45 protein-coding genes (2 of these 45 running past the window's edge) are annotated in these 57,671 nt (G+C 55.4%); 26 read left to right on the top strand and 19 right to left on the bottom strand.

The window, feature by feature from the left end; all coding sequences use genetic code 11:
* Both FBR45_RS15285 and FBR45_RS15280 read left to right on the top strand, forming a co-directional pair.
* Nucleotides 1–372 carry the final stretch of a hypothetical protein gene (locus FBR45_RS15285; protein ID WP_246082259.1) on the top strand. 591 nt of this gene lie to the left of the window's left edge, so 372 of the gene's 963 nt are visible here — the last part of the coding sequence; its start codon lies off the left edge, out of view; its stop codon occupies nucleotides 370–372.
* A 30-nt stretch (nucleotides 373–402) separates the two neighbouring features.
* Nucleotides 403–1,482: a VWA domain-containing protein gene (locus FBR45_RS15280; protein WP_138503805.1), complete on the top strand. Its 1,080-nt coding sequence runs from the start codon at nucleotides 403–405 to the stop codon at nucleotides 1,480–1,482.
* An 18-nt stretch (nucleotides 1,483–1,500) separates the two neighbouring features.
* Here FBR45_RS15280 and FBR45_RS15275 read toward each other — a convergent pair whose 3' ends face one another.
* On the bottom strand, nucleotides 1,501–2,145 hold the full coding sequence (locus FBR45_RS15275) for a phosphatase PAP2 family protein (RefSeq protein WP_138503803.1): 645 nt from the start codon (nucleotides 2,143–2,145) through the stop codon (nucleotides 1,501–1,503).
* Nucleotides 2,146–2,151: 6 nt separating this feature from the next.
* The gene (locus FBR45_RS15270; RefSeq protein WP_138503800.1) at nucleotides 2,152–2,628 is read right to left on the bottom strand and encodes a gliding motility lipoprotein GldH; all 477 of its coding nucleotides are present in this window, start codon (nucleotides 2,626–2,628) and stop codon (nucleotides 2,152–2,154) included.
* A gap of 109 nt (nucleotides 2,629–2,737) precedes the next feature.
* Between FBR45_RS15270 and FBR45_RS15265 the strand changes: the two genes are divergently transcribed.
* The 3 genes from FBR45_RS15265 to FBR45_RS15255 all read left to right on the top strand — a co-directional run bounded on the left by FBR45_RS15265 (nucleotide 2,738) and on the right by FBR45_RS15255 (nucleotide 6,822).
* Nucleotides 2,738–3,103, top strand: a complete 366-nt coding sequence (locus tag FBR45_RS15265; protein WP_138503798.1) for a BlaI/MecI/CopY family transcriptional regulator — start codon at nucleotides 2,738–2,740, stop codon at nucleotides 3,101–3,103.
* A 68-nt stretch (nucleotides 3,104–3,171) separates the two neighbouring features.
* Entirely contained in the window at nucleotides 3,172–4,899 is a 1,728-nt protein-coding gene (locus FBR45_RS15260; protein ID WP_138503796.1) for a M56 family metallopeptidase, read from the top strand.
* A 441-nt stretch (nucleotides 4,900–5,340) separates the two neighbouring features.
* Entirely contained in the window at nucleotides 5,341–6,822 is a 1,482-nt protein-coding gene (locus FBR45_RS15255; protein WP_171044905.1) for a sensor histidine kinase, read from the top strand.
* A 99-nt stretch (nucleotides 6,823–6,921) separates the two neighbouring features.
* On the opposite strand, the gene FBR45_RS15250 is transcribed toward FBR45_RS15255, so the two are convergent.
* Together FBR45_RS15250 and FBR45_RS15245 are read right to left on the bottom strand one after the other, a co-directional pair.
* Nucleotides 6,922–7,956, bottom strand: a complete 1,035-nt coding sequence (locus FBR45_RS15250) for a glycoside hydrolase family 43 protein (protein WP_138503792.1) — start codon at nucleotides 7,954–7,956, stop codon at nucleotides 6,922–6,924.
* A gap of 69 nt (nucleotides 7,957–8,025) precedes the next feature.
* The gene (locus tag FBR45_RS15245; protein ID WP_138503790.1) at nucleotides 8,026–9,063 is read right to left on the bottom strand and encodes a LacI family DNA-binding transcriptional regulator; all 1,038 of its coding nucleotides are present in this window, start codon (nucleotides 9,061–9,063) and stop codon (nucleotides 8,026–8,028) included.
* Nucleotides 9,064–9,756: 693 nt separating this feature from the next.
* Here FBR45_RS15245 and FBR45_RS15240 point away from each other — a divergent pair.
* The 14 genes from FBR45_RS15240 to xylA all read left to right on the top strand — a co-directional run bounded on the left by FBR45_RS15240 (nucleotide 9,757) and on the right by xylA (nucleotide 29,973).
* Nucleotides 9,757–10,701, top strand: coding sequence for an RraA family protein (locus FBR45_RS15240; RefSeq protein WP_138503788.1), 945 nt, complete (start codon nucleotides 9,757–9,759; stop codon nucleotides 10,699–10,701).
* Between the two features lie 26 nt (nucleotides 10,702–10,727).
* Complete coding sequence (locus FBR45_RS15235; RefSeq protein WP_138503786.1) at nucleotides 10,728–12,011, top strand: mandelate racemase/muconate lactonizing enzyme family protein; 1,284 nt, start codon at nucleotides 10,728–10,730, stop codon at nucleotides 12,009–12,011.
* A gap of 36 nt (nucleotides 12,012–12,047) precedes the next feature.
* Nucleotides 12,048–14,957 carry a glycosyl hydrolase 115 family protein gene (locus tag FBR45_RS15230; RefSeq protein ID WP_138503784.1) on the top strand — a complete coding sequence of 970 codons (2,910 nt, stop codon included), beginning with the start codon at nucleotides 12,048–12,050 and terminating at the stop codon, nucleotides 14,955–14,957.
* Between the two features lie 93 nt (nucleotides 14,958–15,050).
* Nucleotides 15,051–16,499: a glucuronate isomerase gene (gene uxaC / locus FBR45_RS15225; RefSeq protein ID WP_138503782.1), complete on the top strand. Its 1,449-nt coding sequence runs from the start codon at nucleotides 15,051–15,053 to the stop codon at nucleotides 16,497–16,499.
* Between the two features lie 13 nt (nucleotides 16,500–16,512).
* Nucleotides 16,513–17,856: an MFS transporter gene (locus FBR45_RS15220; protein WP_212748631.1), complete on the top strand. Its 1,344-nt coding sequence runs from the start codon at nucleotides 16,513–16,515 to the stop codon at nucleotides 17,854–17,856.
* Nucleotides 17,857–18,005: 149 nt separating this feature from the next.
* On the top strand, nucleotides 18,006–19,259 hold the full coding sequence (gene uxuA / locus FBR45_RS15215) for a mannonate dehydratase (protein WP_138503778.1): 1,254 nt from the start codon (nucleotides 18,006–18,008) through the stop codon (nucleotides 19,257–19,259).
* 80 nt (nucleotides 19,260–19,339) lie between these two features.
* Nucleotides 19,340–21,496 (top strand): alpha-glucuronidase family glycosyl hydrolase, encoded by a 2,157-nt coding sequence (locus tag FBR45_RS15210; RefSeq protein WP_138503776.1) that lies wholly within the window; start codon nucleotides 19,340–19,342, stop codon nucleotides 21,494–21,496.
* Nucleotides 21,497–21,564: 68 nt separating this feature from the next.
* Complete coding sequence (locus FBR45_RS15205) at nucleotides 21,565–22,983, top strand: Gfo/Idh/MocA family protein (RefSeq protein WP_138503774.1); 1,419 nt, start codon at nucleotides 21,565–21,567, stop codon at nucleotides 22,981–22,983.
* Nucleotides 22,984–22,993: 10 nt separating this feature from the next.
* Nucleotides 22,994–24,403, top strand: coding sequence for a putative oxidoreductase C-terminal domain-containing protein (locus FBR45_RS15200; protein WP_138503772.1), 1,410 nt, complete (start codon nucleotides 22,994–22,996; stop codon nucleotides 24,401–24,403).
* A 50-nt stretch (nucleotides 24,404–24,453) separates the two neighbouring features.
* Nucleotides 24,454–25,629 (top strand): Gfo/Idh/MocA family protein, encoded by a 1,176-nt coding sequence (locus FBR45_RS15195; RefSeq protein WP_138503770.1) that lies wholly within the window; start codon nucleotides 24,454–24,456, stop codon nucleotides 25,627–25,629.
* A gap of 58 nt (nucleotides 25,630–25,687) precedes the next feature.
* Nucleotides 25,688–26,527 (top strand): SDR family NAD(P)-dependent oxidoreductase, encoded by an 840-nt coding sequence (locus FBR45_RS15190; protein WP_138503768.1) that lies wholly within the window; start codon nucleotides 25,688–25,690, stop codon nucleotides 26,525–26,527.
* Between the two features lie 88 nt (nucleotides 26,528–26,615).
* On the top strand, nucleotides 26,616–27,662 hold the full coding sequence (locus FBR45_RS15185) for an endo-1,4-beta-xylanase (protein WP_394344385.1): 1,047 nt from the start codon (nucleotides 26,616–26,618) through the stop codon (nucleotides 27,660–27,662).
* Between the two features lie 102 nt (nucleotides 27,663–27,764).
* Nucleotides 27,765–28,469 (top strand): NUDIX hydrolase, encoded by a 705-nt coding sequence (locus FBR45_RS15180; RefSeq protein ID WP_077919368.1) that lies wholly within the window; start codon nucleotides 27,765–27,767, stop codon nucleotides 28,467–28,469.
* Between the two features lie 172 nt (nucleotides 28,470–28,641).
* Entirely contained in the window at nucleotides 28,642–29,973 is a 1,332-nt protein-coding gene (gene xylA, locus FBR45_RS15175; protein ID WP_077919369.1) for a xylose isomerase, read from the top strand.
* Nucleotides 29,974–30,031: 58 nt separating this feature from the next.
* Here the strand turns inward: xylA and FBR45_RS15170 are convergent, their stop codons facing one another.
* From FBR45_RS15170 to recQ, 3 genes are all read right to left on the bottom strand, one after another.
* Nucleotides 30,032–31,243, bottom strand: coding sequence for a PSP1 domain-containing protein (locus tag FBR45_RS15170; RefSeq protein ID WP_246082258.1), 1,212 nt, complete (start codon nucleotides 31,241–31,243; stop codon nucleotides 30,032–30,034).
* An 81-nt stretch (nucleotides 31,244–31,324) separates the two neighbouring features.
* The gene (purD, locus tag FBR45_RS15165) at nucleotides 31,325–32,608 is read right to left on the bottom strand and encodes a phosphoribosylamine--glycine ligase (protein ID WP_138503764.1); all 1,284 of its coding nucleotides are present in this window, start codon (nucleotides 32,606–32,608) and stop codon (nucleotides 31,325–31,327) included.
* A gap of 87 nt (nucleotides 32,609–32,695) precedes the next feature.
* Nucleotides 32,696–34,903 carry a DNA helicase RecQ gene (gene recQ, locus FBR45_RS15160; RefSeq protein WP_138503762.1) on the bottom strand — a complete coding sequence of 736 codons (2,208 nt, stop codon included), beginning with the start codon at nucleotides 34,901–34,903 and terminating at the stop codon, nucleotides 32,696–32,698.
* Between the two features lie 107 nt (nucleotides 34,904–35,010).
* Between recQ and FBR45_RS15155 the strand changes: the two genes are divergently transcribed.
* The 7 genes from FBR45_RS15155 to proC all read left to right on the top strand — a co-directional run bounded on the left by FBR45_RS15155 (nucleotide 35,011) and on the right by proC (nucleotide 42,847).
* The gene (locus FBR45_RS15155) at nucleotides 35,011–35,979 is read left to right on the top strand and encodes a KpsF/GutQ family sugar-phosphate isomerase (protein WP_138504044.1); all 969 of its coding nucleotides are present in this window, start codon (nucleotides 35,011–35,013) and stop codon (nucleotides 35,977–35,979) included.
* A gap of 273 nt (nucleotides 35,980–36,252) precedes the next feature.
* The gene (locus FBR45_RS15150) at nucleotides 36,253–36,768 is read left to right on the top strand and encodes an RNA polymerase sigma factor (RefSeq protein WP_077919373.1); all 516 of its coding nucleotides are present in this window, start codon (nucleotides 36,253–36,255) and stop codon (nucleotides 36,766–36,768) included.
* Between the two features lie 203 nt (nucleotides 36,769–36,971).
* Complete coding sequence (locus tag FBR45_RS15145; protein ID WP_138503760.1) at nucleotides 36,972–38,444, top strand: phytoene desaturase family protein; 1,473 nt, start codon at nucleotides 36,972–36,974, stop codon at nucleotides 38,442–38,444.
* Nucleotides 38,445–38,476: 32 nt separating this feature from the next.
* On the top strand, nucleotides 38,477–39,313 hold the full coding sequence (locus FBR45_RS15140; RefSeq protein WP_138503758.1) for a phytoene/squalene synthase family protein: 837 nt from the start codon (nucleotides 38,477–38,479) through the stop codon (nucleotides 39,311–39,313).
* A gap of 50 nt (nucleotides 39,314–39,363) precedes the next feature.
* Nucleotides 39,364–40,854 carry an Asp-tRNA(Asn)/Glu-tRNA(Gln) amidotransferase subunit GatB gene (gatB, locus tag FBR45_RS15135; protein ID WP_138503756.1) on the top strand — a complete coding sequence of 497 codons (1,491 nt, stop codon included), beginning with the start codon at nucleotides 39,364–39,366 and terminating at the stop codon, nucleotides 40,852–40,854.
* A complete protein-coding gene (locus FBR45_RS15130) occupies nucleotides 40,851–41,975 on the top strand; it encodes a TlpA disulfide reductase family protein (protein WP_138503754.1) in 1,125 nt (374 codons plus the stop codon). The genes gatB and FBR45_RS15130 overlap by 4 nt, the downstream gene beginning before the upstream one ends.
* A 68-nt stretch (nucleotides 41,976–42,043) precedes the next feature.
* Entirely contained in the window at nucleotides 42,044–42,847 is an 804-nt protein-coding gene (proC, locus tag FBR45_RS15125) for a pyrroline-5-carboxylate reductase (RefSeq protein WP_138503752.1), read from the top strand.
* 75 nt (nucleotides 42,848–42,922) lie between these two features.
* On the opposite strand, the gene purB is transcribed toward proC, so the two are convergent.
* From purB to FBR45_RS15065, 12 genes are all read right to left on the bottom strand, one after another.
* The gene (gene purB, locus FBR45_RS15120) at nucleotides 42,923–44,263 is read right to left on the bottom strand and encodes an adenylosuccinate lyase (RefSeq protein WP_138503750.1); all 1,341 of its coding nucleotides are present in this window, start codon (nucleotides 44,261–44,263) and stop codon (nucleotides 42,923–42,925) included.
* 93 nt (nucleotides 44,264–44,356) lie between these two features.
* Entirely contained in the window at nucleotides 44,357–45,730 is a 1,374-nt protein-coding gene (locus tag FBR45_RS15115) for a DUF1207 domain-containing protein (RefSeq protein ID WP_138503748.1), read from the bottom strand.
* Nucleotide 45,731: 1 nt separating this feature from the next.
* Entirely contained in the window at nucleotides 45,732–47,096 is a 1,365-nt protein-coding gene (locus FBR45_RS15110; protein ID WP_138503745.1) for a dipeptidase, read from the bottom strand.
* A gap of 174 nt (nucleotides 47,097–47,270) precedes the next feature.
* On the bottom strand, nucleotides 47,271–47,930 hold the full coding sequence (gene plsY, locus FBR45_RS15105; RefSeq protein ID WP_138503743.1) for a glycerol-3-phosphate 1-O-acyltransferase PlsY: 660 nt from the start codon (nucleotides 47,928–47,930) through the stop codon (nucleotides 47,271–47,273).
* A 154-nt stretch (nucleotides 47,931–48,084) separates the two neighbouring features.
* Nucleotides 48,085–49,362 carry a M16 family metallopeptidase gene (locus tag FBR45_RS15100; RefSeq protein WP_138503741.1) on the bottom strand — a complete coding sequence of 426 codons (1,278 nt, stop codon included), beginning with the start codon at nucleotides 49,360–49,362 and terminating at the stop codon, nucleotides 48,085–48,087.
* A gap of 84 nt (nucleotides 49,363–49,446) precedes the next feature.
* On the bottom strand, nucleotides 49,447–50,655 hold the full coding sequence (gene porV, locus FBR45_RS15095) for a type IX secretion system outer membrane channel protein PorV (protein ID WP_138503739.1): 1,209 nt from the start codon (nucleotides 50,653–50,655) through the stop codon (nucleotides 49,447–49,449).
* Nucleotides 50,656–50,773: 118 nt separating this feature from the next.
* Nucleotides 50,774–54,220: a type IX secretion system sortase PorU gene (gene porU, locus FBR45_RS15090; RefSeq protein WP_246082257.1), complete on the bottom strand. Its 3,447-nt coding sequence runs from the start codon at nucleotides 54,218–54,220 to the stop codon at nucleotides 50,774–50,776.
* A 10-nt stretch (nucleotides 54,221–54,230) separates the two neighbouring features.
* Nucleotides 54,231–54,842, bottom strand: coding sequence for a SprT family zinc-dependent metalloprotease (locus tag FBR45_RS15085; RefSeq protein WP_138503737.1), 612 nt, complete (start codon nucleotides 54,840–54,842; stop codon nucleotides 54,231–54,233).
* A 63-nt stretch (nucleotides 54,843–54,905) separates the two neighbouring features.
* The gene (locus FBR45_RS15080) at nucleotides 54,906–55,103 is read right to left on the bottom strand and encodes a hypothetical protein (RefSeq protein WP_138503735.1); all 198 of its coding nucleotides are present in this window, start codon (nucleotides 55,101–55,103) and stop codon (nucleotides 54,906–54,908) included.
* A gap of 177 nt (nucleotides 55,104–55,280) precedes the next feature.
* Nucleotides 55,281–55,802, bottom strand: coding sequence for a GtrA family protein (locus FBR45_RS15075; RefSeq protein ID WP_394344382.1), 522 nt, complete (start codon nucleotides 55,800–55,802; stop codon nucleotides 55,281–55,283).
* Nucleotides 55,803–55,873: 71 nt separating this feature from the next.
* Nucleotides 55,874–57,280, bottom strand: a complete 1,407-nt coding sequence (locus FBR45_RS15070; protein ID WP_138503733.1) for an NADH-quinone oxidoreductase subunit N — start codon at nucleotides 57,278–57,280, stop codon at nucleotides 55,874–55,876.
* A gap of 96 nt (nucleotides 57,281–57,376) precedes the next feature.
* Nucleotides 57,377–57,671: the end of a complex I subunit 4 family protein gene (locus FBR45_RS15065; protein WP_138503731.1), read on the bottom strand. 1,181 nt of this gene lie beyond the right edge of the window; the window shows 295 of its 1,476 coding nt (coding positions 1,182–1,476); its start codon lies beyond the right edge, outside the window — the gene reads right to left on this strand; it ends in the stop codon at nucleotides 57,377–57,379.

Here is a 57,671-nt window from a genome sequence, read left to right as displayed (position 1 = left end):
CAATACCGGCTTTACCGGCTCAACCGGCGCCACCTTCGCTTTCTGCGCGACTACAATCGCCTGAGCCGTAACATCACGCCGATAACCGCAGCCGACTCGGCCAACCAGGCCATCGTGCTCTGGAAAACCTATCTGACGTCGCTGGAACAACGGCCCTATGAGTCGATGACCACCTCAGAAATTGCCGAGCAAATTGCCAACGAACGCGTTACGGAAGCCCTTCGCGAAGCCGACCGGATGATTTATGGGGGGGCATTCTCGTCGCAGTCGCAGCCGGCCTTGCAGGTGTTGAGCGACATAGCCACTCAGGCGTATTACCGGCGCCGGATCACCTTGCAGTACCACAACCTGGTAACCCAGCCACTGACTTGATTTCTGACCTGACTCCCGACTATACCCCGCATGAAACCCTGGTACTCGCTCGACTGGCTTAGCCCGCTGCAATGGCAACAATACCGGTTCGCGTATCCGCTGGCCTTGTGGGGCATACCGGCGCTGGTGCTGCTGTTTCTGCTGCGCTATTACCTGCATCAGCAGGCTCAGCAACGGCTGAACATTTCGCTCGGTCCACTCTACGTTCCCCTCAGCGGAAACCGGCCGCAAGGGCTGGGTCAGTCGATACTGCGCCTGCTCCGGTACCTGTTGCCGCTGAGTGTTTTTGTCGGTGTTAGTTTTATCCTGATTGCGCTGGCCCGCCCGCAGATCGTGCGCGAACAACGGGAAGAAGATTCGGAAGGAATCGATATTATGCTCGCCATGGACGTCTCTGACTCGATGACCGAAACCGACCTCCCGCCCACCCGGCTGGCTGCGGCCCGACGGGTAGCGCAGTCGTTTGTAAATGGCCGCAAGAATGACCGGATCGGGCTGGTCGTTTTTGCGGGCGAAGCCTACTCCCTCTGTCCGCTCACGACCGACTACGCGCTGATTAAGCAGTATCTGAGCGAGCTGAACGCGCAGATGATCCGCACGTCCGGAACGGCCATTGGCGATGCGCTGGCCCGCTGTATTGTTCGGATGCGTGACCCGCTGGCGCCGGTTGCCGACACAACCCGACGCGATAGCCTGACAACCGCCAAAGAACGCAGCAAAGTCATTATTCTGCTGAGCGATGGCGACAACACGGCAGGAAACCTGGACCCGGTTACTGCCTCCCGGCTCGCCAGGGCTTTTTCCATAAAAATCTACACCATCGCCGTTGGCAGGCCGGTGGCCGCGCCCAACGAAGCCGCTACGGTTGATGAAGGCATTCTGAAAACCATTGCCACGACGGGGAGCGGCAGCTTTTACCGGGCTTCGGATGCGCGTCGGCTCCGGGCTATTTTTGCCGAAATTAACCGACTCGAACGCGCCCCGGTCCGCATCCGGGTGTATCAGGACGTGCAGGATTACTACCGGATTTACCTCTGCTGGGCCATTACCTGCCTGCTGTTTGGCCTGCTGCTGAAGAACACCATCTTCGGCAATGTACTCGAAGACTGACGCGGGCCTGAGCGGTCGCTACAGCTTTCGCTTCAGCCGAACGGTCTGGAGCCAGTCGTAAAGCCCCCAGTAGACCAGCACCGACGAGGCCGTACCGATCAGAGAGCCGACGAAAACGTCTTCGACAAAGTGCTGAAACAGGTACACCCGCGAATACCCCGTCAGAATACCCAGCAACAGAAAGAACCAGCCCCGGTTTTTGCGTCCGTCAATGAATGCCCATAACGAGAACACCGCAAAAGCCGATATCGTATGGCCCGAGGGGAAGCTGTTGTAGCTGTAAATATCCAGCCCTTCGATAAGGTGGTATTCGTTGATCGAGTGTTCGAAATAACGAAGCGGGCGGGGCGAGCCGGAGAAAACTACCGTCTTCAGAAACAGCGATGTCAGCGACGATACCGCAAAACTAGCCACTGCCAGCAGGCCAGTCCGCCAGTTGTAGATCAGCATGACGACGCAGGCGATCACGAAAAAAGCGCCATCGCCCAGGTAGGTGGCGTAGGTAAAAAACAGGTCCGCTTCGGGGCTGTTCCGGGCGTTGACCCATTGCATCAGCTGCGTCTGCGAATAGAGCAGCTGCAACGTACCCACGATCAGCAACACACCTCCGTAGGGAACAAAGAACCAGCGATTGTTGCGGAATAGAAGAAGCAAAGCGGGCATACTAACTTAATTGGCAGGCGTTGTCTTTTCGACCGTAATTCCTACACTCATGATGTTCAGCAGCGGGTCCTGCCGCATGTACTGCCGGATCTGCATGGTGTAGCGGCCGGGTTTGGGAAAACGGTAGTTGCGCTTCATCAGAAACTTATGATCGAACAGATCGCCGAGCCCGTCGCCGTTGGGTTTGCCGGTTTTGGGATCGAGCAGAATCAGCTCGTCGAGCCGCGACTCGATTTCCCGACCGCTGGCATCGCGCAGATACCGGGTCAGGTAAAGATTGTAATACCCGTAGGAAAGGCTGTTGCGCAGGTTGTAATAAATGTTGTAGGGTATGGTGGCGTCGTCGATCTCAAAGGTAAACGAGGGGGCATTCTTGACATACCATTTGCCGTCTTCAATGTCTTCATACGCGCTGTATACCGCATTGGTGTCGCAGCTGAAGGCCGCTAACGCCATGACAAACAAGACCATTACTTTTTTCATACCGGCTATATAATCCTTCACAAAGCTACGATGCCCCATCTGGCTTTTCAAACGCCGACAAAAGAGCAGGATTGTTTTTAAACTACATAAATAGTTTTAGGTTTGTACTATGGAAAAGTTAACCGCTAAGGAAGAAGAAGTTATGCAGGTACTGTGGCGCATGGAGCCCTGCTACGTGAAAGACATGGTGCCCAACTTCAGCAACCCGCCCCTGCACTATAATACCGTATCGACGATTGTACGTAACCTCGAGGAAAAGGGCTATGTAGGTCACCGGGCCTACGGCAACACCCACGAATATTACGCTGTCATCTCTAAAGAACAGTATCAGAACCGATTTGTGCTGACCAAAGTCGTGGGCGACTACTTCGACAATTCGTACAAGAACCTGGTTAGCTACTTTGCCCGGAACGAAAAAATTTCGGCCGACGAACTCCGGGAGATCCTGGCCATGATCGAGAAAAAAGACGAATAGCCGGGTTCGCGTCCGGTCCGACCAGCCTGACACGAGTGACAGCCCGCCACTTCTCCCACACCAATCTAATGGAAACGATGCACTATATCCTCCTGTCCAACGGACTACTGGTTGTGGTCAGTCTGGCCTTTTACGCGCTGCTCCGGCGCGAAACCCTGTTTGGGATCAACCGGGCCATTCTGTGGCTGGGTCTCGCAACGGCGCTGCTGCTCCCGCTCGCGGAGCTGCCCGACTGGCGACCGCAGCCCGTGCGTCACATGATGCAGCGAACGGCTCAGGCCATTGCGCCAACCCTGCTGGCTCCACCCGCCGACATTACCATCACCTATCCTAATGGGCAGACGTTCCGGTCTACGCTGCAGCCACCCACCCGGTCGGCCTGGCCGTGGCAGCAGTGCCTGGCCGGGCTGTACCTGGCGGGGGTACTGGTCTTACTGGTCCGATTTGGTATCCGGCTATGGACGCTTCGCCGGATTATCGGCCAGTCGGTTTGTGAGCCCTATACGGATTTCACGCTGGCGCGCAACGAGACCGTCACCTCGCCTTTTTCGTTCTTTGGCTGGGTGGTAATTAACCCGGCGCTCTACCCGCCCAATGTTCTTGAGCACATTCTGCGTCATGAGCGCGTACACAGCCGGGGGTGGCACAGTCTGGATACGGTCGCGGGCGAACTGGTTTGTATACTCTTCTGGTTCAACCCGGCTGCGTATCTGTTCCGGCACCTGCTGCACCAGACCCTCGAGTTTACGGCCGACCAAACCGTAGTAGCCGAGGGGGTCGATGAACGGGTTTATCAGTACAACCTGGTTACGGTAAGCCTGTCGGCCAGCCGCAGCCCGCTGGTTACGTCGTTCGGCCAGTCGGCCCTGCGACAGCGCATCTGCATGATAAACCGCCCCCGATCGGGACCGGCTGTCTGGGGCCGGTACATACTCTGGGGATTGCTGGTCAGTGCGGGTATACTGGCCTGCCGTCACCGCGATCAGGTCCAGGCGGATACGACCGGGTTTACGCCAAATCACCCCGGTAAGAGGCTACCCGCCACCAGTCCGACCCGGGCGCTGGTTGTTGAGCTGGAAGCCCGGGGCAGCTGGTACCAGCACATGGCCCTCTTCGATACCCGATCCGGCACCAAAACCATAGCCAGCGATCCGCTGGTGGTACAGATTCGGCAAAACAAACTCTCCGTTGCCAGCGACTTTCTGTACGCATCAGCCCTGTATATCAACGGAAAAGAAAGGCCGCTCGATTCGCTGAGCCAGATTGCGCCGGAATCGATCGGCGAGCTGTTTGTCATGCACCAGCTTGAGGGGCAGCCCGACGTCGATACGCAGGCCAAACCGTACCAGATCCTGCTTCAGACCGCCACGAAGCCGGTTCGGTTCACGGCGCAGCGGAACGAGTTTTTCGCGCTGTTACAGGCCGCAGCCATCTCGCAGCACCCCCGGGGCGAATCGTATATGTTTACCATGAATTCTTTGCTCGAAGCGACCTTTTTTCACAACAAAAACGCCCTGGTCGAACGCACGGCAGACGAGCACCTGAAGGTATACGACGAGTACAAAAATGACGTCGACGTATACATCAATAACCTGCCGGCCACCGTTGCCGATGTAGCCACGATACATGTGCGCGAGATAGCCAGGCTAGGCACGCGAGAGCGCCCCTATACAAGCTGGTTTCGCCCCGATCAGCCCGAGCGCCGGTTCGAGCTGCATATCAAAACCGCCCCCAAACGAGCCAAACGCGACAGTAGCTACTACGTATTCAGCCCGTTCTACACCGGCGACTTTTAGAGAGAACCCGCCCGGCATACGCCTTCATACATCTTTACATGAATTAGCAGACTAACGCGTCCAACTGGCCGTTTAGCGCTGTGAAATCGACTAATTTCTTTGCGAAATTTTGTCATTGTACGCGGCAGAATTCTTAATTCATGGCGCCTTTTCAACTATTCTTACACTTTTGTAAGCATATTGACATTTATTACTACAAACCCGGATAGATTCCCCTGACGGCAATCAAATCCGCGGCCTTGTACCCATCCAGCCTGGGTTCAATCCTACTCAACACGTCTGCGCATTTGTAGTTCTGTATCCATTCACTGGCTTGTTCTTTACCGGAGTATGTTCACCTCTTCATACCTACTCAATCATCCTGGACCATTTGCTCTCACGAACCCTGCAGAGCAGGCTTTTTCGGTCGATGTTTTAGCGAACGCAGCTCATGCCTTCAGTATGGGAATTGCCTGTACGCTTTTTCTGTTAGTCCTGTTTTACAGCTTTCTCTACCGCCACGATATTCTTTACCAGTGGTTCAATATGGCCAGCACGGCTTCGGTTGGCTTTTTTACCTTATCCTGGTATCAACTCCTCCAGCCCGACCTGTTCGATCATGCACTGTATGCGGTGCTATTTATTATCTTCGAGAAGATGATGATCATAGGGCTGGCCGGTAGTGTATACTACCTGCTGAACCGGAGCAAACTTCGACGGCTCACACACCTGACAGCAATCGGGGTAGCCGGTATTCTTGTTGGTCTGCTGGCAGTCTGGACAAAGCAACAGTGGCTCAGCTCGTTGTACAAAGGCATTTCGTCCGTTATTCTTTTCGACTCGTTCGTCATAGCGCTCCTGGCTGGCCGCAAGCAGCGCGACTACAGCGGCTATCTGGTGGCGGTAGCGTTATTAAGCGCCAGCATAGGCTCTACCCTGGTTGTTCTCAAGTTGAGCCAGCAGACTTCATTTACGATTTTCGCCCCGCTTCCGCCCAGCCTGATGCTGGCGAATCGGTTCGGTGGCTTTTTCGTTTTGCTTTTCCTGCTAGCCCGCCATAATTACCATACAGGCCGGCTGCTTCATCTGGCCCAGGCCGAGCTGGTTACGCTCTCCGACGAGAAACAAAGCATACTTGAACAGCAGAACGCCCGGCTTGAGCAACAGGTAGCCAAACGAACTACCGAGTTAAACCACTCCAACCAGGTGAAAGACCGCCTGTTTTCCATCATAAGTCACGAACTCCGAAGCCCCATCGCTTCGTTGAAAAGCATGCTGATCATGATGCAGCAACAGAGCCTGAGCAGGGCTCAGTTTACGGCCTTGCAGGCGCGGCTGGCTCAACACGTCGACCGGCTCTACGGCAACCTGGATAATCTGCTGTACTGGTCGCTCGGTCAGATGAACGAACTCAGATCACGGCCAGCCCCCCATCCGATACGCGATCTGGTCAACGACGTACTGGGCCTATTGCAGGAAATGGCCGCGAGTAAGCAGGTTGATTTTCAGGTCAATATACCGGCGCAAAACCGGGTCTGGGCCGACGAGCTTCAGCTGCGGGTCATTCTGCGCAACCTGGTTGATAACGCCATCAAATTTTCTGAGCCGTCGGGCATCGTAACCCTTAGCAGCTACCGGGAAGGCGAGCGCTGCTGGATTTGTGTTCAGGATACGGGGCAGGGCATGTCGATGGATCAGTTAGCCACTATGTTTGCCAATACTTCCTCATCGACAGGCACCGCGGGTGAGCGCGGCACGGGCTTGGGTCTGCGCCTGTCGAAAGAACTGACCGAGCGCAACCAGGGCCAAATGATCGTCTACAGCGAACCGGGTTCAGGTACCCTGGTCAAAATAAATCTGCCCGCGGCTGAGTCTCTCCCCAACAAAACGAACCGCCCCGGTAATGAACATACCCGGCAGACGTCCCAGATCCAGGTAAGCTAAAATACCCCGACCAGCGCCAGGCAGACGGGCTGTTCGGGGTATCTCAAAACAAACGGGTTGGGCTACTTCTCCCGCTCCGGATCTAAACTATGGCTTCGCCTAGGGCGTGATGGTTTCGATCGACCCGTCGGCCCGGCGGGGCAGCTCCCGGACTTTCACATTACGCAGGTGCGTTTTACCCGACAGTTCGACATCGTGGTAGAAGATGTACCACTTGCCGTTGAACTCCACAATGGAGTGGTGAGTTGTCCAGCCGGTTACGGGCTTCATGATAACACCCTGGTACGTGAACGGACCGTACGGCGTATCGCCCGTGGCATAGGCCAGAAAATGGGTGTCGCCGGTCGAGTACGAGAAGTAATATTTGTTCTTGTACTTATGCATCCAACCTCCTTCAAAGAACCGCCGGTCGTGATCACCACCGAGCAGCGGCTTCCCGTTCTGGTCCAGAATCTGCACATCTTTAAGGGGCTCATCCAGCGTAAGCATGTTTTTGCTCAGGCGGGCAACCTTAGCGCTCAGGGCCGGTTCGTTATCTTTCTTCAGATCGGTTTTGGAGCCGTTGGCCTCGTACTTACCCGTATGCCACCGTTGCAGCTGCCCGCCCCAGATACCCCCCAGATACATGTAGGAAGTACCGTCGGTATCGGTAAACACCGCCGGATCGATGCTGTAGGTACCCGCCATCGGCTGCGGCTCGGCTTTAAACGGACCCGTTGGCGACTTGCTGGTAGCTACACCAATCCGAAACACATCCTGCTTGTCCTTAACCGGAAAGTAAAGGTAATACGTCCCGTTTTTATAAGCCGCATCGGGTGCCCAGAGCTGCCGCCCCGCCCAGGGAATGTCTTTCAGATCGAGGGCGACGCCATGATCGGTCACTTTACCACCAATTTTATCCATTGATAAAATGTGGTAGTCGCGCATGTTGAAATGTCCGCCTTCGTCGTCTTCGGCTACGTTGGCTTCGATATCGTGTGAGGGATAGATATAGATCTTCCCGTTGAAGACGTGGGCCGAAGGGTCGGCAGTGAAAATATGGCTAACCAGCGGCTTCGGCGCGCTGGCCGACTGGCAGACCCCGGCACTGGCACCGGCTGCTACCAGAGCGGCCACCAGGAGTGACCGATTCATGACTAAGGATTGGACGAAATTTTTGGTTTGCATATCAGACTAATAGGGTTTACAGTAAACAAAAAGCGATCAGCACGATTCAGCCGGCGGGGTGCGTAACGACGAGGCCCGGACAACAAGCTCGTAATTGAGCAGAATCGTATTGGTGGTATTGATGCGCAGCAAGCCGTTCAGGTGGTTGATCAGGCTCTGGGCCGCTATTTCGCCCATTTCCTGACCGGGATAATGCACCGTTGTCAGGTTGGGCTCAATCACCTGCGAGACCGGGTCGTTGTTGAAACCAACCACGGCAATATCGCCGGGAATCGACAGTCCGTTGGCCTTCAGGGCGCCCATGCAGCTTACAGCGCAAAAATCGTTGGCCACAAAAAGTCCGTCGGGTGGCGATGCCATATGCTTGATATGATCGGCCAGCTGCAGGCCATCCTGCCGGGTCAGGTTGGTTAGCTGCACCAGCGCATCGTCGACGGCTAGCCCGTGATCCGTCAGGGCGAGCTTATAGCCTTTCAGCCGGTCTTCGTATACGTTCCGTTTTATGTTACCGGTCATGTGCATAATCCGGCGGCATCCCTGCTCAATGAGGTGACTCGTTGCATCGTAGCCCGCCTTCACATTGTCGATCACGATGTTGGTGCAGTTTTTCTGGGGCATGATCCGGTCGAACAGGATCATGGGGATGCCTTTCTGAAAAAAGGTATTGAAGTGATCGAGGTTTTCGGTATCGGCCGCCAGCGACACGAGCAGCCCGTCGACCCGGCTGTCGAACATCGTTTTGGCGTTCGCTATCTCTTTCCTGACCGACTCCAGCGACTGGCTGATGATCAGGTTGTAGTTGGCGTCGTTGGCTACTTTCTCCATACCAGCCAGCACCGTCGACATGAAGTAGCTATCGAGCCGGGGCACAATTACGCCGATCGTGCTGGTACGCTGGCGTCTCAAATTACTGGCAAACATATTGGAGCGGTAACCCATCTCCTTCGCCTTGCTGGCGATCATATGTTTGGTATTGCTATTAATAGCGGGATGATCATTCAGCGCCCGACTCACTGTAGCTGGTGATAACTGCAGCAGTCTGGCTATATCATAGATGGTTACATCTTTCTCCATGCTAAGCTTCCTTACCGGTGGTGGTAGGGCAAAATACGGCTTAATCCTGTAAACTACGTTTGCAATCGGTTGAATCAAACCAACTGTCTCTGTTATTCACGGCTTAAATATGAGTAAACGATCAGTAACAGTCTGCATTTATCAACTAATATCTAGCCAAAAGAAGGATAAAACTAGATTATTTACCGATACCTATTCCTTTCTCAGTAAGATTTTTCTCATAAAAAATTTTTATGCAACCGATTGCTTTGTTAGAGAAATAACAGGAATTTTATAACCAAAACACCTATGCCTTCTATAGCATAGGTTGCCTGCCACTTACATAGGTTTTCATTTCTATTGATTTACAATGACTTAATCGCTAATCAATTTGCCATCTGTGCTTCAATAGCCAGGTCGGGGTTGACCTGACCCGTACCGGTACTGCCCCCGCGCCGAGGCTCAGCTCCACATTCGGAAAAACCGCTCGCCGTGTAGCTCGACCGACGCCCAACCAGACAGGTCCTCACTGATAAGATAGTAGCAATTATAGGTTTACCGGACAGCCTCCTGCCACCTGGCGGGAAGGCTGTTTTTCACCTGAACTACCTGCTGAAGACTGCAACTGAAATTCAATCGGTTGAAAAGGGTAGAAGGCGTACACGGTCGTGTTTATCCGAATGTATACAAACCCCTTAACCTTTTTTCACCTATATGAAGCTGACAATTGTTACAGCCGCTTTAGTATGCCTCCTTGGGCGGGCGACAGCGTCGCTGGGGCAGCAGATTTCCCGCGAAGAGCTCATCTTCCTGACGCCCGACTGGAAAGGCGAGCGCTTCCCGGACGGACGCCCTAAAGTGCCGGATGCCATCCTGAAGCGAATGAAGCTGGTGACCCATGAAGAAGCCTGGGCTGTGCTTAAAAACGAAAACTACCGGTATCAGTTTACCGGCGACTGGCAAACCATTAACCCCGACAGCGTGCTGGTAGGCCGGGCGCTGACGGCCACATTTATGCCGGGCCGACCCGATGTACACCGCGTGACCGACGAAAAAGGGCATACCAAAGATGGACGCGTAAAGTCCCAGAACGCCTGGCCTATCGACATGCTGGTAAAAGGCGACGTGTACGTGGTTGATCAGTTTGGCATGCACGAAGACGGACCGACCATTGGTGACAATCTGGGCAACTCGATTTATGCCAAAACGGGCAACGGCATCGTTTACGAAGGCGCCGTTCGGGACGTAGCCGGGCTGAAGGAGATTGGCGGCTTTACGTCCTACTTCCGCAGCTATCACCCCTCCCACCACAACCCCGACGGAAACCTGAACACCACCCTGGTTGGCATCAACCGCCCTACCCGCATCGGCAAAGTCATGGTCATGCCCGGCGATGTGGTACTGGGCCGCGACGGCGGTGTCTGCTTCATTCCGCCCCACCTGGCCGAGAAGGTCGTAAAAACATCGGAGATCATCCGCCTGCGCGACATGTTCGGCCACCAACGCCTGCGCGAGCAGAAGTATACGCCCGGCCAGATCGACACCCGCTGGTCGGCCGAAATCGAGAAAGATTTTTCGCAGTGGCTCAACGCCCACGTGAACGAACTGCCCGTACCCAAAGAGCAGATTCAGGAGTATTTGAAAACCCGTACCTGGTAAACCGAACGCCTATCCCTTACCGAACCATGACTAAACCTACCTCCCGGCGTTCGTTTCTGACCAAGAGCGCCATCAGCACGGCCCTGGCCGCCACTTCTTTTTCAACCTTCGGCGAAGAACTCGAAACCGCCGTTCATAACGCTCCCCTTTCCTCGGCGCCGTCTGACCTGAAAATAACCGATATAAAATGCGGCTACACCCGAAACGGACACAGCCTCTTCGTGAAAGTGCATACCAACCAGGGCATCTGGGGCTGCGGTGAAGCCGTCGATGCCTCGGTCGGCACCTACCATCTGGTTAAAATGATGGGCCAGCGCATCAAAGGCAAAAGCCCGCTCAACGTGAACCGGCTGTTTGAAGACGTACGACGGTCGGGGTTCTTCGAAGGTGCGCAGGCCGGCATCTATATATCCGTTCTGTCGGCTATCGAAACGGCCCTGTGGGACCTTGTCGGTAAAGCCCTCGGCATGCCTGTTTACCAGCTGCTGGGCGGTAAGTTCCGCGACAAAATCCGGGTCTACTGCGATACGGGCGCCTACCGCGAAACCGATACCAGCCCCGACGCCTTCGGCCGAAGCGCCAAAAAAGCCGTCGACATGGGTTTTACGGCCGTTAAGTTCGACATCGACGAGCGAAACGATCCTAACAAGTACGACGCCTACAACTGGACCGCCAGCCAGGGCGAGCTGGAGCGGATGTACAACCAGATTGCCAGCGTCCGGAAAGCCGTTGGCCCGAAAGTCGACATCTGCGTCGACATGCACGGCCGGTACGACGTCACCACCGGTCGGCGCGTGGCAAAGATGATGGAACCGCTGAACCTGCTGTTTCTGGAAGAACCAATTCCGGCCGAGAACCCCGAAGCCTACCGCCAGATACGCGAAGCGTCGAACACGCCGATCTGCGCAGGCGAGAACCACTACCTAGCCCACGGGTTCCGGAAGCTGCTCGAAATCGGCGCCGTCGACATTATCATGCCCGATCTGCAAAAAGCAGGCGGTCTCGGCGAAGCGCAGCGGATTGCCAACCTGTCGAATCTGTATTACGTACCGTTTGCGCCCCACATGGTAGCCTCTTATCTGGGGGCCATGGCGTCGAGCCACGTGTGTGCGTCGGTACCGAACTTCCTGATTCTGGAGTGGCAGATTTATTTCCACGAGGAGCCAATGTTCAAGGAGGTCGTCACCTTCGACGGGCCGATGGTGAAAGACGGCTACATTCCGCTCTCCGAAAAGCCCGGCATCGGGGTCGAAATCAACGAAGAGGGTATGCGTAAATATGCCCCCAAAGACGTCCCGTTTTTTGTATAAGCCAGACCGAATGCCCATTTGACTTTGCTGCCTAAGATGACTTACCCAACGTTTCTTTCTTTTCAAAAACGAGTTCTGGCTTTCGCCTTCCTGGTGTTGGTCAGCGCATCGTCAGCCTGGGCCATCGATCCCGATTCATACGTCGCCAGTCGAAAAAGCAAGGGTTCCTTTGCGCTTTCGGCTGGCGGCCGGTCGGCTCCGCTCCTGACCAGCCCGACCGACTTTCCGGGGGTTGTTCGGGCCGTCAGGAACCTCCAGGCCGATATCCGGCAGGTGACCGGGGCCGAGCCAGCGCTGATGACCGGCAACCCGGCCTCCGCCAGCGAGCTGGTCTTGATTGGCACGCTCGGCAAGAGTCCGCTCATCGATCAGCTGGTCAAGGCCCGCAAGCTCGACGTGTCAGGTATTGTTGGCAAGTGGGAAACGTCGCTGACCCAGGTGATCGATAAACCCATGCCGGGTGTTGATCAGGCGCTGGTCATTGTCGGCAGCGACAAGCGCGGTACGATTTACGGGATCTACGACCTCTCGGCCCAGATCGGCGTATCGCCCTGGAACTGGTGGGCCGACGTACCGGCCGTCTCACAACCCAGTCTGTACGTCCTGCCGGGCCGCCATTCGCAGGGTACGCCCGCCGTCAAGTACCGCGGCATCTTCATCAACGATGAAGCGCCCGCCCTCTCGGGCTGGTCGAAAGAGAAGTTTGGCGGCTTTAACCACAAGTTCTACGAACACGTTTTCGAGCTGATTCTCCGGCTGAAAGGCAATTACCTCTGGCCCGCCATGTGGGGCAATGCGTTTTACGACGACGATGCCATGAACCCGAAGCTGGCCGACGAATACGGCGTCGTGATTGGCACCTCCCACCACGAACCACTCATGCGGGCCCATGACGAATGGCGACGCTATGGCCAGAAAACTCCCTGGAACTACCAGAAAAACGACTCGACCCTACGCGAATTCTGGCGTACCGGTATCCGGCGCATGGGCACCAACGAAAGCATCATAAGCGTGGGGATGCGGGGTGACGGCGACGAGCCGATGAGCCGCGAAAGCAACACCGCCCTCCTCGAACGGATTGTGGCCGACCAGCGGACCATCATCGGCGAGGTTACCGGCAAAGACCCGTCACAAACGCCCCAGCTCTGGGCCCTCTACAAAGAGGTGCAGGAATACTACGAAAAGGGCATGCGCGTACCCGACGATGTTACCCTGCTCCTCTGCGACGACAACTGGGGCAACATCCGTAAGCTACCGGCCGTAGGTACGCCCAAACGCAGCGGTGGCTACGGTATCTATTACCACTTCGACTACGTAGGTGGCCCGCGCAACTACAAGTGGCTCAACACCAACCCGATTGCGCGCACCTGGGAGCAGATGCACCTGGCCTACAAACACGGCGTCGACCGAATTTGGATTGTCAACGTGGGCGACATCAAACCGATGGAGTTTCCCATCGAGTTTTTCCTCGATTACGCCTGGAACCCGGACCGGTGGCCCGCCAGCAAACTCCCCGAGTATACCCGGCTCTGGGCCGAAAAACAGTTCGGTGCCAAACACGCGCCAGCTATCGCCCAGATCCTCACCCGCTACACCCAGTACAACGCCCGCCGGAAACCCGAACTCCTGTCGCCCACCACGTATAGCCTGACCAATTACCGGGAAGCCGAAACCGTAGTGGCCGACTACAACAACCTGCTGGCCGAGGCCGAACGCATCGGGCGGGAGCTACCGGCGACGCATCAGGATGCTTATTTCCAGCTCGTATTGCACCCCGTTAAAGCCTGCGCTACCGTAAACGAGATGTACGTGGCCGCCGGCCGGAACCAGTGGTATGCCAAACAGGGCCGGGCCGCTACCAACCAGCTGGCTCAGCAGGTTGAGCAGCTCTTTGAGCGCGACGCGCAGATCAGCCGCTTCTACAACGACACCCTGGCGGGGGGCAAGTGGAGCCACCTCATGGACCAGACCCACATCGGGTACACCTACTGGCAACAGCCCGAGAAAAACAAAATGCCCGCCGTTCAGACACTGACCCTGCCCCAGCCGGCCGACATGGGCGTAGCCATCGACGGGTCCGCTGCCTGGTGGCCAGCCGAGTCGGGGGAGGCCGTTCTGCCTGCTTTCGACGCTTTTCACCAGCAAACGTCGTACATCGATGTGTTCAACCGCGGCCAGACGCCGTTTGGGTATACCGCCGAAGCGGGGGCGCCCTGGCTGAAGCTGTCATCGTCGGCCGGCAGCGTCGATAAAGAAACCCGTCTGCTGGTCAGCATCGACTGGAAACGGGTACCAGTCGGCACCCAGCGCGCGCCCATTACGATCAGTGGGCCCGATGGCAAACGCATTACGGTACAGGCCATTGTTCATAATCCGGCCGGGCTGAAACCCGATGCCCTGGCGGGTTTTGTAGCCAGCAACGGCTACGAATCCCTCAATGCCGATCGGCCCACCCGCACCGTCGAAACAGGCTCCATCACCTGGCTACGCATCCCGGATATTGGCCGGACGGGATCGGGCATGACCATAGTACCAGTTACCGCAGCCAGTATCGACAAGCCCGCTGGTACATCGCCCCGGCTCGAATACCGGATTCATATCGCCGAAAGCGGCCCGGTTCAGGTACAGACCTACCTCTCGCCTACGCTTAACGTCAACGACAACAAAGGCCTGCGCTTCGCTATTTCGTTCGACGACGAAGCGCCCCAGCTGATTGATATCCACGCCAACGAAACCAACAGGGTATGGGAGCAGTCGGTAGCCAATAACGTGCGCCTGATCACCTCCCGCCATACAATTGACCAGCCCGGCGAACACGTGCTGAAGATCTGGATGGTTGACCCGGCGGTGGTTTTCCAGAAAGTCGTGATCGATCAGGGGGGCGTAAAACCCAGTTACCTCGGCCCACCCGAACACGTATCGCAAGCCCGACCCGGCGCCAACTAAACTTAATCGGGGCACCGGAACCGCCAGCGACAGTCATCTGCATAACCAGAAAGACCTTCCGCCCAATCCGATTCAGTGCCCGTGAACAGACGCATGATTGATCTTCCTAGCAGCCACCCCACCACCCGCGGTTTTCTGGACGAAAACTTCATCCTGGAAACCGAAACGGCCCGTTACCTCTACGCTGAGTTTGTACGAGACCTGCCGATCATTGACTACCATAACCACCTGTCGCCCGCCGAAGTGGCCCTCGACAAACGGTACGACAACATGACCGAGATATGGCTCCAGGGCGACCATTACAAATGGCGGGCCATGCGAGCCAATGGCGTTCCGGAAGCGCTCATCACGGGTAGCACAGACCCCTGGCGGTCTTTTAACGCCTGGGCCCATACGGTTCCGTATACGATGCGGAACCCGCTCTATCACTGGACGCATATGGAATTGAAAAAACCGTTTGGCATCAGCGATCTGCTCAACGAAGCCAGTGCCCGCTCTATCTACGACCAGTGTAACGAACAACTTCAGTCGCGATGGACGGCCCGCGCCCTGCTGAACGAGCATAAGGTGCAGGTCATCTGCACCACCGACGAACCAACCGACGACCTGCGTTACCATCGGCAGCTGGCCAGCGAAGGTACCGATCTGACCATGCTCCCGACGTTTCGGCCCGATGCGCTGTTTCCGGCAACGGGCCAGGCCTGGCGTACTCGCGTAGCAGAGCTGGCTACCGTCAGCGGTCTGGCTATTACGGATCTGGACTCGTTTCTGGAAGCGATGCAGCAACGGATCAATTTCTTCCACGAAACAGGTTGCCGGGCCGCCGACCACGGCCTGGCGCAAATGCCGCTGACAGCCAACCGCAGCAACCAGCTCGATACCGCTTTCCGACAGCTGCTGGCCGGCCAGACAAACGTTACGCCCGACCAGATCGATCAGCTGACGGGCTGCATCCTGCTCGAACTGTGTCGGATGTATCACCAGCGCGGCTGGGTGCAGCAGTTTCACCTGGGTGCGCTGCGTCAGATCAACACCCGGCTCACCAAACAGATTGGTATCAATATCGGGGTCGACTCCATCAACGATTTGCCGCAAACCGCCCGACTGGCCCGTTTCCTCGACACCCTCGACCAAACCGGGCAACTGACAAAAACGGTGCTATACAACCTGAACCCGGCCGATAACGAAACCTTCGCCACTATGATCGGAAACTTCCAGGGCGAGTCCACGCCGGGCGAGTCCACGCCGGGCAAAATGCAGTGGGGGTCGGCCTGGTGGTTTCTGGACCAGAAAGACGGAATGGAAACCCAGCTGAACATTCTCTCGAATATGGGATTGCTGGGCCGGTTTATCGGCATGGTGACCGATTCGCGAAGCCTGCTGTCGTTCTCGCGGCACGATTACTTCCGGCGTCTTCTCTGCAACATCATCGGCACCGATGTTGAGAAAGGCCTGCTGCCCAGAGACCTTACCTGGCTGGGGCAGATGACCGCCAACATTGCCTATCACAACGTTTCGACCTTTTTTGACTGGAAACACTAACCCGACCCCAGGAATGACCGGACAATCCTTACCCGCAACGACCTCTACCGTCGGCAAACGGAGCAACTACCGATGGATCATCGTAGCGCTGCTCTTTTTTGCCACGACCATTAACTACCTCGACCGGCAGGTTATCAGCCTGCTGAAGCCGATTCTCGAAAAAGAGTTTAGCTGGAGCGAGTCCGACTATGCCAATATCGTAACGGTATTTACATTTTTTTACGGGTCCAGTACGCTGCTGGCTGGCTACATCATTGACCGGATCGGCACGAAGCTGGGCTACATCGGCGCTATTCTGGTCTGGAGTCTGGCCGCTATGGGTCATGCGCTGGCGGGGGGCACACTGGGGTTCATGGTGGCCCGGGCGCTGCTGGGCATTGGCGAAGCGGGTAACTTCCCGGCCTCGATCAAGACTGTTGCCGAATGGTTTCCCAAGAAAGAACGGGCGCTGGCGGTGGGGGTGTTCAACGCCGGGGCCAACATTGGGGCTGTGGCCGCTCCGGCCGTTGTTCCCTGGCTGGCGCTGGTTGCTGGCTGGCAAATGGCCTTTATCGTTACGGGGGCTCTGGGCTTTGTCTGGATTGCGATCTGGTGGTTGTATTATGAGGTACCAGCGCAGCACAAACGGGTCAACGCGGCCGAGCTGGCCTACATCACCGACGAGCCCGTTGACCCAACCGTAGCGGGCGATGCGGCTGCCACCGACCTGATTGTTGATGCGCCGAAAGCCCCCTATGCCATCTTCTCAAACCGGGCAATCTGGGGGTTTATGGGCGGCAAACTCCTTACCGATCCGATCTGGTGGTTCTTTCTGTTCTGGCTACCCTCCTACCTGGCCAGCATCTATAACCTCGACCTCAAAAAGCTGGGCGGTCCGCTAATCATCATCTACCTGGCCGCAACGATCGGGAGCGTAGGCGGTGGCTGGCTCTCCTCGACGCTGATCCAGCAAGGCTGGAATCCGACCCGGGCGCGGCAGTACGCGATGGCTCTGTTTGCGATCTGCGTTACGCCGGTCATGCTCATCAGCCAGTTGAGCAGCATGTGGCCCGTTATTGCCATCCTGTCGCTGGCCGTGGCCGCCCACCAGGCCTGGTCGGCCAACATCTTTACCGTTGCTGCCGATCAGTTTCCGAAGCATGTGCTGAGCCGCGTAGTCGGATTCGGCACCATGGCCGGTACGCTGGGGGGCGCCATGTTTCCCCTGCTGGTTGGCCGGATTCTGGATCATTACAAAGCGCTGGGGCAGCTATCCGAAGGGTATTACGTTATTTTTTACATAGCCGGGCTGGCATATCTGGTAGCCTGGACCCTGCTTTACGTGTTCGTGTTCCGCCGGAAAGTGGCCACGACCTGATCGGCCTGCCGAGTCAGACCTGGCATCGGTCAGCCGGGTAACGTCCGGGATCAGTAAGCACGTCACGTGCTGGTTTACGTTTTTTTTAGCTATACGGAGGCCGCGTCGTCATGATCCGCCGGGGTGCTCTCTTTACAAAGTGTACATTTATGGGAATGTTACAAACCATGCGCTGGTTCGGGCCAAACGACCCGGTTTCATTGATGGATATCCGGCAGGCGGGTTGTGCGGGGGTAGTTACGGCCCTGCACCAGATTCCGGTCGGGGAAGTATGGCCAACAGCCGCCATTGAGCAGCGCAAACAATTGGTTGAAGCCGACAACGATCGGTATTCGGCCCTGCACTGGGCCGTTGTCGAGAGCCTGCCCGTTCACGAAGCCATCAAGAAAGGTCAGCCGGAGCGCGCGCAGTACATCGAGAATTACAAGGCATCGATCCGCAACCTGGCCGGCTGCGGCATCCGTACCGTTTGCTATAACTTCATGCCGGTCCTCGACTGGTCGCGCACGAACCTGAGCTACGAGATGCCCGACGGCTCGCGGGCGCTGCGGTTTGTGTGGGAAGATTTTGCGGTATTCGACCTCTGCATCCTGAAACGACCCGGCGCCGAAGCCGACTACGAACCCGAACTCATCGAGTCGGCCCACCGCGCCTTCGCGCAGATGACGCCCGACCGCGTGACCGAACTGGCCAACATCGTGCTGCTGGGTTTGCCCGGCTCCGAAGAGGCCTTTACCCTCGATACGTTTCAGGGCCTGCTCGACGAGTATGCCAGCATTGGCGATACCGAGCTGCGGAATAATCTGTATTACTTCATTCAGCAGGTCGCGCCGGTGGCCGAAAAGGCTGGCGTGAACCTCTGTGTCCACCCCGACGATCCGCCGATGCCGCTGCTGGGTCTGCCCCGCGTGGTCAGTACCGAATCGGATCTGGCCCGGCTGATGGAGGCCTGTCCGGTAACCGCCAACGGCATTACGTTTTGTACCGGCTCGCTGGGTATCCGCCCCGATAACGACCTGCCGGGCATGATCAACCGCTTCGGCAACCGGATTCATTTCATCCACCTCCGCACCACGAAACAGGAACGCACCGACGGCTGGCGCAACTTCCACGAAGCCGACCACCTGGCGGGCGATGTCGACATGTACGCCGTTGTCAAAGCCATTGTGCTGGAACAGCAACGCCGGGAACGGGTCGGTACGGGCGTAACAGCCATTCCGATGCGCCCCGATCATGGTCATCAGATGCTCGACGACCTGCACAAGAAAACGTATCCGGGCTATTCGGCCATTGGTCGGCTGCGCGGGCTCGCCGAACTGCGGGGGCTGGAGCTGGGCATCACCCGCAGCCTGGCCGACCAACCGGCTCAGGCATCGTACCGCCCGTATGCCGCTACCCGTTGAGCTGTCTGAAAAGCCTGCTCGCTGATAGAGCCATCAACATATCCAAACAGAACCGCTTTGCCGAAGCAAAGCCGCTTTATATGACGTATCTCAAACCGATTTTTGTGCTTGCTTGCCTGCTGCTGCTGATCAGTAGCCGGGCCCAGACCCCCACCAGCCTGCCGCCGGGCGGAGAGGATGGGTACCGGCTGTGGCTGAAGTACGACCTGATCGATGATGTTGCCAAACGGCAGGCGTATGCCCGCTCCGCTCAGTTCATTGCCCTGACCGGATCAGGACCGATTTTGCGGTCGGCGGCCGAAGAACTGCAGACCGGTTTACGCGGTCTGCTGGGCAAAACCGTTCCGATCATTAACAGCGCCGGTAGCCGAACGGGCGGCATCGTGCTACGCGCAGGCCCCCCAACCGCCACCCCACCCGCCAACCCCGAAGGTTACCAGATTGCCTCCGACCGCAACACCCTGACCATCTCCAGCCCAAGCGAGGCCGGTGTGCTCTACGGCGCCTTTGCCCTGCTGCGGCAAATGCAGACTCGCCAGCCGCTCGACGGACTATCCCTGGCGAGCAGCCCGAAAGTACAGTATCGGATGCTGAACCACTGGGATAACGTAGACGGCACCATCGAACGGGGCTACGCCGGTGGATCGCTCTGGAAATGGTACGAACTGCCCGAGCGGGTCGATCCGCGTTACCGGGATTATGCCCGGGCCAACGCATCGCTTGGCATCAACGGTACCGTGGTCAACAACGTCAACGCCAGCGCCCGGTTCATGACAGCCGAATACCTGCAGAAGGTAGCCGCACTGGCCGCTGTTTTCCGGCCCTATGGCATTCGGGTCTACCTCTCAGTTTATTTTGCGGCCCCCAAAACCCTGGGCAAGCTCAAAACATCGGACCCGCTCGACCCCGAGGTACGGAAATGGTGGAACGACAAGGTGAAAGAGATTTATCAGATTATTCCTGACTTCGGCGGTCTGCTGGTCAAGGCCAATTCAGAAGGCGAGCCGGGGCCACAGGACTACGGCCGTACGCATGCCGACGGAGCCAACATGCTGGCCGAAGCCATGAAACCCTACGATGGCGTCGTTATCTGGCGGGCGTTCGTTTATAAAGCCGATCCCAAAGCCGATCGGTTCAGAGCGGCCCACGAAGAGTTTACCCCCCTGGATGGCCAGTTCGACCCCAAGGTAATTGTTCAGGTCAAGAACGGCCCCATCGACTTTCAGCCGCGCGAGCCGTTCTCGCCCCTGTTCGGTAGCATGCCTAAAACACCACTGGGTATGGAATTCCAGCTCACCCAGGAATACCTCGGCTTTGCTACCCACCTGGTCTACGAAGCGCCCCTCTTTAAAGAATGTCTGGACGCTGATACCTACGCCAGTGGCAAAGGATCGACCGTGGCCAGGGTGATTGACGGCAGTCTGTACGGCTCCCGGAACGCCGGACCGTCCAGGACGCTGATGGCGGGGGTGGCTAATACCGGCTCGAACCTGAACTGGACGGGTCACCCCATGGCGCAGGCCAATTGGTACGCCTTTGGTCGGCTGGCCTGGGATCATACCCTCTCCGCCGAAGCCATTGCCCGCGAATGGATCGGCATGACGCTGACGCATAACCCACAGGCTACCAGCCGGATTGCGAACCTGATGCTCCGGTCGCGGGATATTTACGTCGATTACAACACCCCGATGGGGCTTAGCCGACCCTGGACAGGGGTTCATTTTGCGCCCGAGCCCTGGCAGGCCCGCAGCCCGCGCCCCGACTGGACAGCCGTTTATTACCACCGGGCCGACTCAGTGGGAGTCGGTTTCGATCGGACGGCCACCGGCAGCAACGCCCTGGCGCAGTACCGACCCGAGGTGCAACAGCAATGGAACAACCCCAACACTTGCCCGCTGCCGTATCTGCTCTGGTTCCACCACGTTCCCTGGACCAAAAAACTGTCGACCGGTCGTACGCTGTGGGATGAACTTTGCACCCGGTTCTACACCGGTGCCGACTCGGTACGCTGGATGCAGCAGGAATGGGCCGCGGTAAAGCCCGCCCTCAACCCGGCTCTGCATGCCGACGTGGCAGCCCGGTTGGTTACGCAGCACCGCGAAGCCATCTGGTGGCGCGATGCGTGGGTGCTTTACCTGCAAACCTTCGCCAAACAGCCTATTCCGGCTCCCTTCAAACAGCCCGAACGGACCCTCGACGAAGTTAAACAATCGGTCGAAACGTATCTGCTCCGGTAATACAGCACGAGTTTATACCAGTAGGGCGGCCCCGTGACCGGCTTACTCAATCCTAAACCCTTTTGATTATGACTCAGCCCGTTGAAAACTCGTTATCGAGACGAACATTTTTGAAGGCCAGCGCCCAGGCGACCCTGTCGACGGCCATCATCGGTGGCTTTCCAACTATTGTACCGGCTTCGGTACTGGGAAAAAACGCGCCAAGCAATCGGATTAACATCGGCGCCATTGGTACGGGTCGCATTTCGCGCGGCCACGATATGCCCGGCGTCTGGCAGTATGACAACGCGCTGATCATGGCCGTCTGCGACCTGGACAGCAAACGCGCTAACGAAGCCAAAACGCTCGTTAATGGCTTTTACACCAAAAAAACCGGCAAAGATTACGACGGCGTTCGGGTCTATACCGACTACCGTGAACTGCTGAATAACAAAGACATCGACGCCGTCTTGGTCAGCACCCCGGACCATTGGCACGCGCCTATCGTGATCGATGCCGTACGGGCGGGCAAGGATGTATACATGCAGAAACCCGCGTCGCTAACGATAGCCGAGGGTCGTATGATGGCCGATGCCGTTAAACAGTCGGGGCGTATTGTTCAGGTAGGCAGCCAGCAGCGCTCGTCGGAGCAGTTCCGGTATGCGGCCGAGCTGGTTCGCAACGGCCGCATCGGGCAGCTAAAAACGGTGTACGTCGGCCTCCCCGGCGACCCCGCGGGCGATGAGGAACCGCAGATGCCCGTTCCTAAAAACCTGAACTACGACATGTGGCTGGGTACCACGCCAGAAGTCTATTACACCGAAAAACGGGTTCATCCTCAGTCGGGATACGACCGACCAGGCTGGCTCCGCTGCGAACAGTTCGGCGCGGGCATGATTACCGGCTGGGGCTCCCACCACATCGACTGTGCGCACTGGGCCATGAATACCGAACATACCGGCCCGGTCGAGATCTGGGGCAAAGCCGATTTCCCGAAGAGCGGCCTCTGGGATGTTCATGGTATCTTCCGCACGGAGGCCCTGTACGAAAATGGCGTTCGCATGATCGTGAGCAACGAAATTCCCAACGGTATCCGGTTTGAAGGCACTGAAGGCTGGGTGTTCGTATCACGGGGCGACGGGTCGGTTACGGCCAGCGACCCGGTGGCGAAACAGAATGCGGCCAAAAAACTGGACGCCAGCGATCCTAAACTGCTGACGTCGGTCATTGGCCCCAACGAAACCCATCTGACCGTCAGCAAGGAGCACCACGGCAATTGGCTGGAGAGCGTTATCAGCCGAAAAGAACCCATCGCGCCGGCCGAAATCGGGCACCGCTCGTGTAGCGCCTGCCTGCTCCATCAGGCTGCCATGAAATTAAACCGCAAACTGTACTGGGACCCGAAAAAAGAACAGTTCAAAAACGACCCCGAAGCCAACAAAATGCTCTCTCGCACGCAGCGGGCCCCGTACGCCATCAAAGCATTGGCCAGTAACAAAGTCCGTTAACGCCCCGCCCATGAACCGAACCTTAGTGCTGGGCAGCCTGTGCGCGGCTGCCCTATTTGCCGCCTGTCAGTCATCACAGTCAACGGATAAAACCCGCAGCGATACGAACACCATACGACTGATTACCCTCGACCCCGGCCATTTTCACGCAGCCCTGGTTCAGAAAACCATGTACGAAGGCGTAGACTCGACCGTTCGCGTCTACGCCCCCGACAGCCAGGGAAACGGCCCGTCGGACCTGCAGCTGCACCTCGACAAAATTCAGGGGTACAACAGCCGCGCCGACAACCCGACCCGCTGGAAAGAAGACGTGTACCGCGGTTCTGACTTTCTGGCCAACATGCTCGCTACTCAGGCCACCCCCGGCGACGTAGTCGTGATGGCAGGCAACAACCGGCTAAAGACCGATTATATCGCGCAGACCGTTGGGGCGGGGTTCAACGTGCTGGCCGACAAGCCTATGGTCATCAGCGCGTCGAACTTCGACAAGCTGAAAGACGCCTTCGCCACGGCCGGGCAGAAAAACGTGCTGCTGTACGACATCATGACGGAGCGGTACGAGATCACGACCATGCTCCAGCGGGCGTTTTCGCAGCAGGCGGCTCTGTTCGGTACGCTGGAGAAAGGAACGCCCGCTAACCCGGCCGTCACCAAAGAAAGCGTCCATCACTTCTACAAGAACGTGTCGGGCAGTATTCTTACCCGGCCGGCCTGGTTCATGGACGTGGCGCAGCAGGGCGAAGGCATCGTTGATGTGACCACCCACCTGGTCGACCTGGTTCAGTGGGCCTGTTTCCCGGAACAGTCGCTCGATTACCAGAAAGACATCCGGCTTACCTCGGCCCGGCGCTGGACAACCGACATGACGCTGAGCCAGTTCAGGACCATCACCAAACAGGCCAGCTTCCCCGACTACCTGCGGAAGGATGTGGTCAAAGACAGTGTATTGCGGGTCTACAGCAATGGCGAGATCAACTACCAGCTCCGGGGCGTTCATGCCAAAGTATCGGTCACCTGGGCCTACAAAGCCCCCGAAGGCGCCGGCGATACCCACTATTCGATCATGCGCGGCAGCAAGGCCAACCTGATTATCCGGCAGGGCGCCGAACAGCAGTACAAGCCCACCCTCTACATTGAGCCCGTGGTCGGCAACAGCACCCTGGAGGCCTCCCTCAACAGCGTATTGCCAGCCATCCAGAAAGAATACCCTGGCGTCGACGTAAAAAAGACGGGCGCGGGCTGGGAGGTCATTATTCCGGAGAAATACAAGGAAGGTCACGAAGCCCACTTTGGCCGGGTCATGGAAAAATACCTGACCTACCTGAAAGCAGGATCGATGCCCGCCTGGGAAGTCCCCAACATGATCGCTAAATACTATACCACCACCCAGGCGCTCGAACTGGCCAAAAAAGCGCAGTAAGCGGATTGGCCTGCCGAACCTGGCAAGCCCAGAAACCCCACTCAGACCCAATGAATCAGATCCAGGATACCAACCGACGTTCTTTCCTGAAGGAGTCGCTGACGACCGCAGCTGGTCTCGTTACCGGCACTTCCCTGTCTGCGCAGACGCTGACAGCCTCGACCCAGCTGATCACCCTGTCGGCGCCCGCTATCATCACAACGCCGAAAGCACCACGAATCCGGTTTTCGGTCATCAAAATGAACCACGGCCATATTTACGGCCAGGTCGAAGCCGTTATCCGGGGCGGGGGTGAGCTGGTTTCGTTCTATGCGCCGGAGCCGGACCTGGCAGCCGCCTTTGCCAAACGCTATCCGAATGCCAAACAGGCCAGCGACGAAAGAGCCATTCTGGAAGACAACTCGATTCAGCTGATTCTTAGCTCGGCAATTCCGGAAGAACGCGCTCCGCTGGGTATTCAGGTGATGCGGCACGGGAAAGATTACATGGCCGACAAACCCGGTATCACCACCCTCGCGCAACTGGCCGAAGCGCGTAAGGTGCAGAAAGAAACCAAACGCATCTACTCGATCATGTACAGCGAACGGTTCGAGAACCGCGCTACCGTTAAAGCTGGCGAGCTGGTCAAAGCCGGTGCGATCGGTAATGTGGTGCAGACCATTGGCCTCGGCCCGCACCGGATGACCCCCAAGTCGCGGCCCGACTGGTTCTTCGACAAAAAGAAGTTCGGCGGAATTATCTGCGACATCGGCTCGCACCAGTTTGATCAGTTTCTGTTCTTCACCAACTCGACCAAAGCCGACATCGTTGCGTCGCAGGTGGGCAACGTACACCATCCGCAGTATCCGAAATTTGAAGATTTTGGCGACGTCATGCTGCGTGGCGATGGCGGAACGGGCTACATCCGGGTCGACTGGTTCACCCCCGACGGACTCAAATCCTGGGGCGATGGCCGCCTGACTATTCTCGGCACGGAAGGCTTCATCGAGATCCGGAAAAACATCGACCCGGCTGGTCGCGAGGGAGGCAACCACCTGTTTATAACCGATAAGAAAGAAACTCGCTACCTCGATTGCAGCAAAGAACCACTGCCCTACGGCGAGCAGCTCGTAAACGATATTCTGAACCGGACCGAAACCGCTATGTCGCAGGAACATTGTTTCCTGGCCACCGAACTGGCGCTCAACGCCCAGAAGCAGGCCCGGCCGCTTACCCTGAAAAAATAAACGCAGCACTGTGCTGCCTCAATGCCCCAGAACCATCAATTAATTAGCTGGTAGTAAAATGGATTCCCTCGTAGAGACACCCAATCAACAGGTTGCCGAGCCGGCCGCCGATACGTATATTCGCTTTGACCACGCGTTCTCCCTGGCCGGTAAGCTGGCCCTGATTACGGGCGGAGGCAGTGGCATTGGTTTCGATATTGCCCGCTGCATGGTCGACGCCGGTGCCACCGTGATCATCACCGGCCGCCGGGAGCAACCCCTCCGCGACGCCGTGGCCACCCTCACCGCCGACCGCCCTACCCCCGCAGCCTATTATGTAGTCAACGACGTGACCGAGCGCGAGCGGCTCGACGGACTGGTTGCGGACATCGAAACGACCTACGGGCCCATCGATGTCCTGGTCAACAACGCCGGTATCAACATGAAAAAACCAGCGTTGGAGGTTACGGACGCTGACTTTGACCGGATTGTTCATACTAACCTCAACTCGGTATTCTCACTGACCCGCGCGTGCGCCGGCCGGATGATCGAGCGCGGCACCGGCTCCATCATCATGATTTCGTCCATGGCGGCCTACTACGGCATTGACCGGGTTGTGGCTTACGCGGCTTCCAAGTCGGCGGTAGAGGGCATGGTTAAAGTGCTGGCGTCGGAGTTTTCGGGTAAAGGCGTTCGTGTCAATGCCATTGCGCCGGGCTTTATCGAGACGGCCATGAGTAAAACCGCTATGGGGGGCGACCCCGACCGCTTCGCCCGCGCCATGCGCCGGACCCCGATGGGTAAATTCGGTAAACCCGAAGATATTGGTTGGGCTGCCGTTTTTCTGGCATCCGACGCAGCCCGATATGTTACCGGAGCCTCGCTCCCCGTCGATGGTGGTAACTCAATCGGCTTCTGATGCCTTATCCTGACCAACCCGATTCGTTATTCTCTTTTAGCGCATTACCATGAAAAACTCAATTCGTTTGTCGGTACTGCTGGGCGGTATGACCCTGCTGGGCGCGGGCCTGTCATCACACGTTCAGGCGCCCGAGCCAACTCTTAAGGAGGCCTACAAAAAGTATTTCCCGATTGGCGTAGCCGTAGCTCCCCGCACCCTGACCGGCCCCGAAGCCGACCTGATCCGGCAGCAGTTCAACAGCGTTACCCCCGAGAATGCCATGAAGATGGGGCCTATCCACCCCGAAGAAAACCGGTACTTCTGGAAAGATGCCGACGCCATTGTCGACTTCGCCGTCCAGAACAAGATCAAAGTGCGGGGGCACACGCTGTGCTGGCATAACCAAACGCCCCGCTGGTTCTTTACCGACGCCGATGGGAAGCAGGTAAGCCGTGAGGTGTTGCTGGCTCGCCTGAAACAGCACATCAACGACGTTATGGGCCGCTACAAAGGTAAAATTTACGCCTGGGACGTCGTTAATGAAGCCGTGCCCGACACGGGTGCCAGCCTCTACCGGAAATCGAAGTTCTACGAGATTATTGGGGAAGATTATATCGCCAAAGCCTTTGAATATGCCCACGAAGCCGACCCCGGTGCCCAGCTGTTTTACAACGACTACAACACCGAAAACGCATCGAAACGGGATCGCATTTACCAGATTCTGAAGAAGCTAAAAGACAAAAAGGTGCCTATCGATGGGGTTGGTCTGCAGGGTCACTGGTCTATCTACGAGCCTACCCCCCAGGAGCTGGAAGAGTCGATCAATCGGTTTGCCAGCCTCGGCCTGAAGGTACAGGTTACCGAACTTGATATGTCAGTTTACCCGAAAGAGCACGAACGCCGGGCGCGGAAACCGACCGACGTCAGCGAGTTCACGCCCGAGATGGAGCAGAAACAGGTGGCGCAGTATAAGATGCTGTTCGACGTGTTCCGCAAGCACAAAAAGACGCTGACCGGCGTCACCTTCTGGAACCTGTCGGACAAGTACTCCTGGCTCGACAACTTTCCGGTACCAGGCCGTAAAGACCACCCGCTGCTGTTTGATGAAAATTACCAGCCCAAAAAAGCCTATCAGAGCGTCGTAACGTTTTAAACGTTCAAAACCTGGCGGGGTGGGATAAAAACAGCAGTAAGCGCCAGAATTATGTAGTTTGCAGCCGAACGCAGCGGTTTATCCCGCGTCGGTCCCGGATCAATGGTAGAACAGTATAAACAACAGCATCCGTATCTGGTAGCCCTCGACTCCATCATTTTTGGCTTCGACGGCGAAAGCCTGAAGGTGCTGCTGGTAAAACGGGGCCTGGAAGAACAAACCTGGTCGCTCATGGGTGGCTGGCTGCAACCCGACGAAAGTCTGGAGCAGGCAGCCACCCGTATTCTGTTCGAACTGACCGGCCTCACCAACGTCTACCTCGAACAGCTCAACGCTTTCGGCGATCCGCAGCGCGACCCGATTGTCCGGACCGTTTCAGTTGCTTATTTCTCGCTGGTCAAAGTAGCCGACTATGCGTCGAAGCTGACCGAAGCGTTTCAGGCGCGCTGGTTTTCGATCTACGACCTGCCGCCCCTCCTCTTCGATCATGGCGACATGGTCGACCTGGCCATTCGCCGATTGCGGTACAAAGCCGCCCTGCACCCCATCGGTTTCGAATTGCTGCCCGAGAAATTTACCATTCCCCAGCTCAAAAAGCTCTACGACGCGATCTACAACACCGAGTTCGACAAGCGTAACTTCAGCCGCAAAATCCTGTCGACCAACCTGCTGATCAAACTCGACGAAAAGCAGAAAGGATTCTCCAAACGGGGGGCGTTTTTCTACCAGGTCGACATGCCTCGCTACCAGCAGCTGACCCACTCCCTGCTGAACGTTATCCCCAGCCCCGACGCTATCAGCTGGTAACGCTATGGCGCCAGGTTTTCAGGATAATTTCCCTAAAAATTAATACCCGTCGTTTTGACATTTACATTTTAAGTGTCAATTTTACACTCAATAATCGGCAGGAAGACGAGTCCCTGCAAACGAGCTGATTATCAATAATAATTTCAACTAACCAGTAACCAACTCCAGAACCATGGCAAACGTCACACTGGGTGATCAGGAATACTTTAAAGGCATCGACGTCATTCCGTACGAAGGCGTTCAGTCGAAAAATCCGCTGGCTTTCAAATGGTACAACCCCGAGCTGATTGTTGGTGGCAAGTCGCTGCGCGATCACCTGCGGTTCGCTATCAGCTACTGGCATACCTTCACCGGAACCGGTGGCGATCCGTTCGGTCCGGGAACCCGCATTTTCCCGTGGGATCAGGATAGCGACGCCAACGTTCGGGCGCGGCTCAAGATGGATGCTGCGTTTGAGTTCATCACCAAAATCGGAGCGCCCTACTACTGCTTCCACGACATCGACCTGGTTGATGAAGGCGACTCGGCCAGCGAGTACGAAAAACGGCTGCAGACAATTGTCGAGTACGCCAAACAGAAACAACAGGCCAGTGGCGTAAAATTGCTGTGGGGAACGGCCAACGCTTTCTCGAACCCCCGCTACATGAACGGCGCATCAACCAACCCCGATTTTGCGGTGGTGGCTTATGCCGGTACGCAGGTTAAAAACGCGCTCGACGCTACCATTGCTCTGGGTGGCGAAAACTACGTATTCTGGGGAGGTCGCGAAGGCTACATGTCGCTGCTGAACACCAACATGAAGCGCGAGGTCGAGCACCTGGCCCAGTTCCTGACCATTTCCCGCGATTACGCCCGCAAGCAGGGCTTTACGGGAACGTTCTTCATTGAGCCGAAGCCGATGGAGCCTACCAAGCACCAATACGACTACGACGCGGCTACCGTCATTGGTTTCCTGCGTCAGTACGGGCTGGAAAACGATTTCAAACTGAACATCGAAGTCAACCACGCTACCCTGGCCGGTCATACATTTGACCACGAACTGCAGGTAGCCGCCGACGCCGACATGCTGGGCAGCATCGACGCGAACCGGGGCGATTACCAGAACGGCTGGGATACCGACCAGTTCCCGATCAACCTGTACGAACTGACCGAAGCCATGCTGGTTATTCAGCAGGCTGGTGGTATCAAGCCGGGCGGTATCAACTTCGACGCTAAAGTTCGCCGGAACTCGACCGACTTCGACGATCTGTTCATCGCTCACATCAGCGGTATGGATGCGTTTGCGCGGGCGTTTATCGTGGCCGACAAAATTCTGAAAGACTCTGATTATCTGGCATTCCGGAAAGAACGGTATGCATCGTTCGATCAGGGCAAGGGTCAGGAGTTCGAGCAGGGCAAGCTGACCCTCGAAGACCTGCGGAGCTATACGCTGGAGAACGGCGAACCCCAACTGCGCAGCGGCAAACAGGAGTGGCTGGAGAGCATCGTGAACCAGTACATTTAAGCACTCATATCCTCTTACTAACGACGAACCCCGGCTGTACTACAGCCGGGGTTCGTCGTTATTGCGCTTTACCGTTGGGAGCTGGCTTCGGCGCGCTGCCGTTACCGCCTTTCGGTTTTTTCTTTTTCTTTTTACTGGTTCGGGTAGCGTATTTGGCGTCCAGTTTCTGTAAATCACTGTTAAGCGCAGCCAGCGGCACAGCCTCTTTCTCGCCAACCGGCGTCAGGACATCGAATGACTCCGGGATAACACCCTTTTTGTTCAGCTCGACGATTTCCAGCACCCGCGCAATCGGCAGGGGGTGCCAGGTACTTTCGGCGCCATACCCAAACCACATCAGCTTCCGAAAAATGTCGGTTTTCTGCAACCAGGCCCGGCCTTTCTGCGTCTCCAGCGGTTTATCGATAGTCGGAATATCGCGCAGCGCATCCATGTAGGTATCCAGCTCGTAGTTCAGGCAACACTTCAGCCGGCCACACTGCCCCGACAGTTTAGCCGGATTCAGCGACAGGTTCTGGTACCGGGCCGCCGATGTAGCAATGTTCTTGAAATCGGTCAGCCAGGTTGAGCAGCACAGTTCACGACCGCAGGAGCCGATGCCCCCCAGCCGACCGGCTTCCTGACGCAGGCTGATCTGCCGCATCTCGATCCGGGCTTTGAACTCGCTGGCCAGCATTTTGATCAGCTCCCGAAAGTCGACCCGCTCTTCTGACGAATAGTAGAACGTAGCTTTCGTATTGTCGGACTGAAACTCAACATCCGACAGTTTCATGTTGAGCTTCAGTTCACGCACGATCTCGCGCGAGCGATACAGGGCGGGCAGGTCGCGCAGTACCGCCTGCTCGTGGCGATCCATATCCTTCGGTGTAGCGATCCGGTGAATAACGCGCGTGTCGTCGTTAATTTTGACGTTCCGCTTTTTTACCTGCAGGCGTACCAGTTCGCCCTGCATCGATACGGCGCCGATGTGGTAGCCCGACTGCATCTCCACCACCACGTAATCGCCGGTTGTCAGATCGAGCTGGTGAACGTTGCGGTAGTAGTCTTTACGGCCCCCTTTAAACTTTACTTCAACAACATCGTATTTTTTTGTGCCTGGCATGGCTACATCGCTCAGCCAGTCGAATGAATTCAGTTTGTTGCACCCTCCAGTGCTGCACCCACCGCTGCCGCAGCCTTTGGTAGCCGTTTTCTGCGGTTCCCCGCCCGGCCCCTCAGACGCACCACGCTGGGTTCCGCACCCACCGGTCGCACAGGATTTACAAGACATAATATATATAGTTTGCAGCGATGAGTACAGAGCCACCGGATGGCATGCTTACACCAACCCGCTCCGGCTCCGCATTCGTCGCTAGTCAGCGTACCGGATCAGGTCGAGCCCGATATCTTTCCGGTACTGTTTTCCCTCAAACTGCACCGTCCGGGCCGCTTCCTGCGACTTCCTGACGGCGTTTTCGAGCGAGTTGGCCTGGGCTGTCAGCGCCAGTACCCGCCCTCCGTTGGTCAGTACATGACCGTTTTGCGCCAGCGTCCCCGCATGGAACGCGGTTACATCATCTAAACGATCTAAGTCCGAAATGATTTTACCTTTCTGGTACTCGTCCGGATACCCTCCCGATACCACCACCGTTGTTACCGCCGTCTGGGGCGAGACCTGCAGGGTAATCTTGTCGAGATCGCCATCGGCCGTAGCGACCATCAACTCCACCAGATCCGTCTGGATGCGGGGCAGCACGACCTCCGTCTCCGGATCACCCATCCGGGCGTTGTATTCAATCACATAGGGTTCGCCGTTGACTTTGATCAGCCCGACAAAAATGAAGCCCTGATAGCGAATACCTTCGCGCTGCAAACCAGCCAGCGTTGGTTTCACGACCTTCTCTTCAACTTTCCGCAGGAATGACTCGTTGGCAAATACGACCGGCGAAACAGCTCCCATACCCCCCGTGTTAGGGCCCGTATCACCTTCACCGATGCGTTTGTAATCTTTGGCTTCGGGCAGAATTTTGTAGTTCGTTCCGTCTGTCAGTACGAACAGCGACAGCTCGATACCGCGCAGAAACTGCTCAACAACAACCTTGTTACCAGCCGCCCCGAATTTGCCGCCGAGCATATCGCGCAGGGTAGCCTGGGCTTCGGCTACCGTATCGGTAATGATGACTCCTTTGCCGGCTGCCAGCCCGTCGGCTTTCAGCACGATCGGTAATGTATGGGTTTCCAGATACGTCAGGCCAGCGTCGAGGGTTTCGGTCGTGAAGGTTTGGGAGGCCGCGGTTGGAATACCATGCCGGGCCATGAACGACTTCGAGAAGTCCTTACTGCCTTCCAGCTGAGCGCCTTCGGCATCGGGCCCTACAATCCGTAATCCGGCCAGATCAGGCTGTTGCCGCAGAAAATCGACGATGCCTTTCACCAGCGGCTCTTCCGGCCCAACGATGAGCAGGTCGATCTGATGGTCACGAATGGCGGCTGCAACGGCTTCAAAATCGCTGTAACCGATGGCCAGGTTGGTGGCTACCAGCGCCGTACCAGCATTTCCCGGCGCCACAAAAAGCGTATCACACAAAGGGCTTTGGGCCAGCTTCCATGCAAATGCATGTTCACGCCCGCCCGACCCAAGAATCAGAATATTCATTTATTGAAATGTATAATGAATAACGTATAATGATGAATAAAAGAAACAAGCAGGGCTCATTATACATTATTCATTTTTCATTATACATTAATTGGCAACTTCCGAGAGGAACTTGATGCGCATCAAACGCAGGTCCTGCTCGGTAAAATCGTCACCACCGAACTCGCGCATGGCAACGGCAATGTTATCGGTTTCGGCCCGCATGAAGTACTCGTATATTTCGTCCTGCCGGTCTTCATCCATGACCTGGTTGATGTAATAATCGAGGTTAAGCCGCGTACCGGAGTAGCAGATGTGCTCAATTTCTTCCATCAGGTCTTCCATCGAAAGCGATTTGGCTTCCGCAATTTCATCAAGGTCGACTTTGCGGTCGATCTGCTGAATGATAAAGATTTTTACTTTCGATTTGTTGACGGTCGACTTGATAACGACATCTTTAGCCGTCTCGATTTCGTTGTCCTCAACGTACTTGGTAATCAGTTCAATAAAAGGTCGGCCAAATTTCTGCACCTTCCCCATCCCGACGCCGTTAATCTGCGCCATCTCCTCGCGGGTAGTGGGGTAGGTCGTAGCCATCTCTTCCATAGACGGGTCCTGGAAAATGACGTACGGAGGCAGGTTCTTCTCTTTGGCTACTTTTTTCCGCAGCGCCTTCAGCAGACCGAGCAGCTCTTCATCGTAGGCGGCCCCGCCCGAGGTGGGTGTGGTTTCGGCCTCGTGATCTTCCTTTTCGGGTTCCTGCTGATCGTAATCGTGGTCTTTGGAAAGCGAAACCGGATACGGATCCTCGATGTAGTTGAGCCCGCGCTGGGTCAATTTCAGAATCCCGTAGTTGTCAACGTCTTTTTCAATATAGCCGTAGATCGTGATCTGTTTCAGCAGTGAACACCAGAAGTCTGGGTTCTCGTTGAACTCACGGCCTTTGCCATAAACTTCGAGCCGATCATGTTCGTAACTCGTTACGTACTGATTGCCCGTGGCGGTCAGCACATCGGCCAGGTGCGCCACGTCGAATCGCTGATCGGTTTGCAATACAGCCTGCAGCGCCAGAATTACCTCGTTCTGTACCTTGAATTTCTCGGTGGGTTTCATGCAGTTATCGCAGAAACCGCAGTCCTTATCCAGGAACTCACCAAAATAACCCAGCAACTGCCGACGGCGGCATACACCCAGATTGGCGTACGACACCATTTCGGTTAACAGGTGGCGGGCGTTATCGCGCTCGGTAACGGGCTTGTCTTTGTTAAACTTCTCCAGCTTAACGATATCGTCGTAGCTGTAGAACATCAGGCAGTTACCTTCCAGTCCGTCGCGGCCGGCCCGGCCTGTTTCCTGGTAGTAACCCTCCAGCGATTTGGGCGCGTCGTAGTGAATAACGAAGCGGACGTCGGGCTTATCGATACCCATCCCGAAGGCAATAGTAGCGCAGATGACGTCTACATCTTCGTTCAGGAAGGCATCCTGGTTGTTCATCCGCGTCTGCGGATCAAGACCGGCATGATACGGAAGCGCTTTTACGTCATTGACATTGAGCAGCTCGGCAATTTCTTCAACCGTTTTACGGCTAAGGCAATAGACGATTCCCGATTTTCCTTTGTGCTGCTTGATGTATTTGATCAGTTGCCGCTTGGCATCGGCCTTGGGCCGAATCTCGTAATACAGGTTCTTGCGGTTGAACGACGTCTTGTACAGATTGGCGTCTTCCATCTGCAGGTTTTTCTGGATATCCAGCTGCACTTTGGGCGTTGCCGTAGCCGTTAACGCGATGACGGGCAGGTTGCCAATGTTATCGACAATACCCCGAATCTTGCGGTACTCCGGCCGGAAGTCATGACCCCATTCTGATATACAGTGAGCCTCATCAATGGCGACAAACGAGATATTGGCTTTCTTCAAAAAATCCAAATTCTCTTCTTTCGTTAACGACTCCGGCGCTATATACAGGAGCTTCAGTGTACCATTGAGCGTATCTTTCTTTACCTTGTTCATTTCTGCTTTCGAGAGCGTCGAATTCAGAAACTGGGCATTTACACCAAAGGCATTCAGCTGGTCAACCTGATTCTTCATCAGGGCAATAAGGGGCGAAATAACGACAGCAGTACCCTCACTGACAATAGCGGGCAATTGATAACACAGCGACTTGCCCGCGCCGGTAGGCATAATAACGAACGTATTGCGACCCGCCAGAATACTATGGATTATAGCTTCCTGGTCGCCCCGGAACTGGCTGTAACCGAAAATCTCTTTAAGCCGTTCTTTGAGGGTCGTGTAAACCGTCTGATCAACCTGCATCATTCTACAAATCGTACAAAAGTTACTTCACTTTAGGTGCTTGCCGTATCTTTGCTTTATAAAGTTAGCGAATATACGCGGCAAACCATTCCTGATTGCCAAAACCCATGCTGAAAGTAATAAAAAATCATAAAAGCATAGCCCGTACTGTACTGCAGGCAGAGGCCGACGCAATTCGTGAAGCTATCGACCGGCTCGATGACCAGTTTGACGCGGCTGTTGAGGCTATTTTGGCCCTGACAGGCCGCGTTGTCGTGTCGGGCGTGGGGAAAAGTGCGCTGATCGGCCAGAAGATTGTGGCCACTATGAACTCGACGGGAACCCCTGCCCTGTTCATGCACGCTGCCGATGCCATTCACGGTGATCTGGGTATGATCCAGACGAACGACCTGGTATTGCTGATTTCGAAAAGTGGCAATACGGCCGAAATTAAAGGGCTGCTTCCTATGCTGCGCGATAAGGGAGTACGTATTATAGCGATGGTCAGTGAGCAGAATTCTACGCTGGCCCGTCAGGCCGACTACGTTCTTCACGCCCATGCTCCCGTCGAAGCCGATTCACTCAACCTGGCACCAACTACCAGTACTACGGTGGCGCTGGCCCTGGGCGACGCGCTGGCCGTCAGTCTGCTGGAGGCCCGTGGTTTTACCCGGCAGGATTTTGCCCGCTATCATCCAGGCGGTTCGCTGGGGAAGCGATTGTTTTTAAAAGTTGCGGATATTTTTCCCCAAAATGGCTGTCCACAGGTGAACGCCACCACCACAGTGCGGGATATTATTTTTGAAATATCCGCTAAACGACTGGGTGCTACGGCCGTAGTGGACGAAAACGGGCAACTAGCGGGGATTGTGACCGATGGCGACATTCGCCGGACGGCTTCAGCTCACGACGCGTTCTGGCAACTTACGGCGGCCGACATCATGACCCGGTCGCCAAAATGCATTGATCCCGACGCTTATGCCGTTGACGCGCTGCAAAGGATGCAGGAATATAACATTTCTCAGTTGGTAGTGACCCATAACGAGCGGGTTATGGGCTTTGTTCACCTCCATGATCTGCTGAAGGAGGGTATTGTCTAGCCATACAATGCCTATTCTGTTTAATCAAAATTTGCTATTGTTAAACAATATCCACAGTGTGTGTTCCACAAAATGTGGGAAAAAATCCACACTTTACAGGTTCACATATCAACGTATATACAATTGGCATCAAAATTAATTTTGCCTAACTGTTTGATTTTCAGAAGTATTTATCATTAAAGCAAAGTAGTTGAAGTATTTTAGCAAAGCTGGTTGCTTTTTTGTTTAATAGCTGTGTAAATTTGATTCAACAGAGATAAAACTTAAACAGCTATGACTGCGCTCGAATTCACTCATCATATTGGAAAAGTGTCCAAGTCGTTGCGCCCGTTCGCACTCCGGCTCACTAAAGACGTAGAAGATGCTAACGACCTGCTCCAGGATACGCTGCTGAAAGCTTTTACCAACCGTGACAAGTATACCGACGGAACCAACCTCAAAGCATGGCTTTATACTATCATGAAAAATACGTTCATCACTAACTACCAGCGGATGGTGCGTAAGAATACTTTCATTGATACAACTGACAATCTGCACTACATCAACTCGATGGAGAGCAGCACCGACAACCTGGCTTATTCGTCATTTGCGCAGGACGATATCAACCGGGCCGTCAACAGTCTCGACGATACATACCGGACCCCATTTATGATGCACTTCCGTGGTTTCAAGTACCACGAGATCGCTGCAAAACTGGACATTCCCATCGGTACCGTGAAAAACCGGATTCACATTGCCCGTAAGGAGTTGAAAGACCAGCTCAAAGTATACGCGCATTTTAACGCCTAATCGCGATACTTTTCAGACTTTGTCTCGTCTTAGAGACATTGATTGAGTAGTTTTTGGTTAAAAAAGAGGAAGGTTCAAAAAAGTTGGATGGGTTTCCGTCCAACTTTTTTTTGCTACAAGGAGTTGCGGATAGGTACTCAGCGTGGAAATGTGCAACTTGGCACCCGTTCGCTGGATCGCTTACTTACTCGCATTACTTACCAATGTCCCAACGCGTTCTTGTGCTGGGAGCCGGTTTTGCCGGACTCTCTGCCGCCACTAGCCTCGCCGATCAGGGTTACGACGTTACTATCCTCGAAAAGAACAGTATGCCAGGTGGCCGGGCGCGGCTATTCCAGGCAGAAGGCTACACCTTCGATATGGGTCCCAGCTGGTACTGGATGCCCGATGTATTCGATACCTATTTTGCCCGCTTCGGCAAACGAACAGCCGATTACTACAAACTCGTCCGGCTCGACCCATCTTACAAAGTCGTCTTCGGGCCCGACGAAGCGGTTGATCTGCCAGCCGGTCTGCCTAACCTGGAAGCCCTGTTTGAGCAGTTCGAACCCGGTAGCGGGCCCCGGCTCCGCGAGTTTCTGAGCCAGGCTTCCTATAAATACAAGGTTGGTATGCAGAACTTCGTCTGGAAACCCAGCCGGTCAGTTACCGAATTCCTCAGCCTCAAACTCCTCTACGACGTTACCCGGCTCGACGTATTTCAGTCCTTCGCCGTACACGCCCGTAAGTTTTTCTCGCACCCCCGTTTGCTTGAGATCGTCGAGTTTCCGGTGCTCTTTTTGGGGGCTACGCCGGAGAACACGCCCGCCATGTACAGTTTAATGAACTATGCCGAAATGGCGCTGGGCACCTGGTATCCGATGGGTGGCATGCACGAGATCGTAAAGGCCATGGTTAGCCTGGCGGAAGAAAAAGGAGTGAAAATCCTGCTCAATCAAACTGTCCGAAAAATTGACATAATCAACGGTCTGGCCAAACGAGTGGTAACCGATCAGGGTATATTTGAAACCGATGTGGTCGTGGCCGGTACGGATTACAACCACGTAGAAACAACCCTGGTTGATCCGGCCTATCGCAACTATGACGATGCCTACTGGCAAAAACGGGTCATGGCTCCGTCTTCATTGCTTTTCTACCTGGGAGTCAGCAAACGCATACCCAAGCTTGAACACCACAACCTGTTCTTCGACGAGGACTTCAAGCAACACGCCCACGAAATTTACGAGAACCCGCAATGGCCCAGTAAACCCCTCTTCTACGCGTCGGCCCCGTCGAAAACCGATCCCAGCGTAGCACCGGCTGGCTGCGAGAATCTTTTTCTGCTTATACCGGTAGCCCCCGACCTCACCGACGACGAAGCAACCCGGGCCCACTATTTCGAGATGATCATGGATCGGCTCGAAGCATATGTGGGCGAAGATATTCGGAATTACATCGTTTATAAGCGCAGTTATGCCCACAGCGACTTCAAAAGCGACTACAACGCATTCCGGGGTAATGCTTACGGACTGGCCAACACACTGAAGCAAACCGCACTTTTAAAGCCATCGCTCAAGAACAAACGGGTGAACAATTTGTTCTACACGGGTCAACTGACGGTACCGGGCCCTGGAGTTCCGCCGTCGCTCATTTCCGGCCTGGTCGTCGCCAATGAGGTTGCTAAAGAATTTTCATAACTTGTCAACCTAACCTTCCGCTCTGAACCCGTATGATGGCATTGTTCAATAAGACCGCACTGGAATGCAGCAAGCTGATCACTGAGCATTACAGTACGTCGTTTACCTTGGGGATCAAGACGCTTGACCGCAAGTTCCACATGCCCATCTACGCCATCTATGGGTTTGTACGCTATGCCGACGAGATCGTGGATACGTTCCATGACTACGACAAGAAGACCCTCCTTGACCGGTTCAAACACGACACGTACCAGGCCATTCAGGAAAAAATAAGCCTGAACCCTGTGCTGCAGTCCTTCCAGCTGGTGGTGCGCCAGTATAAAATTGAACACGAGCTGATCGATGCGTTTCTACGCAGTATGGAAATGGATCTGTATCAGCAGGAATACGACGCTGAAGGGTACAACGAATACATTTACGGCTCGGCCGAAGTAGTAGGGCTTATGTGCCTGCGTGTCTTCTGCGAAGGCAACTGCGACGATTTTGACCGCCTGCGCGAGCCCGCCCGCAAGCTGGGAGCCGCCTTTCAGAAAGTAAACTTCCTGCGCGATCTTAAGAGTGATTATGTAGACAGGGGCCGGACTTATTTTCCAGGTATCGACTTCACGCAGTTCGGTCGCGACGCCAAAGCGCTTATTGAGAACGACATCCAGCGCGATTTTGACGAAGCTTACGTGGGTATCCTGAATTTGCCACGTGGTGCGCGCATGGGGGTTCATCTGGCCTACACGTATTACCAGACGCTGTTCAATAAAATTAAGCAGTTGCCCGCTTCGACCATCCAGAATGAGCGGATTCGGGTGCCCAACCCGCAAAAATTGGCGCTGCTGGCCCAGACTTACCTGAAGTACCGACTGAATGTAATCTAAGGGCTTCGTCTGTTTTCGCTATCTTTGCCGGGAACTGCTTCTCTGTAATTATGGTAGCCGATGCGTCTCTTTCGCCGGAAATTCTTGCTCAGTACGAAGCCGTTGTCGGGCTGGAAGTACATTGCCAATTGCTGACCAACAGCAAAATCTTCGCAGCCGACGCCAACGCCTTCGGAGCTGACCCCAACACCCATATCAGTGTCATTACGCTGGCTCACCCCGGCACGCTACCCCGCCTGAACCGAAAGGCAGTCGAATATGCCGTGCGAATGGGATTGGCCTGCGGGAGTACCATCACCCGCCACAATATTTTTGCCCGGAAAAACTATTTCTATCCGGATCTTCCGAAAGGCTATCAGCTCTCTCAGGATAAAGGGCCCATCTGCGTAGGCGGGGGCATTCCGGTAAAAGCCAAAGACCCGGCTACCGGACAGCCATACGACACCACGATTCAGCTCCACCATATTCACCTCGAGGAAGACGCCGGAAAAAGTATTCACGACGCCGACCCAACGGCTACCTGCCTGGATTATAATCGCGCCGGCACGCCCCTGATCGAGATGGTGACCGAGCCCTGTATCCGCACGGCCGACGAAGCTGGCCAGTTTCTGACCGAAGTTCGCCGGTTAGTGCGCTACCTCGACATTTGCGATGGCAACATGGAAGAAGGCTCGCTGCGCTGCGACGTGAATGTTTCGATCAGGCCCCGGGGCGCTACGCACTTAGGCACGAAGGTTGAAGTAAAAAACCTGAACTCAATCCGAAACGTGATGCGGGCTGTTGATGCCGAATTTCGGCGGCAGGTCGAGGTCATCGAAGCAGGCGGGTATATTGGGCAGGAAACGCGCACGTTCGATGCCGCAACGGGCCGCAGCTACGCCATGCGCGAAAAAGAAACGATGAACGACTACCGCTACTTCCCGGACCCCGATCTCACCCCGGTCGTGATTCAGGATGCGTGGCTGGCCGACATTCAGGCTAACATGCCGATGTTACCCGCCGAGTGGTACCATAAATTGACTACCCAGTACAACTTACCGGACTATGACGCGGCCCTGCTGACCGACGCCAAAGAACTGGCCGAATATTACGAAGCCGTTTGTCAGCATACCAGCAATTATAAAGCCGCATCGAACTGGATCATGGGGCCGGTCAAGGGCCAGCTCACTGAAAAGACGCTGCGCGATCGGCAGTTTCCGGTGTCGGCGGTGCAGCTGGCAGCCCTGATCACCCTCATCGACAACGGCACCGTTAGCCAGACCGCAGCGCAGCAGGTGTTTGGGCTGATGCAGGAGCAACCCGGCGTACCACCCGCCGAACTGGCTCAACAGCATGGACTGGTACAGAATCGCAATACCGACGCCTTGAAAACGTTGGTAGAAGAGGTACTGGCAGCCTGGCCCGACAAAGTAGAGCAATACCAAAAAGGTAAGAAAAACCTGCTGGGTATGTTCGTTGGCGAAGTCATGAAAAAATCAAAAGGCTCGGCCGATCCGAAGCTAGTGAACGAGTTAGTAGTGAAGACATTACAAACAACATGAAAAAACTGCTTTTTGGCGTTGCAAGCCTATTGGCCCTGAGTACGGTTGCTTTCGCGCAACAAAAGTCGTTCACCGTTACGGGCAAGGTGAACAAAGCCGCCCCCGGTAGCTACGTGTATCTGGAAGCCAACAGCCAGCCTACCCGCAAGCTCGACTCGGCCAAAGTAGAGGCTGGGAACACGTTTACCATCACTCATCCCGTTGCCGACGGGGGCGAAGTGTTCGTGCTGAACACGGGCGGAGGTCAGAAAATGGCCCTGCTTGCCGAGGGTGGCGAAACCCTCAACGTGATTGCCGATGGGTACATGATGGATGCTAAAACGGGACAGAAGGGTAAAGCAACCGTTACCGGCTCCAAAAACATGGCGTATTACGATAAGCTGATGGCGCTTCGTACCGACATGGAAGCCAAAGTAGCTAACTGGAACAAGCAGGTAGCCGCAGCCACGGAGAAAAAAGACAACAAACGCATCGCTCAGATCGAGCAGGACTATACAGCCGCCGAGGCTGAGGTTGTTAATAAAGTGAAAGCCATGCTGCCCGAAATGGGCACGTCGCTCGTGTCGCTGTTTGCGCTGAACTTTATCAATATTGACACCGACTTTGCCACCTACGATGAGCTGGCCCAGCGGTTCGAAAAAGAGAATCCCAACAGCCCCCATGCCAAATCGCTCATTGGTCGCGTGGCCCGGATCAAAGGCCTGATGGTTGGTTCGCCAGCGCCCGAAATTGCCCTCAGTGACACGGCCGGTACCGTTGTTCCGCTGTCGTCACTACGGGGTAAGTACGTCCTGATCGATTTCTGGGCATCGTGGTGCGGGCCGTGCCGTAACGAAAACCCCAATGTAGTTCGGATGTACAACAAGTTCAAAGACAAAGGCTTCACAATCTACAGTGTTTCGCTCGATCAGGCCAAAGCCAACTGGACCCGCGCCATTCGGAACGATAACCTCACCTGGACCCACGTGTCGGACCTGAAGTTCTGGCAGTCGGCAGCCGCTCAGCAATATGGCGTACAGGCCATACCGGCCACGTTCCTGCTCGATAAAGACGGGAAAATTATTGCCAAGAACCTGCGCGGCCCGGCGCTGGAGCAGAAGCTCGAAGAAATTTTAAAATAAGCGAAACACGATATAGCCGGAAGATACCTCTTCCGGCTATATCGTGTTTTTACCCACCCTCCCTTCTTATGAAAATTGCGATTGTTGGCTGCGGCAACATGGGTATGGCTTTTGCCAAATCGTTTGTCCAGTATAATCTGGTCAGGCAGGACGATCTACTGCTGATCGAAAAAAGCGCCGACCGCTCGGAGGCCCTTCGCGCCGAGAAAGCAGGAGTGGTTGTTGACACGATCAGCCACCGCGTTGGCGAAGCCGACCTTATTATACTGTCGGTTAAACCACAGGATTTTAACGGCGTACACGAATCGCTGCGGGCCGTTATGCAACCAGGCCAGGTAGTGTTGTCTATCATGGCTGGTATTCCGATTGCGCAGATTCAGGAAAAGTTAAACCACTCGCTGGTCGTTCGGGCCATGCCCAACACGCCAGCCATGCTCGGTATGGGTATTACCGGCTTCACGGCCGCCAAAGAAGTGGACCTAACCAACCTGCGCCGGGTCGAAAACCTCATCAACGCCACCGGTCGCTCTATCTTTCTGGACGATGAAGCCATGCTCGATGCCGTAACAGCACTCAGCGGCTCGGGTCCGGCCTATTTCTATTACGTGGTCAAGGCGATGATTGAAGCGGGCAAACAAATGGGCTTCGATGATGCGGTAGCGGCTCTGCTGGTTAAACAGACCATGCTGGGCTCCTACCACCTGATAAACACCGCCGACAAATCGCTCGATGAACTAATCAAAGCGGTAGCATCTAAAGGGGGCACAACCGAGGCCGCTCTTCGGCAGTTTGAGCAGGGCGCTCTATCGGATACACTGGTTGCCGGCATCAAAGCCGCCCAGGTCCGGGCTACGGAGTTATCTAAAGGGTAGTTTTCACTATAACCGATGGGGGCCGTCCGGTAGACAACGATGTTCTACCGGACGGCCCCCATCGGTTGGTATAGCTTACAGGCCCGTGTACTGGAAGGGGGTAATGGCCCGTAGTTCGTTTTTGACCGATTCAGATACGTCCAGTTCGTCAATGAACTGCCAGATCGTTTGCTTGGTAATTTTCTCGTTCGTGCGGGTCAGGGCTTTCAGCGCTTCGTAGGGTTGCGGGTAGCCTTCGCGACGTAGCACGGTTTGGATGCCTTCGGCCACAACCGCCCAGTTATCATCGAGGTCGGCCTGCAGCGCGGCTTCATTCAGCTCCAGCTTATCCAGTCCTTTCAGCAGCGATTTCAGCGCAATGACCGAATGCGCAAACGGAACACCCAGGCTCCGCAAAACGGTCGAGTCGGTCAGATCGCGCTGAAGCCGCGAAATGGGTAGCTTGGCCGACAGGTGCTCCAGCAGGGCATTGGCAATACCCAGGTTACCTTCCGAGTTCTCGAAATCAATGGGGTTCACCTTGTGGGGCATGGCCGACGAGCCAACTTCTCCCTCTTTCAGCTTTTGTTTGAAGTAATTCATCGATACGTACGTCCAGATGTCGCGGTCTAGGTCGATCAGGATCGTATTGAGCCGCTTGTACGCATCCAGCGTAGCAGCCAGCATATCGTAATGCTCAATCTGGGTCGTAAACTGACTACGCACCATCCCCAGACTCTTGACGAAGGAGTCGCCAAACTCTTTCCAGTTCTCGTTTGGATACGCTACAGCATGGGCGTTGAAATTACCGGTAGCTCCGCCGAACTTGGCCGCCGTCGGGATAGCCGCCAGCAGGAGCAGCTGCTTTTCGATTCGCTCGACAAACACGCTCAGTTCTTTGCCCAGGCGCGTTGGGGAAGCTGGCTGCCCGTGTGTCCGGGCCAGCATGGGAATATGGGCCCACTGGTCGGCCAGTTGTTGCAGCCGCATGTATACCTGCCGATACAGGGGCGTTATCTCGGCATCCATGGCCTCAGACAGCGACAGCGGAATGGCCGTATTATTCACGTCCTGGGAGGTCAGGCCAAAGTGAATAAACTCCAGATACGGCTCAACGGGCGACCCTTTTAGTTTCTCCTTGATGAAGTATTCAACGGCCTTGACGTCGTGGTTGGTGGTTTTCTCGATGTCTTTGATCCGCTGCGCATCGGCCTCCGTGAACTGCTCGTACAAAGCCCGCAAAGCCTGAAAATGGGTCGCGTTGACCGCCGACAGTTGCGGAACAGGCCATTCGCAGAGGGCAATAAAGTACTCGACTTCAATGCGAATCCGATAGCGAATCAGGCCAAACTCCGAGAAATAGGGGGCCAGTGATTCGACCTGACGCCGATAGCGGCCATCAACGGGCGATATGGCCGTAAGTGCAGATAAATCCATACAGTTAGGTAAAACGCAAAGGTACAAACGGGCGGGTCAACCAGCGGCATGCCCGGTAGACTTTGCCGCTGGCTGACCCGCCCGTCTTATTTTTTAGAATGGATTCAGGTAAACCCCAATGCCGATCCATGAGGTCTGCTGCTGTTCGAACTGGCTGTAGGGCCGGAAACCCGAGTAGCCTTCGAGCAAAAACGTGAGGTTATTCTGCGTACGACCCACTTCTACGCCCACCCCGCCGTGTATACCCGGCCTGAAATCGGTCTGTTGCCAGAACTTGACATCGACGCCCCCGACCAGCCGGGCCAGTCGCTCAGACGGTTTCTTGTAGTACGCACCCAGCTGCGCACTGAGCCGCTCCCGCTCGCTGGTCTTACGCAGACCGATGCCCAGACCGCCGTAGAGCCGCCAGTTCTGTACCATCCGGCTGTAGGTCGCATCGACAACCTCATAATTCACCGAGTTGGGCGATGGTGCCGTGATCCGATTGCGGTAGATGTAATCGTCACCCAGGTGCGACGAGAGGTGATAGAACCGAAATCGGTAGTTATTTGCACCCCGCCGTACGTTGTAGATGATGCTGATCTTGTAATCATTGTTCATGATCTGCCGGCGCTGACGGCCTTTGTCGGCATCCCAGTATACTTCAAACTGGGTAAACGAAGCCAGATCCAGCACAATCTCCTCTGATCGGCCCGGCTCGGTAGTGCGCCGGTAAAACGGTTTCGCAAACCCGAACGCAAACGGAACAATGCTGCCTTTGTATCGACTCCCCTCCGTATAGTAAGCAGGCAATACGGAGCCGTAGGTTTGTGCTTCGAGCGGGTCGAGCAGGATGGGGTCGAACAGATGCCCTTTGGGCAAAAACTCATGTTTGGGCCGGCTCAGGCGGGGTTGCTCGGCATTTGCTGACGCCGGGGTTGCCGACACGCTGTCTATTACTGGCGCAGTGGCTTTTCGGCGTTCCCGTTTGGGCCGGGCAGGCCGGACTGCGGGTGGCGCTGGTTCAGCAGGCGTAACTACAACCGAGGCTGGCGGTGGCGTTACCACTGCCGGAGCAGGCTCGGGGGCGGGCGTTACGGCTGGTGCAGCCTCTTTCCGGCGTTGTTCCCGCCGTTCGCGCCGGCTGGGTTCAGCGGGTTTGGGCGCTGAGGCCGGAGCTATGGGTTGCGCATCAGCCTCCGGTTTGACAGGGTCGGCCGGTTTGGGCTTTTCGACGGGCGGTGCCGGACGGTCTTTTTCCGCTTTTTTTGCCTGTCGCTGCCGTTCTTTTTCGGCCTGTCGGGCTTCGTATTCGCGTTGTTTCTGCAGCCACTCGGCCCGGACCTGACGTTCGCGCTGAATTTCCCGTTCAATTTTTTCTTTTTGTCGTTGCTCGGCTGGCGTCAACGTTCGGGGGGCTGGCTGCTGCGCCAATACCAGCGATCCGGTCAGGAAGGTTAATAAAAGAGGCAATAAAGCGTGTTTCATGTTACTGCTTCAACTCCGCGTAGTTTTTGTAGAAGTACGGAATGGTTTCGATGCCTTTATAAAAATTGAACAGGCCGTAGCTTTCGTTGGGTGAATGGAGCGCATCGGTATCCAGACCAAACCCCATCAGAATAGATTTGATACCCAGTTCCCGCTCAAACAGGGCTACGATCGGAATACTGCCGCCCCCCCGCGTTGGAATTGGTTTCTTACCCCAGGCATCTTCGAACGCCCGGCTCGCGGCTTCGAATTCGACCGAGTCGACGGGGGTTACGTAGGGCAGCCCGCCATGATGGGGCGTTACCTTTACCGTCACGCCCGCCGGTGCAATGGCCGTAAAATGCCGGGTAAACAAATCTGTAATCTCCTCGGGTGTCTGGTTCGGAACCAGCCGCATGCTGATCTTGGCCGAGGCTTTGGAAGGTAGTACCGTTTTGGCACCTTCGCCCGTATAGCCGCCCCAGATGCCGTTGGCATCGAGCGTAGGCCGTATGCTGGTCCGCTCGTTGGTCGAGTAGCCGGTTTCGCCCATCACGTCGTTGATTCCCAGATCCTGCTTGTACTCGTCCAGGCTGAACGGTGCTTTAGCCAGCTCGGCCCGTTCGGCTTCGCTCAGATCAACTACCTTGTCGTAAAAACCAGGTATGGTAATGCGGCCCTGATCGTCGTGCAGACTCGCAATCATTTTAGCCAGTACGTTGATCGGATTAGCCACCCCTCCTCCGTACACACCCGAGTGCAGATCGCGGTTAGCGCCAGTCACCTCGACCTCTACGTACGATAAACCGCGGAGTCCGGTTTCGAGCGACGGCGTTTCGTTGGAGATAATACTCGTATCGGAGATCAGGATTACGTCGGCTTTGAGCAATTCCCGGTTCTCAGCCACAAAAGTGCCGAGGTGGTCGGAGCCGACTTCCTCTTCGCCCTCGATCATCACCTTTACGTTGCAGGGCAGCCCATCGGTAGCCAGCATGGCTTCCAGCGCCTTGATGTGCATGTAAAACTGTCCTTTGTCGTCGCAGGCACCCCGGGCATAAATCCGTTCGTTACGAATAGTCGGCTCGAATGGGGGCGTTTTCCAGAGTTCGTACGGATCGGCCGGCTGCACGTCGTAATGGCCATACACCAGCACCGTAGGGCGGGCCGGATCGACTAATTTCTGCGCAAAAACAATCGGGTGGCCCGCAGTTTCGTGCAGTTGGGCATCGTCCAGTCCGGCTGCGGTCAGCTTGTCGCGAACGAATTCGGCCGCCCGGCGAACGTCATTTTTGAAGGAAGAGTCGGCCGACACCGACGGAATACGCAGTAACTCGAGCAGTTCATCCAGGAATCGCTGCTTATTTTCGGCAAGGAAGTCTGTTAGCATAGGTCTTGTCTGGGTCTGGGACGATACGGCATCGGCGGTTCATCGGGTATCGGGGTACGCCTGCCCGGCCGGGTTTGATGCGATGCGCCAGCGGATTCGGTTAGCTATAAAATCGCCCCGAAGTTACGCAGTTTTCGCGCAACGACGGGGCGTCGATGAATGCAGTAAATAGCTTTATTGCGGATCACGTTTTTTACGCAGACGAATCAGAACCGTCCGGTTTTCCTGACCACGCAGCAGCCGGGCAATATTCTTCTGATGCGTCAAAACGACCATCAGAAAGATAATAAACCCGAATACGATAAGCAGCGGGCTTTCTTTCTGACCAAAAATGCGGAGCAGCAGCAGCACCGGAAACGCCAGCGCGGCCAGGATCGACCCCAGCGATACGTACTGCGACGCAATGACCACCAGCAGAAAAATACCGATGCAGACAGCCGCCATTTCGGGATGGATGGCCAGAATCATACCCAGCAGGGTAGCTACGCCTTTGCCCCCCTTAAACCCGGCAAACACCGGATAAAGGTGGCCGATTACGGCTACCAGACCAAAAACCAGTTCAAACGTTAGAATTTCGCGGTACGTGATCACGTCCAGGTACCAGAGCAGCATAGACAGCATAGCCGCCGTATAGCCTTTCAGAACGTCGACCAGCATGACAATGGTTCCGGCCCGTTTGCCAAGTACCCGAAACGTATTGGTAGCCCCGGCATTACCACTTCCTTTGGTGCGGATATCGATACCGAAAAAACCCTGACCATACCAGACGGCCGTTGGGATCGAACCGAGCAGATAAGCCAGAAGCACTGTCAAGCAGATAAGAAAAACGTTCATTGAAAGGATGTAAGTGAGACGTTATCGATATCGTTAGCTACGTAAGGAGGTTGTAACCAACAGCAGGAACCCCAAAACTACACGTAAATAACTAATCAGTCAAATTGACTACCCTATTGAACAACTTGACTAATGAATAAATTTCCAAATCATCCTATTTCCCGCCTACAACTACCTCACTCAGATGCGTATCCGTTAGATAAAGGTTTGCCATCTGTACAACATCCTCCGCCGAAACGGCCCGTAGGTTCTGAATGTAGGTGGTCAGGAAGTCGGCTGGCAGATCGTCGAGCAGAATTACTTTATACCGATCCGCAATCTCGAACGGCGTATTAAGCGATCCTACAAACTCGCCCGCCATAAAGTTCTTGACGGTCTCGAGTTCGTCGGCCTGTACCGGCTCGGTTTGTAAGATCCGAATCTCCTTCCGGATTTCATCCAGGGTTTGCTGCGTATTTTCTTTGTTGACGTCGGTTCCGATCAGGAAATACCCATCCCGCCGGAACGAGGGCATGTTCGACGAGATGCCGTAGGTAAAGCCCTTTTCTTCGCGGATGTTTTTCATCAGCCGCGAGCCGAAATAGCCACCCAGGATTTCGTTGGTGACCAGCATCCGGAAAAAATCCGGATGCGACCGTGTGAACAGCCGCCGACCAACCCGGATAGACGACTGTATGCTGTCAGGTTTCTCGGCCAGCGTCGCCAGCCCGTTGGCTTCAACGTTTTCAACGGGGACTATGGGCGCAGCGCCCGTCTGGATAGGTACCTGCCCCAGCTCCCGATTGATGAGCGCTACATCGAGCTCGGATACCTGGCCCGCTACCAGGATCTGGAATGGGCGGTTATGCAGGGCACGCTGGTAAAATTCGACAACCTGTTGCCGGGTCAGCGCTTCGATCTGGTCGGGCTGCTGACTGCGGCCGTAGGGGTGATCGAGGCCAAACAGCTTCTGCCGGAACAACACGCTGGCCAGATACGCATTTTTCTCGTAGTTGACCCGCAGGTTCTGCAGGGTTATATTCCGCAGATCGTCAAATTCTTTTTCCGGAAACGTCGGCTCCGTCAGCAGTTCACGTAGTAAGGGCAGTACGTCCGGCAGGAATTTGGTCAGGCAGTAAACGACTATGCTGGACCGGTCGGGACCACTGCTAAGCTCCAGAAAAGCCCCGTACCGGTCGAAGTACTCGCTAATCTGGGCCGACGAGCGGGTGCGCGTTCCTTCTGACAGCATTTTGACGGCGAAGAAGGCCGTAGCCGGCACCTGTTCGTACCACGTTCCCGCATCGAAAATGCACTCCAGCCGCAAAACGGGCTGATGATCTACATCAATCCGATGCAGCGGTACGGTATTATCCAGCGTATGGGTTTTGACGGCCGGGAGCCGTACTTCATGAATGGCCTGAAAAGCCGGTGACTGCGTTCTGTCTACCATGGTGTCAGAATAGCAAAAGAGTGAATGAGCAAAACGGGTTGCCAGGCTGGCTCCGTTGCTCATTCACTCTTTTGCAGTTATTCGTTAATAATCTTCGCTGGTGGTTTCGTCGTCGCTGAACAGGCGGTTGGCACTGTTGAAGTTGAACAGTAATGAGATCCGGAAGGTGTTGGTCAATGGGCTTGGGCTGCTCTGGCTTACGGGAAGCAGGTATGAGAAGTCGACACCGAAGCGCTGCTGCAATTTCAGGCCTAAGCCCGTTGTAATGTATTTACGGCCGCCTTTCACGTTCGATTCGTTGAAAAAGCCACCCCGTACCGCAAACTGTTCGTTATACCAGTACTCGACTCCGGTCGAAACAGTAAATTCCTTCAATTCTTCACTGAACCCACCCGGCGCGTCAGCAAACGAACCGAATACCGACTGGAAGTAGCCTTTGTTTGCATTCAGGTTTACCGGACGCCCGCCTACCAGCTGTATATCCGGCGTAGGCACCATCAATTTATTGACGTCGACTACAAAATTAAACTTGTTGTACTGGTCGACGTGGAATGTTAGGTTCGTTCCCAGGCGCAGGTTGGTCGGGATAAAGTAGCGCTCGTTGCCGCCGTAATTAATCCGGCCCCCCAGGTTGGAGATCATGGCTCCAAACGCCCAGCCGATGCCTTTGCCGGTTGCGTCGTCCCGCACTTCGTTCTGGTAATAGGCACCGATATCGGCAGCCGCTGTAGCACCCGGTTTCAGGCCCTGCAACGAGCTTCCGGCCGCCAGGTTCGAGTTCAGGTATTTGAGGTTTACGGCCAGCGAAAAATTCTGCGAAAGCCGCTGTCCGAACGAAGCCGTTACCGCATACTCACGCGAATTGAAGGTACCGGCAGCCACACCCGTTGCGGTGGTAAAGTCGACCGTACCGAGGTCGAAATAAAGCAGAGAACCGCCAATCACCGAGTTTTTACCCACTTTAGAGTAGCCGCTCAGGTTAGTATAGTACATATCGCCAATCAGATCGCGCAGCCAGGGCGTATACGAAATGGTAGCGCCTTTATCCTGTTTGGCAAAAACGAGTTTGGCAGGATTCCAGAAGATGGAGTTGGCATCGGGATCGCTGAGCGCTACCCCGGCTTCACCGAGCGCACCCGATCGGGCATCGGGCGTGAAATTCAGAAAAGGGACAGACGAGGTGGGAACTTGAAGTTGCTGGCCGTTTAGTATTGGAATGGTATTCTGCGCTGAACTAACGAAGGGAAGAAAGCTGCAAACGCCGAGAAAAACACGGGAAAAATTGAGTTTCATACTACAAGTTGTTGGTCAACGACAGCAACTGATTGGGGGAAGTGTGGCAGTCCTGTGCGGTCAAAATTACGATGAATCGTTGGATAAGAAAAAAACAGATAATCCCCTCTCTGGTAAATTACTTGGTTAATACCACTCGCCCGGTACCGGTTGCTGTTGTGCCATCTGTGGCGGCTCGTACCTGAATCCGAACCACATAGATTCCGTTGGGTAGCGACGCACCGCTATTCGACTGACCGTTCCAGGTACCGGCCTCTACCCGCCCGGGGCAGTCGGTGCACTGGCCCGTCTGCTGGGTTAACAGGTGTCCGTTCAGATCATAGATACTCAGTGTCCAGTCCAGCGGCTCGCCGGCGCGGTCGTGATCTGCCGTTAGCAGCGCTTGTGTTGTTACCGGGTTCGGACTGATCCGGATTTCACGGAGGGTCAGACCCGGTCGTTCAGAAACTACTAAGGTCAACGTGCCCTCGGTTGAATTATTGTTGATATCCCAGGCTTTGACCCGCAGCCCGTAGGTTCCGGGTAATACACCCCTGAACGTATGAACAACCTCTCCCTGCAGCCCGTCGGTGCCTGTAGCCACGTATTCACTGTTCAGTACAACCGGACTGTTATCGCCCAGTACCGCCGTCAGATCGTGCCCCAGACCTGATCGTGCAATATTTATGCCCTTGTTGTCCTGTAGACTGATACGCACCTGTATATCCGGCCCCGTCGCCTGCCAGCTCTCGCCCTGCCGCAGCCCGCCCACAACTGCCAAGGTAAGACTGGGCGGCTGATTATCAACACCATCAGCAATAATGCTGCCACCTATGCGCAGATTTTCGTAACTCCCGGTCGCATCAAATGCGCTGTCAGCGCGAACGGCATACATATACAGTTTGGCTTGGCCAACCGTATAGTCGATATCTTTGGGCACGGTGAAGCGGACCGTGAATCGCCCCTGCTGCACAGCCACCTGCCCCGAAAATACCGGATTCGTATACGCGCGGTAACTCATTTTAGGACTACCGGCTTCCTGCCCCAGGGTAGTCAGCAAGGCCGCCTTATCGAACAGGGTTAGCCGGGTTGTACCGGTAAAATCGGCCAGCCGCTGACCGTTCTGTCGAATTTCGCCGGTTAGCTCAACCGTTTCCAGTGCCCGTAAGGTGTCGAAGCGGGCGGTGGTCAGTGGTCTGCCGTTTACAGCGGTTAGCGTTGCCTGAGCCCGCGGGTAGGCTAGTCGCATCGATGGATCGCCCAGTAAAGCAAAGTTGCGGTTGATTGCCCCCGCCAGACTGGCGTTCTTGGTAAGCCGCATAACGTCGCCTAACCGGGGCATCTGCCCATTTATGGGGGTAAAAACGGTATTGTAAAACGCCTGATTCAGCAGCAGGTTCGTATTTGAATAGACGGGCCGGGTCGTGGTCAGCAGTCCGATGGCCCCACCCACCCGACTAAGCAACGACAGTTCGGCACCCGAATTCACACTGGGGTCATCGTACCGGCCAAACTGACACGTAGCGGTTACCCACAAGGGCAGTCGCCGGTTGCGCCAGCCCAGAATATCGGAGAGCGTAACGACCTTTTCATCGGCCAGGGTCAGTATATCGCCGTGACCGCTGTAGTTGATGATGAGCCGACCGTCTGCCATGGCCCGGCTTATGTGCTGGTTTACGACGGGGGCCCGCTGTCCGTCGGGGGTGACGATTTGTTGATAATTATCCAGATAAATACGTTCGGGCCTGAACGCGGGGGCTACCCGTTCAATCTGAGTGGCCAGTAGTTCGCCGTCGTTCTGGTGCAGGTTGTAATCACCATCATCGGCAATGAGCATAACCCGTGTTTGCCAGTCGCCAACCAGCGATTGGTCCGTTGCGTACCGAATCAACTTATCAACAACCGTCTGGGCTTCCTGCACCGACTTGACCGGTAGCCGGCCAATGCCTACGTCGAGCAAATGGTCTGCCGGGTCGAGCTCTCCCTGCCGGGGTTCTTTCCATTCACCCTCCGCGTCGTCCATGAACCCGTAGTAATCATCGGACGAGTAACTCAGTACCGGATGCAACGACTCGCGGCTTTCGTAGACCGGAACCATGTTGGCCTGCGCGGCCGGACTGGCTGCTTTGTTTATGTTCCGATAGTCGAAGGTAGCGTCGCCGAACAGCAGGAGGTATTTCAGCTGCCCCGGCTGTTGCCGGTAAAAATATCGAACGGCATCGCGAATGGCCGTCGGATCGGGTTGGCCGGAGCCAAATTCGTTATAAACCTGCTGCGTTGTGGCAACCAGGACCGATAATCGGTCGTTCTGCCGTCGGAATTCGGCCAGTCGGTTGGCCTGATCGCGCCAGGCCGCCGGGGTAATAATGAGAAGGTCCGGAGATGTCTGCCCACGCAGGTTCTGATTGGCTACAGGCACTACTGAAACAGGCGCCAGTAGCTGCGCATCCGTGAACAAGAAATAGTCGGCGGGCTGCGCAGCCCGCCACGTAGCTGCCTGGGTAGCAGACAGGGTATACAGCTGATTGGCGGGGGCCAGCGGCTGCGACACATCCCAGATCCGGAGCCCTGTGCTGGCCTGCTGCACCGCCACCGAGCCAGCCGGAAGCCGCCGTACCCACAGAGACTGTTCGTACTGCCGGAGTTCGCGTTGGGCTTCAACCGCCAGAAAATCCAGATACCCCTGGCCCGAGTTGTTACGGTTGTTGCGAAAAGTCATGCTTACCCTGACGGTGTTGTCTGTACTCGCCAGTCGGGTCAGAAACGTATCGGCACGAACAATACCCTGGTAGTCGTATTCGAAGCCCGACACATCGGGAATCGGGATCGTACCCACCAACTGGCTGTTCACATGAATCCGAAACAGCCTCGTCGATGTATCGCGCGCCATGGCCGATGCCCGCACCCGAATGGCCGATGACGCAAGCAGACCAGGCATGGTAAACGCTACGGTTCGGGTCGTATCGGTACTCAGAAAATCGCCCAGCCACGCCCGTCCGGAGCGCACCGACTGAACCTTGCGCAGTTCGGGTTCGTAGAACTGGTAGTCGGTGAAGGTGGTAACGGTTGGGGCGGCTAGTGACCCGGCCAGACGTTCGCTGATGCGCCGACCCGGCCCCAAGCCGATGTTCAGGAAATAAAACGTTGTATCGCTGTAGGGGTTGATTTGATGTACGAACCGCCTTGCAGTCGTATCGTACTGTATGGTATGCGGGCTTTGGCCAAAAAACAGAAGCGCGTCACCGGCATCGAACCGGCCATCGGCCTCGCCCGTTACGAGCACGGCATTTTCAACCAGATCAACCGCCCGGGGAGTTGAGTTAGCCTGCGGCAGGGGTGCTCCTCCATTTCCGTACAATCGGAGGTTACGCGGATTCGCCGTAGCGAAGGCCGGATTCAGCCGTACCAGGGTTTCCTGATTCAGACGGTATACGCCCGATTGGGTTACGCCAATTTTGAGCCAGTTTCCCTGCTGTAATACCGATTGCGCCCGCAGGTCAGGCACCGTACCGATCAGCACCAGTCCAGCCAATAGCCAGGCCCGCCCCGGCCCGATTAGCTCGTTCAGGGGGGCAGGGCGATACACAGTGCTGCTACTATATATCCATTTCAACAACGGCATGAGCCAGAATGGCATAGGATCGACCGGAGGATAGTTCTTTACAAACGACGCGGGTCCGGCGCATCGTGCCACGCTGATAGGTCTTTTTTGCAAACAGAAACAGGCTTCCCTCGGGTACGTCGCGCAGCAGTCGGGTGTTCGGGGTACTTGCAGACTGTGCTGGCTGATCGTACCGACGGAGGGCCGCCATCAGTACGGGGCTGGCGTAGGTGGTAGCAGCGGGTCGGCTCATATACTGCCGTAGGGGAACGAGCACATCGGCCGGAAAAACCGTTTGGTGCAGAAAAGGCTGCATGAGCCGCTGAAAGGCTTGTTGCCAGGCCGTTCCGTGGGGTGCCACCCGCCGTTTGTGCGTCTGGCTGACTACCGCATGAGCCACTTCATGCACGTACGTGATCAGGAAAGCATAGGGGTTGAGGTTAGCGTTGACCGTAATCTGCATACGGCCATCCGGCCAGCGTCGAAAATCGCCCAGTTTAGTCCGGCGGGGTTTGGTCACCCGAAACGCAAAGCCGTATTGCAGCTGCAACTGCCGACAGGGCAAAGCGGCTATAGGTGGTACATGATGGGTGAGCAGATCAGACACGTATAGAGTAAAAAAGCCCTATAAAAATAGGGCTTTTTTACTCTATACTCGAAAGCGACAGGCTTATTTCGCGCTGTCAGCAGCAACGGCAGCAGCGGTATCGGTAACGGCGGTAGCAGCCGAATCCGTAGCCATCGTGGTGGTGTCGGTAGACATGGTAGCCGTTGAATCAACAGCAGCTTCTTCCGTCTTAGGTTTGCTCTGGCAGGCAGCGAAGGTCAGCATGCTGCCGACAAACAGGAGTGCGAATACTTTTTTCATTTGTACTTTGGTGGTCTTTAATGGTTTCAGCCGCAAATATACTTTTTTTTAGTAAGATGCAAATAAATGTCCACCCTTTTAATATGATGAGCCACTGACCTTTGAAAAATCCTGTGCTGGATAAAACAAAAGGAAGAAATAGAATACAGATTATATAGACTTTAAATACAACTTTTCCTATTTCGCCGGTCTCGACCGAATCCGATCGTACATGCCAGTGCTCCTAAAGGTAAGCAGTTTGTGACCAAAGTAATTGGCCATGAAGCTAAGTCCCATGCCCACCACGTGCGAGGCCTTCTCACGGGCAAAAGGAGACAGATTAGGGAAGAAGGGGTTGGCGATGTAGGCTAGGGTAAACTTGGAAACCCCCACCTGCACAGCCAGCGCCACCAGGGCAATGATAAAGAACTTGATGGCCTCGCGACCCGTGTTCCCTGTTTTACCAGCCGAAAAAGCGAACCGCTTGGTGGGGATGAAACTGACAACTGTAGCCGTCAGATAGCCCAGAAACACACTGGTACCGAACTCGAAGTAATTCCGATAGAATATCTGGGACAGAAAGTTAACGGACGCACCCAGCAGAGCCGTTAGAAAGAACGAGAAGAAACTTCGGGAGACCTTGTATTTGGGCTGTTGTATACTACTCACGTTCACGGGCTTGCCAGTAGAAGCCAGCGTTAGTTTTAGCTTCTGCGGCAAAAATAGACAAATAAGGATGTAGTCGCTTACCGGTCACCCGATTAACTGAGTGAGCGGCTCCAAATCGTCAATCAAAACAAACCCTGCAGTAAGCCAGGCGCAATTCCCAGCACGAGCGTCAGTATGGTAGCCGCCAGCAGCACGTACCGATAGACCGGCGATACCCGAATTGGCTCCGTGGCGCCGTCGCGGAAGTACATCGCGATGATTACCCGGAAATAATAGTAGATACCTACAGCCGACATCAGCACCGCCACTACCAGCAGCCAGATCTGGCCCCGCTCTACCGCAGTGGAGAATATATAGAACTTACCCCAGAACCCGGCCGTCAGCGGAATACCGGCCAGTGACAGCATTGATACGGCCATGGCGAAGCCCAGCAACGGGTTCTGACGCGCCAGTCCATTGAAGTCATCGAAGCCTTCGTTCGCTACGCCCGTGCTCGACAGGGTTTGCGTACTGCGCTGCTGCGCGACCAGCAAGAGCACACCGAATGCCGAAATAGTGGCTACTGAATAGGCCAGCGAGTAAAACACAATGGCCTGTTTGGTCTGCGCGCCCAGAGCCGCCAGACCAATCAGCAGGTAACCCGCGTGGGAAATGCTGGAGTACGACATCATACGTTTGAAGCTGTTCTGGTACACCGCCGTTACGTTGCCCACAACCAGCGTAATAGCCGTGATAATAGCCAGTATGGTCCACCAGAAGGTATAAACTCCGCCGAACGAAATCGATAACAGTTTAAATAGAGCGGCAAAACCAGCCGTTTTTACCACCGTCGACATGAAGGCGGTGAAAATGGTGGGGGCTCCGTCGTATACGTCGGGTGTCCAGAAGTGAAACGGCGCGGCCGATACCTTGAACAGTAGTCCGATCAGCAGCATCAGCAGACCGACATACAGCAGCAAGGAAAGCCCCTGTTGCGGATTCACGGCATTTGCTGCAATACCGGCCAGGGTAAACGATCCCGTTGACCCGTAGAGCAGCGCCATCCCGAACAGCATGATTCCGGTCGTGAACGCACCCATCAGAAAGTACTTCAGCGCGGCCTCGTTTGACCGCAGATTGCGTTTGTCGCTACCCGTCAGGATGTACATGGCAATAGACAGCGTTTCGACACCCACAAACAGCATGATCAGATTCTCGAACGAAATCATCATGATAGCCCCCACCAGGGAGAACATAATGATACCGTAATACTCTGCCGGTTGCGCTTCCTCATCTTCGATAAACCGGGTCGACAGGGCGATGACCAGAAAAGCCGATCCCAGCACGATGGCAGTAAATACCATCGACAGGTTATCGGTACGCAGCATATCGTTGAAATACAGGTACGTCTTGTTCCAGTCGTAAAAGTTAGCGGCCAGCGCCACCAGCAGAAACAGCAGCGCTGCGGGTAACAGCAATGTCCGCGACTTTTGGAAGCCCAGGAAGAGCAGCCCAATACCAGAAACCGATAACAGAACGATGGGAAGCATATTAGTTTGGTTTTCAGTGTTCGGCGTTCGGTGTCCAGAACGTTGCCTGATCAGTAGCAACCGTTCGGGCCAGCCAGCCGAAACCGTTTGTAAGCTTTATTTCAGAGATACAGCCGAGGTACCGATGTATTTCATCAGGTTGACTACGGCAGGTTCAGTTACTTTGAGGAACGTTTGGGGGTAAATTCCCATCCAGAAGACCATAATCACCAGTGGCACAAACACCAGGCTCTCCGAACTGGTCAGGTCGGCAAACGTACCGGTACGTACCGATGTTGGGCCGAACATGCTCTTCTGAAACATCCGCAGCATGTACACCGCCCCGAAAATGATCGTGAAGCCAGCCGCCAGACCCAGATAGTGGTTGTATGTAAATACGCCATGCAGCAGC

It is taken from the genome of Spirosoma lacussanchae, from assembly GCF_005870035.1.
Classification (GTDB): Bacteria; Bacteroidota; Bacteroidia; order Cytophagales; family Spirosomataceae; genus Spirosoma; species Spirosoma lacussanchae.
The sequence above is the reverse complement of the archived record's forward strand: the minus strand, read 5'-3'. Positions and strand labels throughout refer to the sequence as shown.

Bases quoted from the DNA above. Each gene is read 5' to 3' on its own strand.
- FBR45_RS15280 (WP_138503805.1), top strand. From the start codon at position 403: ATGAAACCCTGGTACTCGCTCGACTGGCTTAGCCCGCTGCAATGGCAA.
- FBR45_RS15275 (WP_138503803.1), bottom strand. From the start codon at position 2,145: ATGCCCGCTTTGCTTCTTCTATTCCGCAACAATCGCTGGTTCTTTGTT.
- FBR45_RS15270 (WP_138503800.1), bottom strand. From the start codon at position 2,628: ATGAAAAAAGTAATGGTCTTGTTTGTCATGGCGTTAGCGGCCTTCAGC.
- FBR45_RS15265 (WP_138503798.1), top strand. From the start codon at position 2,738: ATGGAAAAGTTAACCGCTAAGGAAGAAGAAGTTATGCAGGTACTGTGG.
- FBR45_RS15260 (WP_138503796.1), top strand. From the start codon at position 3,172: ATGGAAACGATGCACTATATCCTCCTGTCCAACGGACTACTGGTTGTG.
- FBR45_RS15255 (WP_171044905.1), top strand. From the start codon at position 5,341: ATGGGAATTGCCTGTACGCTTTTTCTGTTAGTCCTGTTTTACAGCTTT.
- FBR45_RS15250 (WP_138503792.1), bottom strand. From the start codon at position 7,956: ATGAATCGGTCACTCCTGGTGGCCGCTCTGGTAGCAGCCGGTGCCAGT.
- FBR45_RS15245 (WP_138503790.1), bottom strand. From the start codon at position 9,063: ATGGAGAAAGATGTAACCATCTATGATATAGCCAGACTGCTGCAGTTA.
- FBR45_RS15240 (WP_138503788.1), top strand. From the start codon at position 9,757: ATGAAGCTGACAATTGTTACAGCCGCTTTAGTATGCCTCCTTGGGCGG.
- FBR45_RS15235 (WP_138503786.1), top strand. From the start codon at position 10,728: ATGACTAAACCTACCTCCCGGCGTTCGTTTCTGACCAAGAGCGCCATC.
- FBR45_RS15230 (WP_138503784.1), top strand. From the start codon at position 12,048: ATGACTTACCCAACGTTTCTTTCTTTTCAAAAACGAGTTCTGGCTTTC.
- uxaC (WP_138503782.1), top strand. From the start codon at position 15,051: ATGATTGATCTTCCTAGCAGCCACCCCACCACCCGCGGTTTTCTGGAC.
- FBR45_RS15220 (WP_212748631.1), top strand. From the start codon at position 16,513: ATGACCGGACAATCCTTACCCGCAACGACCTCTACCGTCGGCAAACGG.
- uxuA (WP_138503778.1), top strand. From the start codon at position 18,006: ATGGGAATGTTACAAACCATGCGCTGGTTCGGGCCAAACGACCCGGTT.
- FBR45_RS15210 (WP_138503776.1), top strand. From the start codon at position 19,340: ATGACGTATCTCAAACCGATTTTTGTGCTTGCTTGCCTGCTGCTGCTG.
- FBR45_RS15205 (WP_138503774.1), top strand. From the start codon at position 21,565: ATGACTCAGCCCGTTGAAAACTCGTTATCGAGACGAACATTTTTGAAG.
- FBR45_RS15200 (WP_138503772.1), top strand. From the start codon at position 22,994: ATGAACCGAACCTTAGTGCTGGGCAGCCTGTGCGCGGCTGCCCTATTT.
- FBR45_RS15195 (WP_138503770.1), top strand. From the start codon at position 24,454: ATGAATCAGATCCAGGATACCAACCGACGTTCTTTCCTGAAGGAGTCG.
- FBR45_RS15190 (WP_138503768.1), top strand. From the start codon at position 25,688: ATGGATTCCCTCGTAGAGACACCCAATCAACAGGTTGCCGAGCCGGCC.
- FBR45_RS15185 (WP_394344385.1), top strand. From the start codon at position 26,616: ATGACCCTGCTGGGCGCGGGCCTGTCATCACACGTTCAGGCGCCCGAG.
- FBR45_RS15180 (WP_077919368.1), top strand. From the start codon at position 27,765: ATGGTAGAACAGTATAAACAACAGCATCCGTATCTGGTAGCCCTCGAC.
- xylA (WP_077919369.1), top strand. From the start codon at position 28,642: ATGGCAAACGTCACACTGGGTGATCAGGAATACTTTAAAGGCATCGAC.
- FBR45_RS15170 (WP_246082258.1), bottom strand. From the start codon at position 31,243: ATGTCTTGTAAATCCTGTGCGACCGGTGGGTGCGGAACCCAGCGTGGT.
- purD (WP_138503764.1), bottom strand. From the start codon at position 32,608: ATGAATATTCTGATTCTTGGGTCGGGCGGGCGTGAACATGCATTTGCA.
- recQ (WP_138503762.1), bottom strand. From the start codon at position 34,903: ATGATGCAGGTTGATCAGACGGTTTACACGACCCTCAAAGAACGGCTT.
- FBR45_RS15150 (WP_077919373.1), top strand. From the start codon at position 36,253: ATGACTGCGCTCGAATTCACTCATCATATTGGAAAAGTGTCCAAGTCG.
- FBR45_RS15145 (WP_138503760.1), top strand. From the start codon at position 36,972: ATGTCCCAACGCGTTCTTGTGCTGGGAGCCGGTTTTGCCGGACTCTCT.
- FBR45_RS15140 (WP_138503758.1), top strand. From the start codon at position 38,477: ATGATGGCATTGTTCAATAAGACCGCACTGGAATGCAGCAAGCTGATC.
- gatB (WP_138503756.1), top strand. From the start codon at position 39,364: ATGGTAGCCGATGCGTCTCTTTCGCCGGAAATTCTTGCTCAGTACGAA.
- FBR45_RS15130 (WP_138503754.1), top strand. From the start codon at position 40,851: ATGAAAAAACTGCTTTTTGGCGTTGCAAGCCTATTGGCCCTGAGTACG.
- proC (WP_138503752.1), top strand. From the start codon at position 42,044: ATGAAAATTGCGATTGTTGGCTGCGGCAACATGGGTATGGCTTTTGCC.
- purB (WP_138503750.1), bottom strand. From the start codon at position 44,263: ATGGATTTATCTGCACTTACGGCCATATCGCCCGTTGATGGCCGCTAT.
- FBR45_RS15115 (WP_138503748.1), bottom strand. From the start codon at position 45,730: ATGAAACACGCTTTATTGCCTCTTTTATTAACCTTCCTGACCGGATCG.
- FBR45_RS15110 (WP_138503745.1), bottom strand. From the start codon at position 47,096: ATGCTAACAGACTTCCTTGCCGAAAATAAGCAGCGATTCCTGGATGAA.
- plsY (WP_138503743.1), bottom strand. From the start codon at position 47,930: ATGAACGTTTTTCTTATCTGCTTGACAGTGCTTCTGGCTTATCTGCTC.
- FBR45_RS15100 (WP_138503741.1), bottom strand. From the start codon at position 49,362: ATGGTAGACAGAACGCAGTCACCGGCTTTTCAGGCCATTCATGAAGTA.
- porV (WP_138503739.1), bottom strand. From the start codon at position 50,655: ATGAAACTCAATTTTTCCCGTGTTTTTCTCGGCGTTTGCAGCTTTCTT.
- FBR45_RS15080 (WP_138503735.1), bottom strand. From the start codon at position 55,103: ATGAAAAAAGTATTCGCACTCCTGTTTGTCGGCAGCATGCTGACCTTC.
- FBR45_RS15070 (WP_138503733.1), bottom strand. From the start codon at position 57,280: ATGCTTCCCATCGTTCTGTTATCGGTTTCTGGTATTGGGCTGCTCTTC.